The following is a 57,671-nucleotide window of genomic DNA, read 5'->3' on the forward strand; positions in this document are numbered from 1 at the left end:
GCTGCTCTCGATCGTGCAGATGCCGGCCGGCATCCCCGTGGCGACGGTCTCGATCGGCGGTGCGGTGAACGCCGGTCTGCTCGCGGCCCGCATCATCGGCTCGCACGACCCGGCGGTCGCCGAGCGGCTGGCCCGCCACGCCGAGTCACTCGCCGAGCTGGTCGAGCAGAAGAACGCCGACCTGCGTCGATCGCTGTGAGCACCTCCCTGCCCGTCCGTCATCCGGACGTCACCTCCGAGCCGTTCATGACGAAGCGGGCGTGGGTTCTCGTCCTCCTGAACGTGGTCGTGCCCGGGTCGGCGCAGGTGCTCGCGGGCAGTCGCCGACTCGGCCGGTGGGGACTCGCCTCCACCCTCGTCTTCTGGATGGTCGCGGTCGTCGTCGTCGTCCTGGCGTTCGCCTTCCGCTCGCCCCTGATCGAGATCGCGACCAACGTCGTCGCCCTCACCGTCGTCCAGGTCTTCCTCGCGTACTACGCGGTGCTGTGGGTGGTGCTGACCGTCGACACGCTGCGGTTGGCCCGCATCGTCCGGACGGCCCCCTCGGCCCGGGGACTTCTCGCCGGGGCGATGGTGCTGTTGATGGTGGTGACCGTCGGACCCGCCGCCTACGGGGCCTACCTCGCCGGTGTGCAGCACGGTCTGCTCAACAGTCTGTTCACCTCGAGGGCCGACGCCGCGCCTCCTGTGGACGGGCGCTACAACATCATGTTGCTCGGCGGGGACGCCGGGGCGGACCGCACCGGTCTGCGCCCCGACAGCATCTCGGTCGCCAGCATCGACGCCGAGACCGGTGCGACCACCATCGTGGGCATCCCGCGCAACCTGTACGACGCACCCTTCGTCGCGGGGTCGCCGCTGTACGGCGACTACCCGGACGGCTACGACTGCGGCGACGACTGCCTCGTGAGCTTCCTGTACACCTACGGGGAAGAGCACCCCGACCTCTACCCCGACGCCGAGTCGAAGGGCAGCAATCCCGGTGTCGAGGCGATGCGTGACGCCGTCGAGGGCATCACGGGCCTGACGGTGCAGTACTACGCCCTGATCGACATGCAGGGCTTCGTCGATCTCATCGATGCGCTCGGCGGCATCCAGGTGGACGTGCAACAACGCATCCCGATCAACGGAGGCGTCGACGGCAACGGTCAGCCGATCAACGTCGACGGGTGGATCGAGCCCGGCGAACAGAAGCTCGACGGCTACCACGCCCTCTGGTACGCGAGGGCGCGGCACGGCACCAGCGACTACGACCGCATGGCTCGTCAGCGCGAGGTGCAGCAGGCGCTGCTGTCGCAGTTCCAACCGGCGACGGTCCTGTCGAAGTTCCAGGCCATCGCGTCGGCAGGGGTGCAGACCGTCGACACCGACATCCCGCAAGGGGCCCTGGCCGCCTTCGTCGACCTGGCCGTGAAGGCCAAGTCCCAGCAGATCACGAGTCTCGAACTCGTCCCGCCGACCTACGACAACGTCTACCCCGACTACGACGCGATGCGGGCCGCGGTGGCCCAGGCCACCACCCCGGCTCCCGCGCCCTGACTGACGACCTCGGATCGTGCCCCCGAGGCTCGCCGCCTGACGGCGCGCGCCGACCGGACGAAGAGGCGCGGTGCGTCACCGCAGGGCGCCCACGGCTCCGGGGGCATTCGCGTCGCCGCTCGGGTCGCCCCGTGGCTCAGAGATCGGCGTGGAGCTGCCACACCTTGTCGGCCGAGTCCCGCCAGCTGAAGGCCCGTGCGCGGTCGATCCCGGCGATGCCGAGACGCGTCGACAGCTCGACGTCGGTGACGACCTGGAACATGGCCTGCGCGAGACGCTCCGGGTAACCCGCAGCGTCCTCCCGAGCCACGCTGACGGCCGCGTCGGCCGCGACCTCGAGCAGGGCAGGGGCGTCCGAGACGATGGTGGGCGTGCCCAGGCTGAAGGCCTCGACGACCGGCAGCCCGAACCCTTCGGCGAGACTGGGGAACACGAAGACCGCGGCTCGCTGCAACAGCACCGCCAGCTGTTCGTCCGACACGAAACCCATCGTCCGGACCTTGTCGGCGGGCAGGCCGGCAGCGGCCACCAGGTCGGCGACCTTGACGTCTCCCCACCCCTCGGGCCCGACGATCAGCAACGGCAGGTCGGGGGCGTCGGGGTGGGCGAGAGCCTGGATGAGCGGCTCGATGCCCTTGCGCGGTTCGAGCGTGCCGACGCTCAGTGCGTAGCGCTCGGGCAGGTCGAGGGAGTCGGCGACGTCGTCGGAGTCCGCGGGGACGGCGAGCTTGGGACTGACGGCGCCGCCGATGACACGGAGGCGGTCGCCGAAGGGGAACAGCTCGGCCAGTTCGCGGGCCACGCTGTGGGTCGGCACGACGACGCCGTCGGCGTGCTTGAAGGCGCGCTTGGCCATGGCCTTGTGCCAACGGACACCGCGCGGGGTGAGGGTCTCAGGGTGAGTCCACGGGACGGTGTCGTGGATGGTGACGACCGTTTGCGTTCCCGGGTCGAGCGTGCGATCGTGCCGGTAGAGGGGGGCGAACAGGCTCGTCGCATGGACCATGCCGCGCCCGGGGAGGCCGACGACGCCACCCTGCCACGCCAGTGCCAACTCACGGCGACCGAGCGGTGACTTGGTGACATGGGACAGGCCGGGCAGCAGATCGGTCAACCGGTCGTAGTCGGTCTGCGGATGGGCCGCCACGACCCCTTCGACCTCACAACCGCGGGGAGCGGTCTCGACGAGGGCGCGGGTCAGTTCTTCGGTGTAGCGCCCGATGCCTCCGGGGATGGGAGCCAGGATCTGGTCAACGACTACTCGCAGCGTGGTCATCGGTCTGCAACACTCCCCTGTTCGCGGCCTCGGCCAGCGCTTCTCTCCACGGACGCATGGGCGTCAGTCCGGCTCGTGCCCAGGCGTCGTGGCCGAGGACGCTGTAGCTCGGTCGCGGTGCGGGGCGGACGAAGGCCGAGCTGTCCGTCGGGAGGACCCGGGCAGGATCGAGCCCGGCCTCGTCGAAGACGGCCTGGGCGAACTCGAACCAGCTCGCACTGCCCGAGTTGGTGCCGTGGTAGACGCCGGCAGGGGCGTCGGAGTCGAGCAACGCGACGATCTGCGTCGCGAGGTCGGCCGTCCAGGTCGGCTGCCCCAGTTGGTCGTCGACGACCTTGACCGTGTCGTGTGACGCCGCGAGCTTGACCATGGTCTTCGCGAAGTTGCCTCCGTGAGCGCCGTACAACCACGCCGTGCGCACGACGTAGGCGCCCTCGGGGTTGGCGGCGAGCGCGAGCTGTTCTCCCTCGGCCTTGGTACGGCCGTAGGCGCTCACCGGCGCGATGGTGGCGTCTTCGGGGTAGGGCTCGGTGGCGTCGCCGTCGAAGACGTAGTCGGTCGAGACCTGGACGAGCTTCGCTCCGACGGAGGCGGTGGCCTCGGCCAGGAGGCCGGCTGCGGTGCCGTTCACGGCCAGCGCGGCCTCTTCGTCGGTCTCGGCCGCGTCGACGGCGGTGTACGCGGCGGCGTTGATCACGACGTCGTGCCCCTGGACGGCGGCGAAGACGGCGTCCCGGTCGGTCACGTCGAGGTCGGCACGACCGAGCACCGTGACGTCACGTCCGAAGAGGGCTTCGAGGAGGTCGGTGCCGAGCATGCCTCGGGCCCCGGTGACGAGGTACTTGGAGTTCTGGGCGGCGGCCATCAGAGGGCGGCGCGCTCTTTGAGCGGCTGCCACCACTCGCGGTTGTCGCGGTACCACTGGACGACGTCGGCGAGGCCCTTCTCGAAGGGGACCTGGGGCTCGTAGCCGAGCTCGTCGCGGATCTTGGAGATGTCGACGGAGTACCGCAGGTCGTGGCCCAGACGGTCCTGGACGCGGTCGACGTACGACCAGTCCTTGCCGGTGGCCTCGAGCAGCATCTCGGTCAGTTCTTTGTTGGTGAGCTCGGTGCCGCCGCCGATGTTGTAGATCTCGCCGGCGCGGCCGTTGACGAGCACCATGGCGATGCCGCGGGTGTGGTCGTCGACGTGCAGCCAGTCACGGATGTTGTTGCCCTCGCCGTAGAGCGGGACGTGCACGTCGTCGATCAGGTTCGTGACGAAGAGCGGGATGACCTTCTCGGGGAAGTGGTACGGGCCGTAGTTGTTGCTGCAGCGCGTGATCGAGACGTTCAGCCCGTGCGTGCGGTGGTAGCTGCGCGCGAGCAGGTCGCTGCCGGCCTTCGAGGCGGAGTAGGGCGAGTTCGGCTCGAGCGGGCGGTCTTCAGCCCAGGAGCCCTCGGCGATGGAACCGTAGACCTCGTCGGTCGAGACGTGGACGAAGCGCTTCAGGTCGTTGCGCAGGGCGGCGTCGAGCAGCTGCTGGGTGCCGAGCACGTTGGTCTCGACGAAGATCGAGGCGTCGCGGACCGAGCGGTCGACGTGTGATTCCGCGGCGAAGTGGACGACGGCGTCCACCTCGGGGAAGAGCGTGTCGAGCAGGGCCCCGTCACGGATGTCGCCCTTGACGAACGTGTAGCGGGGGGAGTCGGCGACGCTCGCCAGGTTGGCCTCGTTGCCCGAGTAGGTGAGAGCGTCGAGGACGACGACCTCGGCCCCCTCGAGGCCCGGGTAGGCGTCTTCGAGCGTGCGGCGGACGAAGTTGGAGCCGATGAAGCCGGCTCCGCCGGTGACGAGGATTTTCACAGTGGTCCCTTGGGGTCGATCGCGGAGGGTTCGTACGATGCTACCGGAGCCGATGTGATGAATCGCCGCCCCGGAGGCTCCGACCACGGCGGACGGCGTGCGAACGTCAGTCCATGCATCGTGACGAACCACCGACGTCGGACGAGGCGGACGGTCCCGCATCCTTCGACCGCCGCCGTCTCCTCGCCTATGCGGCCACGTCCGTGGCGCTCGCGGCTCCCGTCGTCCTGCACCCGTCGCTCGGTGCCCGTGCCTCCGTGCAGCTCGGCGAGACCACCGGGGCGGTCGACACCGTCGCCGAGGCACTCGCGGTCGCCGCGCTGCAGGCGTGGGGTGGCTACGCCAACGGGCAGATCCCGACGAACGCCCTGACGCCCGTCCAGGCATCCGTCGCGGGCTCCGGATACCTCCGGGACGACGCAGCCCGTCAGTTCCTCTCGCTCAGCTTGGCGTTCTCCTCGACCTTCGGCACGCCACTGGCGATCACGGAGGGGTATCGGGATTACGGGCGTCAGGTCTCCTACTGGAACGCCTACCAGGCGGGCACCGGAAACCTGGCCGCCTACCCCGGAACCTCCAACCACGGCTGGGGCATCTCGTGCGACTTCGGATCCGGCGTCCAGACCGCCGGGACCGCGGCCAAGCGGTGGATGGACGCGAACGCACCGGCCTATGGATGGCAGCCCACCGGGAACGGATTCTCCCGGCCGGAGCCCTGGCACTTCGACTACGTGGCCGCGTACCCGGGCCCCGGCAACACACTCCTCGTCGACAGCGGTCTCGTCGTGGTGCGATGCACCGAGAGCCTCGATCAAGTCGGTCTCGTCTACACCGCTCTCCTCGGCATGAGGACGCTCAAGCACCTGCTCACGCTCGACCAGATCTCCGCGTTGCGGGCCGTCGGCGTTCCCTACTACGAATTGTCGAGAGTGCAGTTCCTCGCGCTGCTCGACGGCATCTCTGTTCCCCGGTCGGCCGTCACGGTCCGTGCGGATTATTGGCGTCGTTGAGCGCCACGGAAGGAAACCGAACATGATCGTCCTGCTGTGCACCGGATCGTTGCCGGGGGTCGGGAGCGGCTACGTCTGCGTCGTCGCCCCGCGAATGCTGAAACACGTCCTGACCGAGAGCACGGTGACGGCGCTGCGGTCCATCGGTCAGCCACCCAGGGCCGTCAGCGCTGCGGCGTTCCTCGACATCCTCACGTCGTTGTCCATCCCGCACTCGGCTGTCACGTCCGGCGCCGACTACTCGGCGAGGTGACGGAGCAACGCCGCTCCGTGTTCGGTGCGGTCGTCTCGCGCGTCCTGAGGCAGAGGAGGGCGAACGTCCACCCCGTCGACGACGCCCCAGCATTGCGGCTCGGATACGTCGTCCTCGGCGCGGCGGGCGTCCATCCGGGGTCCGCCCACATCCGGGTGACCCGCCGGGTCAACCGCGAGGTGGTGGCGGGTCGCATGTCGGCTGAGCAGATCGACCCGTCGGCGGTCGCATCTGGCGAGAAGGGGCTTCCCTACGACGTCGTCCTCGTCCAGAGGGATGCCGTCCCCGCCTCGGCGAGCGCGCTGTTCTTGCAGGCCGTTCGCGCATCCGGAGCCCGTCTGGTCGCCGAGGTCGACGACGACTTCTTCAGCGTGGACGCGCGTCGGCGTCTCGTGCGTGCCGAGTACGACGAGGCCCGGATCGACTCCGTCGAGGCCGTCGTGAGAGCGGCGGACGCCGTGATCGTCAGCACGGAAGCCCTCGCCCGGGTGGTGAGGCAGTTGGCGTCGGAGGTGGTGGTCGTCCCCAACGAGCTCGACCCGGAGTTCTGGGGCGGCGAACCCGGCCCGACGTCTCCTCGGGAGCCGTGGACCGGAGGGCGGCCCGACGCGGACGGTCGGGTCCATGCGCTGTACATGGGGTCCGCGACACACCAGGACGACCTCGAGCTGCTGCGACCGGTCTTCGACGGCCTGGCCACGAAGGACGGGCGCCCGGTCGTGCTCGACGTCGTCGGCGTCACGGGCGGAGACCCCGGGTGGTTCGAGCGTGTGGACATCCCGGAGGGCCATCACCCCGAATTCGTCCGGTGGATGCGGGGTGAGTCCGGACGATGGTCGGTGGGCCTGGCGCCGTTGGCCGACGATCCGTTCAACACCTCCAAGAGCGACCTGAAGTTCCTGGAGTACACGATGTTGGGACTGCCGACGGTGGCATCGAGATCGACCAGCTACGCCACGGTGCCGGATCACGGCGGGCGCACCGCATCGAGCACCGACGACTGGCGTCGTGCCATTCTGGCCGCCGTGGACGAGGGGCCCTCCGAAGCGGCGGCGTCGTACGTGAGCGGTCACCGCCTCCTCGGTTGCAGCACGACGTGGGCCGACGTGCTGCGTCGTGGCCGGACGGCTCGCCCGTCCTCCCCACCGGCTTGCTAGGCTTCCCGGGTGCAGATCCGCGAACTGAAGATCCCTGACAGCTACGAGATCACGCCGAAGATGTTCGGTGACGATCGTGGCGTGTTCCTCGAGTGGTACCGCTTCGACCGTCTCGCAGAGGTCGTCGGGCACCCGATCGACCTCCGGCAGGCCAACACGTCGGTGTCCCGACGTGGCGTCGTGCGGGGCATCCACTTCGCGGACGTGCCTCGCGGACAGGCCAAGTACGTCACCGCGACGCACGGCGCGGTGCTCGACTACGTCATCGACATCCGCGTCGGATCGCCGACATTCGGTGAATGGGACTCCGTCCTCCTCGACGACCGTGACCGTCGCGCCATCTATCTCTCCGAGGGGCTGGGGCACGCGTTCGTCGCGCTGACGGACGACGCCACGGTCAGCTACCTCGTCACGGACACGTTCAATGCCGAGCGTGAACACGGCATCGACCCCCTCGATCCCGAGATCGGTCTGGTCTTCCCGCCCGAAGCAGGCGAGGCGCTCCTCTCACCCAAGGACACCGATGCGCCGGGTCTCCGCGAGGCAGCCGACGCCGGACTCCTGCCCACCTGGGACGACATGCGTTCGTTCTACCGAAGCCTCGATTCGAAGGAGGTCTGAGCGCATGAAGGGAATCATCCTCGCCGGCGGCTCCGGGACCCGTCTCTGGCCGATCACCAAGGGCATCTCGAAGCAGTTGATGCCCATCTACGACAAGCCGATGGTCTACTACCCCTTGTCGACGCTCATGATGGCCGGAATCCGCGAGGTCCTCGTCATCACGACCCCGGAATACAACGACCAGTTCCGTGCCCTCCTCGGTGACGGCTCGCAACTCGGCATGCACATCGAGTACGCGGTCCAACCGTCACCCGACGGTCTCGCCCAGGCGTTCGTCATAGGCGAGGAATTCATCGGGGACGACAGCGTCGCGCTCGTGCTCGGAGACAACATCTTCCACGGCGTGGGGCTCGGCTCGAACCTCAAGAAGAACGCCGACGTCGATGGGGCGACGATCTTCGCGTACCACGTCTCGGACCCCAAAGCGTACGGCGTCGTCGAGTTCGACGAGTCGTTCAGAGCGGTCTCGATCGAAGAGAAGCCGGCCGTCCCCAAGAGCAACTACGCCGTCCCCGGGCTCTACTTCTACGACAACCGCGTCGTCGAGATCGCCAAGACCATCGAGCCCAGTCCTCGAGGTGAACTCGAGATCTCGACCGTGAACGAGCGGTATCTCGAGGCGGGTCACCTCCAGGTGCAGGTCCTCGACCGGGGAACGGCGTGGCTCGACACCGGCACGTTCGAATCCATGATGCAGGCCTCCGAATACGTGCGGGTGATCGAAGATCGGCAAGGCCACAAGATCGGCTGCATCGAGGAGATCGCCTGGCGGAACGGTTGGATCGACGACGAGCACCTCGCGTCCTTGGCCGCCCCTCTCGCGAAGAGCGGATACGGGGTCTACCTCCAGAAGCTGATCGCCGAGTAGCTCGTGCTTCACGGAGTCCGTCGGCAGGTCGCGAGGGTCCTTCGACTGGCTTCACGCGGTGTCGAGCATCCTCGTCGGACCGCGTCCGAGGTGTCGGCGTTCGTTCGTGGTGCGGCGTCGGCCGGGGCAGCCCCGATCCTGGCCCCCGATGGAGAGCCCCCGAGACACGTCGCCGAGCCCCTCGCCGACGGCCCTCAGCCGGGCGTCCGAGAGGACCTGCTGGAATCGATCGTCGATCTCGTGGTGACGATCGATGTGGACGACCTCGAACGACGTCCGGACGTCGTCGAGGAACTCGCCGGATTGGCGTCCGAGGCGACATCCCGGGGTGTGGTCGTCACCGCCGTGGTCTATCAGGTCGAAGAATCAGTCGGACGCACGCATGTGCTCCCTCGTCTGCCCGAGGCACTTCCGCTGGTCGTGCCGCACGTCATGCGGGGTTGGTCGGCAGGGGTGGGACAGGTCCTGCCTCATCTCACGGGTACGCGGACGGTCGTCGTGGATTCCACCGTGAAGGCGGACGTCAGGGTGGTCCTCGGGCTCGCGGACGAGCTTCGAGGGGGAGTGGCGCTGGCGCAGGCGGTGCTCAGGCATCCCAACGAGACGATCGTCAGCGTGGGGGCCGTGTTCGACATGCCTCTCAGCGCCCCCGGGTCCTTGTTGGGCGGTTTCCCCCCGGAGGACGCCGAAGCCCTGGGAGTCGTCGACATCATGGCCGCGGACCGTCCAGCGTTCGCCGTGAGGACCAGGCATCTCGTCGTCCCGCCGGCCACGACGGACGTCCCCCTGGCCGTCACGGCATTGTCGTTGTCCGTCTCCGCACGGGCCTCCCTCTCGGAGCCCGGGAGCGACCGCGTGGTCGCCGTTCCGCTCGGCCGCGTCTACCAGGCACGGGAGCCCGCGCGTCGTCTCGACGTGATCGCTCAAGACCTGCTGCAGGTCTGGGCCACCCTGGTCGACGGTCGATCGCCCGTCGTGCTCGCCGCTGCGGGATTCCGGCTGGGGACTCCTTCCGTGCAGCCCGCGGGGGCCGTGCCGGCGAGGGTCACCCGGCCCCGCATCGAGCGCAGGGACGGTGTCTCCGTCGTCGAAGGAACTCCTCGTCTTCGCTGGTCCATCAAGACCGCCGCCTGGGCCGGGGAACGCGGCGACGACTGGGGAGACGTCTTCTTCGCACGCGATCTGGCAGAGGCTCTTCGTGGTGCGGGCCAAGAAGTCGTCATCGACAATCGGGAGTCGAGTGTCCGTCCCGAGTCCGAGCATCTCGACGATGTCTCGCTCGTTCTGCGAGGTCTCGACCGAGTGCCGCTCAACCCCTGGGCGATGAACGTCCTCTGGGTCATCAGTCATCCCGATCGCGTGTCCGACGTCGAATTGGCCGGGTACGACTTGCGCTACTCCGCAGGGCCCCGGTGGGCCCAGAAGACGGCACGACGAACGAGTCTTCCGATCGAACCCTTGCTTCAGGCGACCAACCCCTCGCGATTCCATCCTGGTCCGGTCGACCCCGGCCTGGCGTCCGACGTCCTCTTCGTCGGCAAGACACGCGAGGTCTTCCGGCCCGTCGTGCGAGACGCCGTGGAGGCGGGCCTGGACCTCAGCGTCTGGGGCGAAGGATGGACACGGTTCATCTCGGATGAGCACGTCCGCGGCACGTTCCTGTCCAACGACGAACTCGCCGTTGCCTACCGAAGTGCGCGACTCGTCCTCAACGACCATTGGCGAGACATGGCTCGAGAAGGATTCATCTCGAACCGGTTGTTCGATGCCGTCGCATCGGGAGCTGCGGTCATCAGCGACGAGGCCGAAGGCCTGGTCGACGTGTTCGGGCCCGCCGTCAGGACCTATCGCACCGTCGAGGACCTTCGCCGCCTCTCGCAGCATGCGTGGGTGGATGACGTCGGCGCTCGCGCCTCGTCAGCCGCGGCCATCGCGAAAGAGCATTCCTTCGCTCGTCGTGCCTCGGTCCTCGTGGACGACGTCCTCCGTGTCGTCACCGAGAACGGACGTGACGCATCACGCGACCGACGGTGACCCGACGGCCTTCGTGACGTCGAACACCCGAACCGTCGCCGTCAGCCGCGTCTGAGTCGATTCGCGATGGTGTCGGTCAGGCGGACGACCTTGCGTGACGTGATCGCCGCGACCTCGCGTTGCAGAGCCGCGACTTCGTCCGTGAGTTCCCGCTCTCGGGCACGGCGTTCGTCTTCCAGACGATCCAGGACGGACTGCAGTCGCGCGACGTCGTTCTCGAGCCGGACCTGGGCCCGACCCCACCCCGCGAGTTCCTCGGCCCTCTCTACCGGGATGGGGACATCCGGCTCACCCAACGCGATCCCCTGACGACGCAGGAAGTCCGGCAGGCTCGTGTCCTCGGTGAACGGACCCGTTTCGGCCTCGTCAGCGGAGATGTGGCGAGCGGCGTAGAACGGCAACAGGACCCCCTGGCCGAGACGGGCCCAGTCCCTCATGCCGTGGTGGTTCGGACTGGGGCGGAGGTCGGGATTGGCCTCGTACCCAGCTCCGGCCATGCTGACCTTGTGCTCGAACTGGTGCCACGAACGCCACGGTAGGTGGAGCACCTCGAGTGCCAGCGCGTCCGGCGGCGAACCTGTGCTCGCGATGCTCACGAGATGATTGCCCTGGACGACCGTGACGTCAGGTCGGCCGACGTGGACGGCGTTCGACGTGGGCTGCGCGAGGACGCCGACGTGCCTCAATTGATCGTTGTCCCGTTGGTCACGCCAGACGAGCCGATCCCAGCCGGCGCCGCTCTCTGCGACGGGTCCGACCATGTTCACGACAGGAACACCGAACGAACCGAGCCCTTCGTCGAGCCGTGAGAAGACATCCGCGAGGGTGAGAGACCGATCGACGGGCATCAGGAACTCGTCGGCATCGGCGTTGATGACCCAGTCGGCGCCATGGACCGTCGCAGCTTCCCTTGCCATGGCGGTGACCACGGTGCCCTGCTGCTTCCGGTGGACTGGATCATGGTGGAGGGTCAAGACACCGGACTCGGCGAAGGACTGGAGGATCTCAGCGGTTCCGTCCGTGGAGGCGTTGTCGGTCACGATGATCACGTCGACCCCCTGGGCGAGGTGATACTCCACCCACTGGCGGATGACGTCGGACTCGTCTCGGACCATAGCGGTGACGGCCAGGGTCATGTTGTTCTCCAGTCGGGTCGGGTCGGGTCGGGAGGGCGTTCAGCCGTGGAGACGAGCTCTGATGCTCAGACCCGCACGCAGGGCTACGCGCAGGGGCCAGAGCCACCAGGCGGAGTACTTGGTCGAGAGGAACCGGTAGGCGCTCCGGTGGTGTTCGCGTCGCATCGCATCGGAGGAATCACGAGTGGCGTGGGCTCCGACATGGGTGACCACGGCAGAGGGTTGGTAGACGTTCACGTAGCCCGCACGACCGATCCTCCATCCCAGGTCGACGTCCTCGAAGTACATGAAATAGCCGGAATCGAACCCGTCCAGATCGTCGAGGACATCGCGAGGGAAAAGAACGCACGCGCCGGAGAGCCATCCGACCTCACGAGTGCCCGTCGCGGCATGTTCCTGGTGGTAGCGCTGTGTCCAAGGGTTCGACGGCCAGACGTTGGCGAAGAGAGCGTGCCCGAGCCCGGTCCGCAGCGAGGGAACGGCTCGAGCCGACGGGTAGACCGAGCCATCCGGTTCCAGAACGGCGGGCCCGACGGCGCCGGTCCGGGGATTCGACTGAGCCGTCTCGACGAGGACGTCGAGTGAGCCGGGCGACAGGACGACGTCGGGGTTGGACACGAGAACGTACCGCACCGTCTCGGGGAGGGTCGCCAGAGCCGCGTTCGCCGCAGTGCCGTAGCCCGCATTGAAACCGACATCGAGGAAACGGGCGCCTGCGCTCTCCGTGGTCAGACGTGCAGCGTCCGCGTCTGTCGACTGGTTGTCGGCTACGACGACGAGGACCCCTGCGCCGAGTGCGGACGCCTGCTTCGTCGATTCGAGGAACGTGGCGAGGTGGTGGCCGGAGTTGTAGCTCACGGTCACGACCGCGAGCGTCGGCGCGAGGCGGTTCGGAATCTCGTTCGTCATGATCTCTTCTGGTGATGGTCGGCCGGGGCGGGCCGCCGGACGCGCGTCCTGACGACTGGTCGCCGACCGGCGAACTCGGCATCCTCTTACAGTCTGGCATGGACGCGAGGGCGTCCCCCGACTCAGACGGATGGCCTTCCGGCCGTCGTCGCCCAGCTCCGTCGATGGACGACGGCACACGCTTCCCATGTGAACCCGGATGACCTCGTGAGAGCTGCGGCAGCCAGTCGACGACGCCGGCCTGCGTCGGCCAGGAGTTCGCGCAGACCCCCTTCGATCCCGTCGACGTCCGGCTCGCAGTAACTCACGGCATCGCCTCCGACCTCGGGCAGGGCCAGCCGACGGGTCGTGAGGACGGTGGCCCCCGACGACATGCCCTCGAGTACCGGCAAGCCGAAACCCTCGCCGGTGCTGGGGTACACGACGATCGTGGCTCCTCCGAGATAGGACGGAAGTTCGGCGAGTGGCAAGTAGCCGACGTAACGAAGGGCCGACCCCGGCTCGTCACCGGCCGCTTCCAGGAGTCGACGTGCGTCCTCGTCCCAACCGAGACCCCCGGCGACCAGCAGCGGGGGCGTCGATGCGTCGGCGGCGGAGAGCCTCCGATGGGCTTCGACGAGCGCAGGCACGCTCTTCCGAGGCTCGACCGTGCCGAGGAAGGCCAACCACCCGACCTCGGTCGAGAGTCCGTGAGCAGCGGCGAACGAGGCCACCTCGGTGTCGAGAGGCTGACGGAACACGGACGGGTCGACACCGTGATGGGCTACGGAGACCGGCCCACGAGCCCTTCCCGCCCACGTCGTCATCTCGGACGCCGTGGCCGCGCTGGGGGCGATGGAAGCAGCAGCCCATCGTCGTCCGAGGCGGATCCACGTCGAGAAGAAGATGCGCTTGCTTGCGGCGTGGTCGTGGGGTGCGCTGAAGAAGGTCGCGTCATGGACCGTGACGACCACTTTTCGTCGGGCGAAGAAGGGGAACGTGTAATGCGGCGAATGAATGACGTCGACCCTGAGGCGCCTCGCGAGGATCGGAAGACCGATTTGTTCCCAGAGCAGTCGCAGCGGGCGTGACGACACCGACGGCGGTGCCTCCAGCACGTGGTGACCAGGTGCTTGGTCGAGGAGCCAGGCACGGTCCGACGGTTTGACCACCACGTTGACCGTGACACCGAGATCGGTCAAGCCCCGGAGAAGCCCCGCGATGTACCGAGCCACGCCCCCCTTGTTCGGTGGCAAGGACGTGGCATCGACGAGGACGGGGAGGATGCTCGTCATTGTCAGGCGCTGAGAGCTCTGACCGTGGCGTCGACCCTCACCACGCCCGAGGCGTGATCGTCGTCGGCCATGACGAACCGAGCCGCCTGGCGCTGGATGGCGATGTGTGCTCCGTTCGGCTCGGCCATGAAGCTGTGCACGAAGTAGGGGCCTCCACCGAATTGGATGTTGTCGAGCCGGTATTCGACTGCAGCGGTACCGCGCAGGGGCTCGTGGTCGAGTCCGAGCATCCGGCTGTCGGTGCCGTACACCTGCGTGCCGAGGTTGGTCTCGATCTTGAAACCCGAGTGCCACCGCTCCAGCGGAGTGGTGTGGCTGAACTCCATTCGGACCACGAGCGTGTCGCCCGGTTGGAACTCCTCGCCCGGCGCGCGCCCCTCGGCGCGGACCTCGGTCGCCGTGACGTGCCCTGGTGTCGCTTCGACGTCGGGAGACTGCGCCTCTGCTTCGGCTACCCGGCGACCCTCGAGGATGTCTCGGAAGTTCTTGACGGCGTCGGCCGCCGATCCCTGGAACATCACCTCGCCCTTGGAAAGGACGACGGCACGATCACAGAGCTCTTGGACCTGCCCCAACGAGTGACTCACGAGGATGATCGTTCGACCCTGCTGCTGGAACTCCCGGATCTTGTCGAGACACTTCCGCTGGAAGGCCTCGTCGCCGACCGCCAGCACCTCGTCCACCAACAGCACGTCGGGATCGGTGTGGATCGCCACGGCGAAGGCCAGGCGGACGTACATGCCGGACGAATAGAACTTGACCTGGGTGTCGATGAAGTCCCCGATCCCCGAGAACGTGAGGATGTCGTCGAACTTGTCCTCCGTCTCGGCCTGGCTGAGGCCCAGGATCGAGGCGTTGAGGAAGACGTTCTCCCGGCCTGTGAGGTCGGGGTGGAAGCCTGCTCCGAGCTCGAGCAAGGCCGCCAGTCGACCTCGTCGTCTGATCGACCCGGAGGTGGGCTCGATGATGCCACCGATGGCTTTCAACAAGGTGCTCTTGCCGGACCCGTTCGGTCCCAGCAGCCCGATGGTGCTGCCAGCGGGGATCTCGAGCGAGACGTCGCTGAGGGCCCAGAACTCCTCGCTGTTCCGGCGGCCTGCCCGACCGAGGGTGACGAGGCGTTCCTTGAGGGAGTTGTCCTTCCGGATGACGAACTTCTTCGAGACGTTCTCGATCGACACGACGGTCGGCGGGTCGGCCGGGGAGGTGACTGATGCGTGGAGGGGCGACGGCTGGTCCGTGTTCATTGGAGCGGGATGTCCGTTCGTTTCTAGAGCTCTTGGGCGAAGTTGCCCTGCAGCCGGGCGAAGACACGGTGGAACGCGTAGAGGAGGACGAGTCCGATCAAGGCGGCAATGCCCATGCGCAGAAGGAGGTCCTCGGGGTACGACGCTTCGTCGCCCGCGATCCAGAAGGCGCGGTGGAAACCCAGGACCGCGAGGGTGACGGGGTTGTCGGTGTAGAGACCGAGCAGCCACCCACGCCCGTCCGTCAGCGCATTGGAGACCATCGTCCACGCGTAGACGATGGGCGAGGCCCACATGGCGAGCATCAGCAAGACCTCGACCAGGTACTGCATGTCCCGGAGATAGACGTTCAGAGCCGCCAACAGCAGACCGAAGGCCGTGCCGTAGATCAATATGAGGATGACCGACGGGAAGAAATAGAGGACGTCGAGGTGCCAGGGGAACGACCCGGTGACGATCGTGGCACCGATCAAGACGACCATCTGGATGCCGAAGTTGAAGAGGGCGGAGCCGATGCTCGCCAGAGGGTAGATCTCCCGAGGCGTGTAGACCTTCTTGATCAGGCCACCGTTGCTGACGATGGACGACGTCGAGCCCGCGATGATCTCGCTCAGCAGACCGTAGATGGTCAGACCCGAGAAGATGTAGACCGCGAACTCGGGGATGTTGCGGGCTGCTCCGAGGATCTGTCCGAGCACCACGTAGTAGATGATGAGCTGCGTTATGGGGCGGATGAGGGTCCAGAGGAACCCCAGGGCGCTGTCTTTGTAACGCGACTTGAGATCACGGCGGATGAGGAGGTCGAGCAGCTGACGGTGCGCGAGGATCTCGCGGACGATGCCGAACGTGCCGCTGAAGACCTTGGAGGGCTGGCCTGCGACGACCATGGGCTCTGTCGCGAGACGCTGGAAGCGTTCCCCCGAGGTCGTGCTCGGTGTCGTGGTGGTCATGGGCGTGGACCCCTTCGTGGTCAAAACTGAAGCACTATATCCGGTCGACCTGTGCGGACCGGACCAGTCCGGGATGACGGCTATTTGCCGTATCTGCTGGCTCGCATGGTGGCGAGACGGTTCTGGACCTTGTCGCGCAGCACCTGGAGACCGCCGCCGTCCGTCACGTAGTGGCGAGCGAGGGCGATGTCACGAACGACTCCGTGGCGTCGATTGGCGATCTCGTGGAACTTCTCCTCGCTCGACCGCGCCACCTTGCCCCGGAGCGCTCTGACCGTGGTGACCGGGGTGCTCTCCAGCGCGCGATCCGCGGCGACCTGAGGGTCGCGGCAGAACTCGACGAGCGGTTCGAGGGCTTTCTCCCATGTGAAGTCCTCGCGCACCCGTGACACGGCGGCGCGTGTGTCGGCCCGCACCTCGGGGTCGTAGAGCACGGCCTCGAGGGCATCGGCCAGGGCGTCGACGTCGCGCTCGGGCACGGCCACGCCCATGCCCTCGGCTCCTACGAGGTCTCCGAAACTGTCCCCACGAGTCGTCACGATGGGCAGGTTGGCCCACATGTAGTCGAGGATGCGCGTCCGGAAGGAGAACGTCGTCTCGATGTGGTCGTAGTGGGTGCTGACACCGGCATCCGCTTCGAGGAGGTAATTCGACCGGTCGTCGAGTGCGACCCACTGTTCGTTGAAGAAGACGTTCTTGCCGGCGACGCCGAGCTCCGCCGCGAGCTCGCGCGTGCGGGCGACGATGGCCATCTCGGGGACGTCCGGATTCGGGTGGGCCACACCGAGGAAGAAGAGTCGAACGTCGGGACGACGTTCGGCCAAGGCCGCGATCGCGCGGATCAGGGTGAGGGTGTCGAACCAGTTGTAGATGCCACCTCCCCAGATGACCACCTTGTCGTCCTCGCCGATGCCGGGGACCACACCTCGGATCGCCTTGCGGGTGTGCGCCGGAGGAGTGGAATCCATGCCGAACGGGGCGATGGCGATCAGCTTCTCGAGGTTCTCGTCCGCGGCGTAGTTCTCCGGATTGATGCGCCCGAGACCGGCGAGTTGGCCGAGCCAGAAGAGACGCTGGCGTTCGGAGGCGCAGAGGAAGAAGTCTGCTCGCAGGAGTTGCTCGTTGAGCACGTCGGTCGCCGAGGCGACCTGGTTCTTCCACTGGGCCAGCCCCCACTCGCGACCCTGTTCGAGCTGTTCGAGGTGCATGGGGTCGTACAGGTCGGCGACCATGATCTTGTGCGACTTCTTGAGGGTCGTGAAGTGATGGAGGGCGTGACCCTGGAACACGATCACGTCAGCCCACTCTTCGTGGGCCTTCATCTCGTGCTCGTTCTGGAGGCGCACCCGGCTCACCTCGAAGCGGTCCGACTTGCGAGCGGCGACGTTCCAGGTGAGGAGCCGGACGTCGCTGTGCTCAGAGAGGGCTTCGCTGATCTTCCAGGCGCGCATGGCCGGGCCGGCCATCTTCTCGCCGATCGCGTCACCCGTGATGACCAGCACCTTGGTCCGCTGGGTGTGCTCCCGGATGTCGAAGGCATCGACGATCGATCGGAATCCCTCGAGGTAATAAGGGTCACCGAACAGAGGCTTGAAGATGTCGCCGAAGAGGCGGAAGACGTCGGCGTCCGTCTTCGTGCGGCGAGCCTGGAGATCGTCCCTCGCGGCCTGGAGCTCGGGGAGTTCGGCGACGAACTGGTCGAGTGCGAACAGGCCGGCCATGGTGTCCTTCGACACGGGAGTGTCTCGGTCGAACTCGTCCGGGGCGCCCACGAACCGGCGGATGTCGAACATCTCGGAGTCGAGGCCGCTCTTCGCCACCGCCCGTCGTGCGAGCAGGGCGAGCGCTCCCGGCAAGAACTTGGCCAGGCTCTCGTCGGACAGGTTCTTGAAGAGCAACATCAACGCGTTGCGCTCGAGCAGGTACATCTCGCGGTGTTCGCCGAAGCTCTTCATCGAACCGTGGTGCTTGTGGAAGACGATCGACGAGGGAGCGAAGCGGACGCGATATCCGAGGATGTTGAGGCGCCACCCGAGATCGACGTCGTCGTAGAACATGAAGAGCTTCTCGTCGAAGCCGCCCACCTGCTCGAAGACGGCCTTGCGGACGAAGAGAGCGGAGCCGGTGCCGAAGAGGAGGTCCTTGGGTGTGTCGAACGACCCGTCGTCGACCTCGGTGACGCGGTCCTTGTACCCCATGCCGAACCAAGTGAGGCTGCCCTGGACGAAGTCGATCGCCTTGCCGTCCCAGTCGAGGACCTTGCTGCCGACCGCTGCCACGCGGGGGCTCACGTTGAACTGGTCGAGCGCCTCTCGGACCCAGCCCGGGTGCGGTTTGGCGTCGTTGTTCAAGAACGCGACGAACTCGCCCTTGGCTTTCTTGGCGCCCAGGTTGCTGCCGCCCGTGAACCCGAGGTTGTCCTTCGACACCACGATCGTGACGTTGCTCCGGCCGCCGAGCTCGGCCTCGAGGCGTTGACGGCTGTCGTCGCCCGAGCCGTTCTCGACCACCACGATCTCGAGCTGGTCCTTCGGCCAGTCCACCTCGTTGAGACGTGCAACGCATTCGAGCGTGTCGTCCGTACCGCGGAAATTGACGATGACGACCGAGACGACGCTCGACGTGGAAACAGGCACGGTGGGTACTCCAAGGGACGGTGGGGCGGGCCGGAGGGCCCCGCGAGTGCGGTCCCACTATACGAGGGCGTCGCCGACAGCTCTCCTCCCGCTGTCACAATGATCGGATGGACGCATCCGTGATCGTGGTCAACTGGCGTCAACCCGAACTGACCGTGCGTTGTCTCCATTCGCTGATCGGCCAGGACTCCCAGTGGTCGTTCGAGGTCGTCCTGGTCGAGAACGAGGCGCGCCCTGGAGCCGTCGACATCTTCCGGCGGACGTTCCCCGATCTCGTCGTCGTCGAGGAGTCCACGAACGCCGGTTTCGCCGGCGGCGTTCGTCGAGGCATCGAGGCCTCGACCGGGGACGTCGTCGTCCTGCTGAACAACGACGCCGTCGCTGAACCGGGGTTCCTGGACGCCGGCCTCCGGGCGCTGAGCGACGGTGGGGAGACCGTGGCCGCGGCTTCGGCCACGGTGACCCTCGAAGGGCGCTTCGTCCCGTCGGCGTCCCGGGGCGGGCGTGCGCTCGTCGACGGGGAGGGGGTGGCCTGGCGGAGGTCCGACGACGCCGACGCCGTGACCTTGATGAACGGTACCGGGATCGAGCTCGGACCCGACGGGAACGGTCGCGACCGCGACTGGCTACGACCCGTCGACCTCGTCGCCGACCCTGGGGGTCGTCCTTTCGGCTTCTCCGGAGGGGCTGCCTTCCTGCGGCGATCGGCGTTGGCCGCCGTCGGCGGTTTCGACGAGTCGCTCTTCATGTATTACGAGGACCTCGACGTCTCGTGGAGGCTTCGTCTGGCGGGGCAGGAGATCGTCCACGCGGCCTCGGCCCGAGCTGTCCACCGGCACGCGGCCAGTTCGGACGACGACGGTGTTCTCGTTCGCCGTCAGAGCATGAGGAACCGTCTTCTGGTGGTTCTCCGCAACGGATCCTGGGGATTCGTTCTCCGTGTCGTCCTGAGGACCCTCGCGCGCCTCCTGATCGATCTCGTGCGACCGGACACGGCTCTTCTGACCCGACGAGACTGGGCGGCGGTGTCGAGAGGGCTGGTGACCGCGTCACGCTCCGCCGTCGCGGCACGGCGGCGTTCGGGCGTCTCTCGCGCCGATCGCCTTCGGGTGGAGCGGTCGTTGTCCTCCTCGGATGCTGCCCCGTCTTCGGGGGACGTTGCCTGACGAACGGGGTACGTACAGCTAGAGTCTGAGAACTGGTCGGGCTTCGCATCCGACTCCCGCTCGATCGACGAGGCACGCCGCCAGGTAGCGGCGGAGGGAGACGCCTCGACCGCACGCCCCAGGGAGGCCGTCCGTGTCGAGAAGGTTCATCGCGATGGCAGCAGCCATCGCCGTCGCAGCAGGTCTGATGACCGGCCTGGCGTGGGGTTCGTCGTCCCCACCGGCCCAGGCGGTGTCCGGGGCCGACTTCGATCCCGGGAACATCATCTCGGATCAGACGTTCTTCAACGCGTCCGCGATGTCCGAAGCCCAGATCCAGGCGTTCCTGACCTCTCGCATCGGTAACTGCACGAATGCCAACTGCCTGAGTGCCAAGAGGCTCGACACCTCGTCCCGGGGGGCGGACGCCATGTGCGGTGCGTACCAAGGGGCGTCCCAGGAGCCCGTCTCCCGCATCATCGCCAAGGTCGCCCAGGCCTGCGGGATCAATCCCCAGGTCCTCTTGGTGACGCTCCAGAAGGAGCAGAGCCTGGTCACGGGCTCCATCGCCAAGGGGCCGTCGGACGCACGACTCGAGCGAGCCATGGGTTATGCGTGCCCCGACAGTGCCAACGGGGGCTGCGATCCGTCGTTCGCGGGTGTCTACAACCAGCTCTACAAGGCGTCCTGGCAGTTCAAGCGATACGCCAATCCAGCCGGGACGAGCAACTACTTCACCCAGTACGCCCCGGGTGGCAACCGCAACGTCCTGTACAACCCCAATGCCGCGTGCGGTTCGAAGAGCGTCTTCATCAAGAACCAGGCCACGGCGAACTTGTACTACTACACGCCTTACACGCCCAATGCCGCGGCGCTGGCGAACCTCAACGGATCGGGAGACGCCTGTTCCGCCTACGGCAACCGGAACTTCTGGGTCTACTTCAACGACTGGTTCGGCTCGCCGACCGGACCCACGAAGCCGTTCGGCAGCATCGAGTCGCTCAACGGCGGCGTGGGCAAGGTCACGGTGAGCGGCTGGGCCGCCGACCCGAGCACGTCCGCGTCGATCGCCGTCCACGTCTACGTGGGCGCTCAGGGCACGGCGATCCGAGCCGACGGATCGCGGCCCGACGTCGGTGCGGTCTACCCGGCTCTCGGCTCCGCCCACGGGTACTCCGCGAGCGTCGCGGCGTCCCCCGGAACGTGGGACGTGTGCGTCTACGCCATCGGTGTGGCCTCGGGGAACACCTCATCCCTCGGATGCCGCTCGGTGACCGTGCTGCCGCCCAACCCGGTCGGTGTCGTCGACACCCTGGCCGCCGGTCCCGGTCAGATCGTCGTCTCGGGTTGGGCCCTCGACTACGACACGACGGCGTCGATTCCCGTGCACGTCTACGTGGACGGAAAGGGCACCGCACTCGTGGCGAACGAGAACCGGCCCGACATCGGTCGCAACTTCCCCGCGTACGGTGCAGCCCACGGGTTCTCCACCACCCTTGCGGCGACCCCGGGCGCACATGACGTCTGCATCTACGCGCTGAACGTCGGGGCGGGGAGCACGACCACGATGAGATGCTCCTCGGTGTCGGTTCCGTCCGGCTCTCCGATCGGCGTCGTCGACGCCGTCACGGCGTCCAGCGACTCCGTCACCGTGCGCGGTTGGGCGCTCGACCCGGACACAGCGGCGTCCATCCCGGTTCACGTGTACGTCGACGGGGTCGGACGGGCGATCACGGCCGACGCACCTCGAAGTGACATCGCGAGGTCGTTCCCCGCCTACGGAGCCGCCCACGGGTTCTCGACCACGGTTCCCGTCCGGAGCGGTTCGCACGAGATCTGCGTCTATGCGATCAACCAAGGGGCCGGGGCGACCGTCCTGATGCGCTGTCAGACCGTCGTCACGACCAACGCCCCACCGACCGCGAGCAACGAGTCCGTCGTCGGAGTGGCGGGTGGAGTGTCCGTCAAGGGATGGGCCTTCGACCCCGACGCCACCGCGGCGTCCATCCCGGTGCACGTCTACGTGGACGGCAAGGGCACGGCCCTCTCGGCCGACCAGCCCCGGCCTGACGTGAACCGAGTCTTCGGTGTCACGGGCTCGCACGGATACCAGGCCGTCGTCCCGGCTGCGTCCGGACCTCGTCAGGTGTGCGTCTACGCTCTCGACACGGCCGGAGGGACGAATCCGCAACTCTTCTGCGGGCAGGTCATCGTCCCCTGACCGGGTCGGCGCACACACGAAGGGCCAGGGCGATCAGCCCTGGCCCTTCGTCGTCTGCCCCGTGTCTGCGGTGTTCGGGGAAGGGGGTGGCGAGGAACGTCTGGTCTCCCCGCTGCCTCACCGCGTCACGAGGTCGTGACTGGCCTCGCGGTTCTGCCGGCTTCGTCGACGAGAAGGGATGGACGAGCCAGGAACGTGCGGCGCGTCGCCTCGACGCCCACCCCGACGGCGACGACGAGGACCGCCGCCCACAACATCCACGTTCCGGGCGGCTGCCACTCCGGAGCTGCCAACATCTTCCGCCAGCCGTCCGGTGTTCCCACCACGTAACGACGGAGGTTCCAGAGGAACGAGTAGACGTGGAGCGCAGCCAGGAGACCGAGCACGGCGAACGCCAGTCGCCGTGCCCGCGGTTCGGCGAGACCGTTCGGGAAGGCGACGTCCAGGGCCACGCCGGCCGCCACGACGGTGACGGCGTAGAGCGCGAGGACGTAACGGGCCTGCCAGATGAAGCCGTAGTCGAAGGCCGTCGCGCCCTGGACGAGAGGAGGGACCAGCAAGAACGCCGCGAGCACGACGGTGAGGGCCCGTCGACTCGGGCCACGACCGAAGAAGAGTCCTCCGACGACGGCCACGAACACGACCGAGGTCCAGAGGAACACCACCGTCGACGGCACCGGGGTGTCGAGCCAGCCGAAGAGCCCCACGTAGCCCTGGAAGTTCTCGTAGGTCTGGGTGACCATGATGTGGAACGCGGCGGGGAAGGGCGTGCCCGCACCCGGGTTCGGAACCGTGACGTCCAGGCTCTGGGTCGACGCGAGCCAGACGAGGCTGAAGGCCACGCCCAGGCCGATGCCGACGGTCCCGATCCAGAACGCCCGTGAACGGACCAACAGCCTGAGCACACGAAGGTCCGCGAGCGTGGCCACCACGATGACGAGGAGCCAGAGCAGTCCGATGCTCCGCGTGTTGGCGACCGCCACGGCGGCCAGCGCGACCATGACGACGCGGTGAGCCGGGATGCCCTCGTCGATCCGATCCGTGAGGAGGCGCAACCAGCAGAAGAGCATGACGGCCGACGCGATCTCCATGCCGTTCGGGTTTATGCCGGCCATGAGGAAGGTCACCATGGGTGTCGTCGCCGCCACGAAGGCGATGCCGACGAAGCTCGTGCGGCGCAGCTGCGTCAGGGCCACCACGGCGAGTGCGAGCAATGCGGCGCACAGGAGGACGCCGACGAGGCGCATCGCATAGAAGGCGCTCGCTCCGTCCAGCACGAGGCTGGGCAGTCCGACGAATGCATAGTAGACAGGGTTGTAGGAGCCTGCGGAGGTCGTGATCACGGTCGGAGACTCGCCGGAGGGGATCTCACCCTGGCACTCGACGGACACCGCAGGGTTGAAGGCGTAGCAGCGGACGTCGTAACTCTCTGCGACGTACTCGGGCACTTCGACGTTCGTCCAGCCGCCCTGATCGGTTCGTTCGCCGGTCCATTGTCCGCGGACGACGGCAGCGGCGTGGATCGCGTGGGCGGGCTCGTCCGGCACGGCCATGACGGGGCTGCCGAAGACCCAGCTCGTGCCGACCGCCGAAAGGATCAGAAAGGCGCCGACGAACACCTTCAGGGGATTTCGTCGGTGTGTCGCAGGAGGCGGATTCGTCTGTCGGACCTCCGTGGAGGGCGCTTCGGTCGGGGCGCTGTGGGTCATGTGTGAGGGGACTTTCGGTCGCGATGCGTGGCGTTGTGCCGTGTCGATGGTAATGACTCGTCGTCGGCTCCCGGCGCACGCCGTGCCAGCGCTCCCGTAAGCTCGACCCTCGTGAGTGGCCCGGATCGAACGTCTCCCGCTGATGCTTCCTCTCCTTCCACCTCGGTTCTGCTGTCCGCCGCCCTGTCGACGTGGGGAATCGGCGTCCAGGGGCTGTCCCGTCTCGCCTACACCGTCGTGATCGGCGCGGCCTTCGGCACCGAAGCGCTCGGTCACGCGTCGACCCTGCTCTCGTTGTCGATCTTCGCCGCGCTGCTGTGGCCGACCGCCGCGGGCAACACCGCCTCGAGGTTCCTGGCGCTCGCGCTCAGGGGGCGGGTCGACGATCGGCGGCTCAATAGAGCTCTCGGTGCCACAGTCCTCGGATCGGGCACAGTGCTGGCGCTGGCATCCGTGCCGGTCGCCCTCGCCCTCGGCAACTCCCTCCCCGTCGCGCTCTCTTGCGCCTGGCTCGTGATCGGCTACGGGACGTACGCCTACACGCGGGGCGGGCAGCTGGGCAGGCACCGTACTGCGCGTGTCGCCCTCTGGGACACGCTGTCCGCCGCGCTCAGTCTCGGACTGCTTGTCGTCGTGATGGTGAGTGGACAGGGTGGTCTCGTCCTCGTGCCCCTCTCGATCGGCTACACCGTCTTCACGGTGGCGTCGTGGCCCAGGTCGATCCCGGTGCGTGAGGGCGGGATGCAGGTCGCTCCGGACGTCACCCGAGACGCCCTCGCATTCGCGGGGTGGAACGTCCTGGCGGGTGTGACCACGAACGGGTTGCTGCAACTGGCCATGATCACCGCCCAGGTCGTCGAGCCCGGAACGCGAGCCGGCATCTACGCGGCGGCGTTCACCCTGGCCACACCGGCATCCATGCTCGGTCAGGCCGTGAGCCAGATCGTCGTGCCGGCATTCGCGCACCGCGTCGGGGGAGCGACCCTCCGCCAGCGCGGGCCCCTCGCGCTGTTCGCCGGTTTCGCGGCGGTCGCGGCGATCGTCTTCGGAGCGGTCGCCTGGGCGGCGCCGTGGTACCTGCCGTTCTTCTATCCGGCCGAGGGTGCCGAGGCCGTCCCTCTGCTGCGTTTCCTCATGGTCGGTGTCTACGTCTTCTCGATCGGCCTGGTGCCCGCCGCCTTCCTCCTCGCGTCCGGCAGGTCACGCGCCGTCGCGCTGACGACCGTCTCCGGTTTCGTGATGGGCGTGGTCACGATGGCTGTGGCGGCGCCGACCTGGGGTGTCCAGGCAGGCAGCCTCGGCTTCCTGGTGGGCTCCACCATCAACCTCGTTGCCGCCGTCGTCCTGGCAAGCCGAGTTGCGGCGCCCGCGGCGGTCCAGGAGAGCCTCGCCACGACGCCGCCCGACGGCACGTCCGGGCATTGACCGGACGAGGCGGAGGGACGGCCCTGTGCTACCGTCGAGTCCTGTGAATTCGGGGAACGAAGAGACCATCCATCCTCACCGGATGTCTGTGGTGGTGCCCGTCTACCAGGGTCGCACCACACTCGGAGGGGTCCTCGACGAGCTCGCGCCTTTCTTCGACGTCCAGATCTCGGGCGGGGGCCACGCGTACGTCGTCGACGAGGTGCTCCTGGTCTTCGACAACGGTCCCGACGGGTCGGACGGAGAAATCCGACGACTCGCCGCGAAGTATCCTCAGGTCCGACCCGTCTGGCTGAGCCGCAACTACGGACAACACGCCGCGACACTTGCGGGCATGGCGTCGTCCGGCGGTGAATGGGTCGTGACCTTGGACGAAGACGGTCAGCACGATCCTGCGTTCATCCCGGACATGCTCGACACGGCGATGAGCCAGCAGGCCGCCCTCGTGTACTCGAGGGCCCGCAACGCCGCGCCCCACGGAGTGCTCCGCAACATGGCCTCGAAGCTCTCGAAGAGGGTCATCTCAGGCGTGTCGAGCGACCCGAACGTGACCGTCTACCAGAGCTATCGACTGGTTCTGGGGGACGTCGCGCGGGCAGTCTCGGCCTACGCGGGAACGGGTGTCTACCTCGACGTCGCACTCGGATGGATCACGGCACGCGTCGCCCAGTGCGACGTCGTGTTGCGGGAAGAGGGGGGCAGGCGCTCCGGGTACTCTCCTCGCAAGCTCCTGTCCCATTTCTGGCGCATGTTCCTCACCTCCGGTACCAAGGGGTTGAGACTCGTCAGCATCGTCGGCGCAGCCTTGGCCCTCGTCGGCGCCGTCTTCGCGGTCTTCGTCCTGATCGCGAGGCTCTTCGACCTCATCGTCGAGCCCGGATGGGCGTCCTTGATGATCGTCCTGCTCGTGGCGAGCGGGGCCGTGCTGTTCTTCCTCGGCATCGTGGCCGAGTACATCGGCGTCGCCGTGAACAGTGCCATGGGGCGCCCGGCATACGTCATCTTGAACGACATCGCCGCCGGGCCCCTCGGCCGACAAGCGGCATCCGACCGTCCGACCTCCGCACGGTGACCGTCGGGTCGAGCACGACGGCGACACAGGTCGGGAGTGTCGTCGTCGGAGCCCGAGGGTTGCTCGGATCGGCCGTCGTCAGAGCGATCCGGGCGAGCGAGCACTTCATGCTCGACGACGCACCGCGGGTCCGGTGGGGTTCTCCGGTCGCCGCCACGGAGGACCTCTCAGTGATCGCCTCGGCCCTGGCCGAGCGAAGCGGGCCGTGGGCGGTCTTCTGGTGCGCGGGTGCCGGGGTCAACGGCATGGACCGCGCAGCTGCCGACCAGGAGGTCGCGCAGTTCGAGGCATTCTTGTCGCGGCTCGCCGCTGTACCGCACAAAGGAGCCGGCGTCGTCTTCCTCGCGTCCTCGGCGGGCGGGGTCTTCGCCGGGTCGACCGGTGCACCCTTCTCGGACGCGTCACCAGCCGTTCCCCTCGGGGAGTACGGCCGGACGAAACTGCGACTCGAGGCGGCCCTCGACACGCTGGACGGGCACGGATCGATCACGTCGGTGGTCGGCCGGTTCTCGAACATCTACGGCCCCGGTCAAGATCTCGACAAGCAGCAGGGCCTGATCTCACACCTGTGCCGCAGTACCCTCCACCGGCGGCCGATGTCGATCTTCGTGCCTCTGGACACGCTCCGGGACTACGTCTTCGTGGACGACGCCGCTCGGATGGCCCTCGCCGTCGTCCGGGCGCACCGGTCGTCGTCGGCACGCTCCGGACTGCACGTTCTGGCGAGCGGGTCGGCGACCACCGTCGCCACCGTCATCACCAGCGTCGCCGCCGTCGCCGGGAGCAAGCCGTTGATCGTCCAGGGCGTTTCCCCCTTGACGTCGATGCAGACTCACGACCTGCGCCTCGTTCCGTCACCCGTCGCGCTCCGCGCATCTGAGGAGACCCCACTCGCCGTGGGGATCGGCGCGACATGGCGAGACATGTTCGCTCAGTTCGTCGGCGCACGGCGAGGGTGATCACGGGCGACCGTGACCAGTGCCTGACCGAGCCCCGGGGTTCTTCGTCGTCAGGCAACCGGGGCGCGGAAGACCCAGAACCGCTGGAGGACATAGCTGATTACCGCGCCGCTCACGAGGGCCATGCCCTCTTGCGCGATCAGCGGGAACCCCAATGCGCCTCCGACGCCGGCCAGAGCCGTGCTCACCGTGGCGCTCGGAACCTGGCTGATGGAGATCTTGATCAGACCTGTCCAGGTCAGAGGGCGTCGCCACACGAGCCGCGCCTGGGTCACGTAGCCGATCGGGATGCAGATGACCCAACCGACGAGGACGAGAAACCATCCCGGCGTTCCTCCCGCCATCGCGCCGAGACCGAGCACGACGCCGGCATGGAGCAGGCTGTTCCCCCCACCGACCAGGCCGAAGCGGAGAAGGGTGCGCAGGTGTTCGGATCGGGTCGGGGTCATGCTCTGTCCCCGGAGTCGACTCGGTCTGCGCCGAGGGGGCGCCGTCGACGGATGACCTCGACGCCGACCGCCATGGTGAGCAGCAGCCCGAGGCCGCCCCAGAACGCGACGAAGGATGCCGTCTGTCCCGGGATTCCGTAGTCGAGCGAGAGCGTCCAGTCGCCGGCCGGGACCTCGAGTCGCAGGCCGGCGTTGTCGGCCTCGCGGACCGGGAGGTCCTGGCAGTCCTTTCCCGCGTCGCTGGGGCAGAGGCTCGCCTTCCACCCTGGGTAGAAGGCCTCGTTCGCGACGAGGGTCGTGGTGTCCGACGTCGACACGCGGTACCGCAAGGACCCCGTCGAGTAGCCGTCCGGAGTCACCTCGACACCCGTTCCACACGATCCTGAGTCGGCACAAGCGTCCATCTGCCCGGTCGTGGGGAACCGAGAGTCGGACTCACGGATCAGCACGCCCGGGGCTGACCAGAAGGCGAGTGCCTCTCGGCGCTCGTCGCCGTCGAACAGGTCGTCGTTGATCTGCTCGAAGGGGCCGCTTCCCTTGAGGTTGACGTAGCCCATCACGGCGGCCTCGCCCGTGTAGAAACTGCGTCCCCAGGTGGTCGAGAGGGCTTCCGCGGGTTGTGCGACGTCGTCCGGTGCCAACCGCGCCGGCCTCTGAGCGGCGTCCGGGTCGATGGCCGGATACGAGGCCATGAGGTCGGAGACGCTCGACCCGAAGGACAGTTGTTCGACTGCTGCCCTGTCGGATGTCCAGGGCTGGGGGGTCGCGAGGGCAGCGGTGAGGCCTGATCCGGCAGCGACGGCGATCAGGACGACCCCGAGAGCACCGGCAGCGCGGGGCCGGAGCACGATTCCCCAGACGGCCACCACCGAGACGGCGAGGAACGTCAGTTGGGTGACGGATCCGAGCCGGTCGTAATCGCCCACGACGGCGACGACCGCGAAGACGACGCAGACGAGCACGCCGAGAGCCGCGGCGCCGAGCACACGCCGTTTCGGAAGGGTCGGCAGCGCACCATCCGGGCTGCCACGCTGCGTCAACCGGTCGATCACCGACACGGCGGCCAGCACGAGCCCGAGGAGCAGCAAGGGTTTGAAGTCCGACATGGTGAATCGGCTCAGCGACATGCCCGGCAGGGATCGAACCGCCTCGTGCCAGGGCCAGATCGGGAGGCCGAGAGCCGCTGCGGCGACGGCCAGCGCGATGAACGGCGTCGCACGACGTGTCAACACGACGACGAAGGGAAGGAGTGCGAACACCGGCGCCGCGAGGAAGAACGACCGCATCGTGATGTCGTTCAGCAGGGTGTCGTTCCCGTAGGGATACAAGAAGGCGCCCACCATGCGCAGCGGGAACGCGCTCGCGTCGTCGTTCGAGGGGGACCCCGCACCCCTGGTCAGGTACAGCGGGAGGAACCGGAGCAGGCACATGGCGCCGGCGCCCACGGCCGTGATCGCCAGGGGGACGAGGTAGTCCTTGAGTCGTGGACGACGGGTGAGCTGGGTGACGGCCACGTAGACGGCGCCCACGTACACCATGGCGACGAGTATGCCGGGGTAGGACGACAGGCACCCCTGCCAGAGGATGACGCCCGCCGCGATCCATCGCCACCACCGATCCCACCGCCACGAGCCACCGATGACCAGGATGATCCAGGGCATCCACGCGTAGGCCCGGTTGATGTCCAGGTGGGTGGCGTTGCTGTAGAAGCCGGCCGCGAAGAACCAGACGGTGAGGCCCAGCAGGGCCGGGACGAAGGACACCCGGAAGGAGCGCAGCAGGACGAACGCGCCCAGGGCTCCGAAGGCGACGTGGAGGGCCGAGAGGACGGCCGACGCGTGGATGGTCAGAGGGGTGACGGCCGTGAGGAGGCCCACGGGGAGATACCACGAGCTGTTCTGCGCGTCGAGCAGTGCCGGGTAGCCACCCCAGGCGTAGGGCATCCACTGGGGTGGCGAGAACAGGCCGCCGTCGCGCCACCAGGCCCAGGCCTCGGTGTTGTACTGGTTGTAGAAGTCCCATTGGGGAGCCGTGGCGCCCGAGAGCCAACCGGAGAACGTGACGAGTTCGAGGACGATCAGGAGGACCGCCACCGCCAGCCACCGGACCACACGAGGCGAGACCGGCAAGACGGGCCACGATCGACGTCGACCGGAACGGTCCGTGCCTCCCGTCGTGCTCGCGTTCGGTCCGAGGACCGTCGTGTCCGACCCGCTCATACGAGACGCCTGGCGACGGCCCAGTAGGCGCGCATGGCGCCTTGGAGTACACCGGCACCCCGCGGGAGGGGAAAGACCTGCTGGTCGAGGTTCGCCGTCAACAGGTGGAGCAGGTCGCGGTCGCCGACCCGACGCGTGGACTGGATGTGTGCCCGTCGAGCCCTGATCCAATCGGAGTTCTCGCGGAGCCAGGTGTGGGCTCGGCGCTTCTCGGCCGACCAACCCTGCGCTCGGGCCACGACGGACATCGCGACGTCGAGCGCCGTCACCGGAATCCACGTCGCGGCTCGAAGGCGACGACCGTAGGCCGTCCGAAGGAAGACCTGGCGGTTCTTCTCGAGCAGGTACATCTTGAGGGCGTTGCGGCTGAACTCGTAGTGGTGCACGACCACGGCGTCGGGGACGTAGACCACGCGCAGTCCTGCCTGCCAGGTCCGCCAGCTCAGGTCGACGTCCTCGTGGTAGGCGAAGTACTCGTCGGCGAAGCCCCCGAGTTGCTGCCAGAGGTCACGCGACAACACGAGACCGGCCCCGGAGGCCGAGGCGACGTCCGCCTCGACGGCGTGGGACGACGCGGGCTCTCCCAGGCCTCCCGCCCAGCTCAGGCCGACGACGTGCAGGGGGTTGCCGGCACTGTTCATGGTGGAAGGGTCGCTCGCAAGGCGGATGCTGCCGCTGGCGATGCCGACCCCGGGGCGTGACGCGACGGTCACGAGTCGCGCGAGGGCGTCTGGTGCCACTTCGGCGTCGCTGTTCACGAGGGCCAGCCAGTCGCCACGGGCCGACCGCGCACCATGGTTCACCCCTCCGGCGAAACCGAGGTTCTCTTCGGGGGTCACCACGAGGAGGCGCGGGTCGCCCGGCAGCGTCCGGACGGCGTCCGAGGTGCATCCGTTGTCGACCAGGACCAGATCGACGTCGACGCCGACCGAGGCGAGCACCGCCTCCACGGCGGAGCCGAGGAAGGCCTCGTCGCCGAAGGCCAGCATGACGACGGAGACGCGCGGGGAGACGCTCACGCGTCGACGTCCCGGATCGGTGCCTGCGTCGACGCCTCGAGTCGTGCCAGACGTTCGTCGTGCAGCGCGACGTTCTCGGCGAGGGTGCGCGTCTTCTCCTCGAGGACGGTGAGTTCTGCGCTGCTCTGAACCGACACGAGGAAGAGGATGATCGTGCTGAGGAAGAAGCCGAGGTTGGTCGGCGCCGTGATGCCGAGGGCGGTGGCCGTTCCGGTCAGGATGCCCGGGAAGACGGCGACGACCAGGGCCAGGACCCCGGCGAAGATCCACCAGAGAGCGTGCCGCTCGCGCACCCGTCGCCGTCGGAGCATCTCGAAGACGATGACGAGGACGAGGATCGCGGAGACGATGCCGAAGACGTAGGTGGTGACGCTCATGCGGTGGGTGCCTCGATGCTCAGGGCCAAGGGCGGACGCCACAACGCGATGACGAGGGCGAGGGCGGCACGGCCGAGGTAGACGGCCGCCTTGGCGGGGTTGTGGGACGGGGTGCCGCCCGCCCGCGGACGCATGGACACGGGGACCTGCGTGATCGTGCACCCCGCCCGTGCCGCGAGGACGAGCGACTCGACGGTGTCGCCCAGGTACTCGGCGGGGTAGTGCTGGGCGAAGATCGCGATGGCTCGCGGTCCTGCGCCTCGGAAGCCCGACGTCGTGTCGGTCAGGGGAGTGCGGGCGATGCGGCCGATCACCGACGCCAGGACGACCATCGCCCACCTGCGGGGCCCCTTGACCTCGTAGTCGCCCTCGCCGGCGAATCGTGCACCGATGGCGACGTCGACGGTCTCGAGGGCTGCGAGGATCGACGGGACTCCGGACGGATCGTGCTGACCGTCGGAGTCGACCTGGACGACGTAGCGGTACCCGTGCTGCTGGGCGTACTTGAAGCCGGTGCGCATCGCGCCGCCGACCCCGAGGTTGAACGGCAGGTCGAGCACGATGGCGCCGGCCGACCGCGCCCGGAGGACGGTCTCGTCGCGTGAGCCGTCGTTGACGACGAGCACGGCCACGCCGGGGAGTTTCTCGAACACCTCGGCCACCACCGAGGCCACGACGGCCTCCTCGTTGTACGCGGGCATGACGATGAGAGTCTGCGCCAGGGCCGATGACATGGACTCGATGATAGCAATGCCCCCGCCTGCAGCCGGGGACGCCAGGGTTCGGGCGTCGCGTTCTGCGGTCTAGAGTCGTCGGGACGGTCGACCAGAGCCCACCAGACGCCAGTTCGTCGCAATCGGAAGCGCCGCATGACGATCCCCGTGCCTGACGCCGCGAGCTACCCCGGTGAGTCTCTCGACGATGACGCGGCCCCGAACGTCCCGGCGAGGACGGCGTGGCTCGATCGGACCGTCGCGGCGTGCCTCGTCGTCGTCACCGTGGTCCTCGGCTGGAACAGGTTGACGCCCCTCGTCAGGCGGACGGCATGGGCCGAGGACGCCGGGCTCTTCCTCGTCCAGCGCCTGGATCGGGGACCCTTCGCCACGCTCCTCTTGCCTTACGACGGATATCTCCACCTCGTTCCGCGGATCGTCGTGGACCTCGTCGTGGCCGTCGCGACCGACGAGGACCAGTTCGCGCTCGGCATGACGATCGCGAGCCTCACCGTCGTCGGTCTCGTCGCTGCTCTGGTCTTCCTCTTCAGCGCGTCCTTCGTCACGAGCAGGGTCATGCGGGCTGCCCTCGCACTCGTTCCCGTGCTGGCGCCGATGGCTGCCCTCGAGGCCCTGGGCAACGCGGCCAACCTGCACTGGTTCCTCCTCTACCTGCTGCCGTTCGCAGTCATCTGGAGGCCGCGTCGGATGCCCGGGCACGTCGTCCAGGTGATCGTGATCGTCGTCGTCGTGCTGAGCGAGGTGCAGTCGGTCATCTTCCTGCCGCTGGTGCTCCTCGTGGTGCTCCGGCGCGTGACCCGATCGGGAGCCGCTGCCCTCGTCCTGGCGTGCGTCGCCCAACTCGCCTCCGTCGTGGCGAGTCCACGCGTCCGCGGGGACGCACCCCTCCCCGAAGTCGTCAACGCGGCCTTCGGCTTCGTCGCGGAGCCCGTGATGGGTTCCTGGGTCTCACCGGGACGCGCCGCCGACCTCCTGACCGGGCCGCACGGGGTAGCGGTGGCCCTCGCCGCCACGGCCCCGTTCGTCATCGCCCTGGGTGCCGGTCTCGCGCGTCGGGGAGGCGCCCGGAACCTCCTGATCGCCGTGCTCGTGTACGGCGTCGTGGCGGTCTGGGTGACCGATGTCTACGCGAACCCGACCGTGACGATCGATTTCGTCAGTCGAGGCATGGGGCTGACCCGCGACATGGGGTACGTACGCTATGCCCTGGTGCCGTCGATGTTCCTCATCGCGCTGCTCGCGACGGGCATCGACCGACTCGCGGCGTCGAGATACCTCGTCTCCCGAGGCGGAGCGGTGCTCCTGGTGGTGCTCTTGGTCGTGGCTCTGACGCGACAGTTCGAGCCCTATTCCTACACTCGCATCTCGGGACCCGACTGGGCCGCCTCGGTGGCGACGGCCAGGGTGGCCTGCGAGGCGAACCCGGAAGGGGTCGTGCGCGTCGCCTCGGCACCGGCCGGGTGGGGCCTCGACGTCGCCTGTTCCGACCTCGACGGCGACGGCTTCGGCCGGTAGCCGCATCATCACGGTCGTCGCCGGAACGGTCTCCGTGCCGTCTAGGCTGAACGCGTTGTCACCAGAAAGGCAAGAATGAGTCACCACTCCGGCGCCGGCGCCCTCGTCGTCCTCCCCACCTACGACGAGGTCGAGAACCTCCCGATCATCCTGGGTCGACTCTTCGCCGCCGTTCCCGAGGTCCACGTCCTCGTGGTCGACGACGGCAGCCCGGACGGCACCGGCGAGCTCGCCGAGACGATGGCCGCGGACGACGAGCGCATCCACGTGGCACACCGCACCGGCAAGCTCGGGCTCGGCTCCGCCTACGTCATGGGCTTCGGCTGGGGCCTCGAGCGCGATTACGACGTCGTCATCGAGATGGACGCCGACGGTTCGCACCCGCCCGAGAAGCTGCCCGAGATGATCTCGCTCGTCAGCGCGGCCGGTACGTCCGCCCCGAGCCTCGCGATCGGCTCGCGGTGGATCCCGGGTGGTTCGGTCGTCAACTGGCCGGTCTCCCGCCAGGTCCTCAGCCGCGGCGGCAACCTCTACGCGCGTCTCGCCCTCGGACTCCAGCTCAAGGACGTCACGGCCGGGTTCCGCGCCTACACCCGCCAGGCCCTCGAGGCGATGGACCTCACCGGCATCGACTCGAAGGGCTACTGCTTCCAGGTCGACATGACGCTCCGCGTCCTCGACGCCGGCGGCCGGGTCGTCGAGGTACCCATCGAGTTCCGCGAACGCGAGCTCGGCGAGTCCAAGATGAGCCAGGCCATCGTCGTCGAGGCCATGCTCCGGGTGACGAAGTGGGGTGTCCAGCGCCGCCTGCAGACCCTGCTGGGCAAGCGCCCCGGGCCCCGCTGGGTCGTCGAGGACTGACCCCGACCGGGGCACCGGAGCCGTTCGCGGTCGGCGTCGGGGTGACCGACCCGACCCGCGCCTCCTACCGGCCGGCCGCCTGCGGCAGCCGTGAGCGCCAGGACCGCTTGCGGGCCGCGATCGTCGCGATGGCGACGAAGGTCATGAGGGTGCCCTCGAAGAGCACGAAGCTCTCGGCGACGGCCGTCACCCCGATCAGCACCAGCACGAGAGCCGGCCAGACGTAGGCCACGATCGGGTGGCCCGAGGCCGTGATCCAGCTGCGCACGAACGCGAGGGTGCCGGCCACGACGAGCAGCAGGCCCCCGACGAGGCCCAGTTGCAACCAGATGTCGAAGAACGCGTTCAGGCCGGTCTCGTGTGGCCGGCCGTTCGGGGCGATGATCGTCGAGTAGGGGAAGATCTCGGTCGGCCACTGCCCGACGAAGCCCCAGCCGACGATGTCGTGTACCGCGGCCAGTTCGCGGATGCGAGCCCAGAGCAGTGACCGGACCGACAGGTCGTTCGTGGCGTCGACGGCATCGAGGAGGCGCGAGCGGCCCGCATAGGCCAGCGCGCCCCCCAGCACCACGATCACCGCGAAGACCGACTGCATGAGCGACCGTCTCGACTCGGGGGCCCGCCGCAGCGCGTCGAGCGCCACGCCCGCCACGACGAGGACGATGACCGCGATCGCCGTCGCGGGGGAGCGGGCGAAGCCGAGCGCCGTGAGGGCGAGCACGCCCGAGGCCACGGCCTGACGTCGCGGGACGGACCGGGTGAGGAACTCGACGGCGAAGGTGATGACGGCGAGCGTCGCTAGGAACCCCAGGTAGTTGCGGGTGCCCGAGATGCCCTGGATGGGCCCGCCCGCGGCGAGGTTGCCCTGGATGCCCAGGAACGCGATCGGCTGGTCGATGAGCAGCCCGCTCAGCACCTCGAGGGAGAGTGAGACGACGAGCAGGATGCGCAGCGCGTCGCCGAAGGCCCGCACGACCTGGACCAGGTCGCGTCCCAGGGCGAGGTAGAGCCCCAGGGCGCCGAACCCGACGGCGTAGGCGACTCCGCCGACGGTGACCCAGGTGTAGTCGCTCCAGAAGACGCTGAGGCCCATGAACCCGAAGAGGGCGATCAGTGACACGGGCAGGATGCCGTGCCACTCGATGTGGTGCCGACCGCCGACGAGGGAGAGGGCCGCGAGGACGACGAGGGTGCCGAGGACGGCCAGCGAGCCCGGCCACCCCATCAAGGCCCGGACCGTCTGGGTCGAGAACGCGTAGAGCACGATGGCGACCGAGAGGGCCTGCGAGAAGTGCCCGCCGGCCGAGAAACCGATCCAGGCCGAGAGGTACCGGCGCAGGGGATCGCGGCTGTGGTCGAACCCGTGGCCGTGGCCGGAGGTCACCGGTCGTGGCCCGTCCAGCCGAAGGGATCGCGGCGCGTCACGAGCACGACGACCACGAACGTGGCCCAGCCCCACTCGACGATCAGCCGGGACTCGGTCACGCCGTGGACGAGCAGAGCCGTCACGAGCAGCAGCGGCAGGAGGTCGAGGGCCGACCACGGGGCCGCGACCTCGCGCGAGAGCATGCGCCGGTCGACGGCCCACCACCACGATCTCAGGACGACGCCGACGATCGTGAGCCCGAACAACGCGAGGCCGATCCAGCCCAGCTGGAACCAGACGTCGAGGTACGCGTCGTGCGCCTGCAGGTACACGACGCCGTTGCGCTCGGCGAGGTCGCTGAACGGTTCGACGAACGGGAACCAGTAGCTGACCCAACCCCAGCCCACGACGGGGTGTTGGACGCCGAGGTCGTAGACGGCCGACCAGATGTCGGTGCGGCCCGTCAGGTCGCCGCTCTTGCCGAGCACCGCGAGGAGGGGGCCGCGGGCGAACACGGCGACGGCGACACCCACGACGACGACGAACGCTGCCGCACCGAAGACGGGGGCGCGGCGACCGGGCTCGCGACGGCGGGTCGCCAGCACCAGCAGCAGGACGAGGCCGACGGCGACCGCGACCACCGCGACCGTCGCCGACCGGGTCAGCGCGAGCGCCAGCAGCGCGGCGGCGAGCCCGACGACCGTCGAGCCGCGGGTGATCGACCGGTCCGCCGCCTGGACGGCCGTGACGATGAGGGCGAGCAAGGCGATGATCGCCAGGATGTTGCTGTTGCCCTGCAGTCCCTGGATGCGTCCGCCCTCGAACAACACGTCGCGCGACCAGAACCACGCCGCCGGCCGCCCCGTGCAGTCCAGGTAGACCGGGCAGACCGGCTGCCGGACGAACAGCCCGACGACGACCTCGAACAGCAGGGAGGCCACGACGTGGATGCGTAGCGCTCGTCCGAGAGCGGCCACGATGGCCGGCCACGGGGCGACGACGGTGATCGCCAGGGCGCCCACGCTCGTCATCAACGTGAGGACGATGCCGATCGCCGACCCGGCCGGGTACTGGGACCACGCGATCGAGGCGACGGCGAAGACCAGGAAGAGGACGAGGAGGCGCGGGAGGGTCCGCACCCGAGGTGGGTGCCGCACGACGAGGACGACCGCCGCGACCACCATCGCGACGCAGGTCGCCCCCCAGCCCCACCAGCCGGTGCCGTTGCGCAGGACGTCGCCGCCGAAGAGCACGAGGAACGCGAGCGTCGCGAACGTCGTGGCTCCGCGTGCCGGCGCCGTTCGGGCGGGGCGCGCGGGCAGCGTCGAGGTCATGGGCACCAGGCTAGACGACGGGGGAGGCGCGGCGGGGCGACCGGGGGCCACCCCGCCCGTCGGATCAGACGAAGGCTGCCTGGCCAGTGATGCTGCGGCCCACGATGAGGGTGTTCATCTCGCGGGTGCCCTCGTAGCTGTAGAGCGCCTCGGCGTCGGCGAAGAACCGGGCCACGTCGTAGTCCAGCACGATGCCGTTCCCGCCCATGACCTCGCGGGCGTACCCGACCGTCTCGCGCATGCGCGCCGTGGTGAATGCCTTGGCGAGCGAGGCGTGCTCGTCGCGCTGGGTGCCCTCGTCGAGCATCTGAGAGCAGCGCACCACCATGCCGATCGACGCGGTGATGTTGCCGATGCACTTGACCAGCAGGTCCTGGATCAGCTGGTGCTTGGCGATCGGCTTGCCGAACTGCACGCGCTCGTTGGCGTACGCCAGGGCGGCCTCGTACGCGCCGATGGAGTTGCCAACGGCCGCCCAGGCGACCTCGGCCCGGGTGAGGCGCAGCACGGCCGCCGTGCTGCGGAACGAGTCGGCCTGCTGAAGCCGGTTGCGCTCGGGCACGCGGACGTCCTCGAGGGTGATGTCGGCGTTCTGGACGATGCGGAGGCTCTGCTTGTCCTCGATCTTGGTCGCCGTGTAGCCCGCGGTGTCGGTGGGGACGATGAAGCCCTTGACCTGGCCGTCCTCGGCGCTCTTGGCCCAGATGATCGTGATGTCGCTGAACGTGGCGTTGCCGATCCACCGCTTGGAGCCGTTCAGCACCCAGTCGTCGCCGTCACGCGTGGCGATCGTGCGGAGGCCCTGGGCCGAGTCGGACCCCGACAACGGCTCGGTCAGGCCGAAGGCGCCCACCAGGTCGCCGCTCGCCATGCGGGGCAGCCACTCGGCACGCTGCTCGGGCGAACCACCGACGCCGATCGAGCCCATGGCGAGGCCGTTCTGCACGCCGACGAAGGTCGCGACGGACGCGTCGACACGGGCGAGCTCGAGGGCGACCCAGCCGCGGAAGACGGCGGAGTTCTCGAACGGGCGCGTCTCTTCCCACGGCATGCCGAACAGGCCGAGGCCGGCGAGGCCCTTGACGATCTCGTGCGGGAAGGTCGCGTCCGCCCAGTGGCGGTTCACGCCAGGCTTGACCTCGGTCTCGAGGTAGTGGCGCAGGTCGGCCAGCACACCCTTCTCGCGGTCGGAGAGCAGGTCTTCGTAGCCGTAGAAGTCGCTGACGAGAGAGGTGAACGAGGTGAGGGTCGCTGATGACATCCGTGCTCCATTGCTTCGTGTCGGGACGACAGGAGCCTAGGCAGCGCTCCGGCCGTGACCAAGGGATTGGTAGCTTTGGTCAACGCCCCGGCGTCGTCGACCGTACGGCTTTGTAGGGGGCGACCAAGCACGACCTCGACAAGCAGGTAAAGCCATGTTCCTCGCCATCACCAACACGCCCCGCGACTACGCCTGGGGTTCGACGACGGCCATCGCCGACCTGCTCGGTCGTCGACCGAGCGGCCGCCCCGAGGCCGAGCTCTGGCTGGGCGCGCACCCGGGTTCGCCGAGCGTCGTGGTGGCCCCGGCGGTGGTGGGCGGTGCCGACACCCTCGCCGACTGGTTCGCCGCGGAGCCGGGCCGGGCCCTCGGTCGCGACCGGGACCACCTGCCGTTCCTGCTCAAGCTGCTCGCGGCCGACGGACCGCTGTCGATCCAGGCGCACCCGACCCCCGAGCAGGCCCGCGAGGGGTTCGCTCGCGAGGACGCCGCCGGCGTCCCGCTCGACGCCCCCGAGCGCAACTACAAGGACTCCTCCGCCAAGCCCGAGATCATCGTGGCCCTGAGCGACACCTTCGACGCCCTCTGCGGGTTCCGCGAGCCGACCGAGACCCTGGCCGACGTCGACCTGCTCGACGACGGCTCGGGGCGCCTCGACCGGCTCCGTCACCACCTGGGCGAGTCCCTCCGCTCGACCCTCGCGTTCCTCTTCCGGGCCGACGACGAGTCGGCCGCGACCATCGCCGCGGTCAGCGAGCTCGCCGCCGCCCACCGGGCCGAGGGCGCCAGCGTCGCGACGGTCGTCGACCTGGCCGAGCGCTACCCGGGCGACCCCGGCGTCGTGCTCTCGCTGTTGCTCAACCGGGTGACGCTGCGGGCCGGCGAGGCCCTGTTCCTGCCCGCCGGCAACGTGCACGCCTACCTGGGTGGCTTCGGCGTCGAGCTCATGGCCCCGTCCGACAACGTTCTGCGTGGCGGGTTGACGCCGAAGCACGTCGACGTACCCGAACTGCTGAAGGTCCTCGACTTCGAACCCCTGCCGGTGCCTCGCCTCGAGCCCGTCCCGGTCGCCCGTGGGGTCGAGCGCTTCGCCCCCGGCGGCACGGCCTTCGCCCTGTTGCGGGTCGACGCCTCGGGACCCGGGGCCGTCGTCGAGATCGGCGGGCCGAGCATCGTCCTGGTCACGGACGGCGAGGTCCACGTCAAGGGGCAGGACGGCACCATCCGGCTCGGCCGTGGTGAGTCCGCGTTCGTGACGCCCGACGAGGTCCGGCTCGCGATGACCGGCGACGGGACCGCGTACGTGGCCATGCCGGCCTGAGTCGGGGGCGGGGCCGCCGACCGCCCCGCGCGGCCCGTGCCGGGCGGGCCACCACCCGTCGGGCACCCGGTAGGTTGGCCCCATGTCATGGTTGGTCACCGGCGGTGCCGGGTACATCGGTTCTCACGTCGTCCGCGAGTTCACGGGGGCGGGCATCGACGCGGTGGTGCTCGACGACCTCTCGTCAGGCCTCGAGGGGTTCGTGCCCGCCGGCGTTCCGTTCGTCCGGGGCTCGATCCTCGACCGCGAGCTGATCGAGCAGACCATCGACCGTCACGGCGTCACGGGCGTCGTCCACGTCGCGGGATACAAGTACGCCGGGGTCTCGGTCCAGCGTCCGCTGCACACCTACGACCAGAACGTCACCGGGACGGCCCGCCTCCTCGAGGCCATGTCGAGCCGCGGCGTCGACCGCATCGTGTTCTCGTCGAGCGCTGCCGTCTACGGCACGCCGCCGACCGAACTCGTCACCGAGGACACGCCCAAGGCACCCGCGTCCCCGTACGGCGAGAGCAAGCTGATCGGCGAGTGGCTGCTGCGCGACCAGGCCGTCGCCGAGGGGCTGCGCCACACGAGCCTGCGCTACTTCAACGTCGTGGGCTCGGGCCGACCCGACCTCTGGGACGCCAGCCCGCACAACCTCTTCCCGCTCGTGTTCGCGGCTCTCGCCGAGGGACGCGTCCCGCGGATCAACGGCGACGACTACGACACCCCCGACGGCACCTGCGTCCGGGACTACGTCCACGTCGCCGACCTGGCGGTCTCGCACGTCGCCGCAGCTCGGCGACTGGACGCCGGCGCGCCCGTCGAGCCCGCCTACAACCTCGGTTCGGGCGGGGGAGTCTCCGTCGCCGAGATCATGGCCGCGATGCGCGAGGGCACCGGCATCGACTTCACCCCCGAGATCGCTCCGCGTCGCCCCGGCGACCCCGACCGCATCGTCGCGGACGGCAGCCTGGCCGCGCGCGACCTCGACTGGGAGATGCGGCACACGCTGCTCGAGATGGTCACGAGCGCCTGGCAGGCCGCGCCTCGCGGCTGACGCACGACTCCGCGCACGACATCACCCGTTCCTGCCGAAACGTCCCCCGACACGCCGGGGCCCCCTTGCCCCTGATCGGGGGGTGGAGGGTTTATTGGCCCTCGACTTGACGGATGGGTAATGACACCGGTGTAATTACCTTGTCGCGTACATTCACGGGCGATCGACACGAGGGGAGATGCGCTGTGGGCATCCACGAGAACCGCGCCGGCGTCCCGGACGACTGGCACGTCGACCCGATCCAGCTGGGCGTCCCCGGCGTCGGATCGTCGGCGTCGCGAACCACCGTCGCCGACGACGAGAACCAGCTGGCCTGGCAGGCGGACTCGCTCTGCGCCCAGACCGACCCCGAGGCCTTCTTCCCCGAGAAGGGCGGCTCCACGCGGGACGCCAAGAAGATCTGCGCCTCCTGCGACGTCCGGGCCCAGTGCCTCGAGTACGCCCTGCAGAACGACGAGCGATTCGGCATCTGGGGCGGGCTGTCCGAGCGCGAGCGTCGCAAGCTCCGCAAGCGGGCCTGACCCGCGCCTCCTCGGCTCTCGACGGCATCGACCCCTCCGGGTCGGTGCCGTTCCGTCGTCCCGGGCCGGGGTCGAGAGGACCAGGAGGCGCGGGTCGCCACGTCTCGCTCGTCGCGTCGGCGCGCCGAGCCGGTGCCCGCGTCGGTGCGACCTAGGCTGCACGAGTCATGCAGCCGAGAGTCACAGCGATCCTCGTCGCCCCTGGTGGAGCGACCTACCTCGACCGAACCCTCGACGGGCTGTCGCGTCAGACGCGGCCCCCCGAGGCGCTGGTGGTGGTCGACACCGGCGGCAAGGACTCGGCCGCGGGCCGGCTCTCGCTCAGCGGCGCCGCCCAGCTTGCCTCGCTGCCCGATGCCAAGACGTTCGGCGCCGCTGCCGCGCACGGCGTCCGGCTCTCCGACCCGGGCGACGGCGACCCCGACGAATGGGTCTGGCTGCTCGGCCACGACAACGCGCCCGCACCCGAGGCGCTCGAGCACCTCATGACGACCGTCGAGGTGTCGCCGTCCGTGGCAGTCGCGGGGCCCAAGTTGATGCGATGGGGCCAGCCCGGCGTCATCGCCGAGTTCGGCGAGACCGTCACCCGGTACGGCGCGTCGCTCGCCCGCGTCGAGAACGAGCTCGACCAGGGCCAGCACGACGTCACCGACGACGTGCTCGGCGTCGCGGCGGGCGGCATGCTCGTCCGTCGCACCGTCTGGACCGCGCTGGGCGGCTTCGATCCCGCGCTGCCGCACGTCGACGCAGCGCTCGACTTCTCGATCCGTGCCCGTCTCGCCGGTCATCGCGTGGTGCTGGTGCCCGATGCGAAGGTCGACAGCGCCGGACCGCCCGAAGAGTTCGGCCACGGACCCGTCGGTCACGCGCGTCGAGCGCGCCTCCACCGCGCGGCCCAACTGCACCGGCGCCTCGTCTACTCGGCAGCCGTCCTCTTGCCGCTGCACTGGCTCAGCCTCGTGCCGCTGGCGGTCGTGCGCAGCGTGTGGCACCTCCTCACCAAGAACCCCGGAGCCGTGGTGGGCGAGTTCGCCACCGCGTTCCGGGCTGCCTTCGGCGGCTCGCACGTGCGGGCCGCCCGCCGGGCCCTCGCCCGGACCAAGAGCGTCGGTTGGAGCTCGGTCGAGCCCCTGCGGGCGTCGCGCGCACTGTTGCGAGAACGACGCGTCACCGAGCGGGACGCCCAGGTCGCCGTCGTGGAGGACGCGCCCGATCCGCGGGCCAGCTTCGTCCACTCGGGCGGTCTCTGGGTCGTCCTGGTCGCCGCCGTCGTGGGCGTGGTCGCGTTCCTGCCGCTGCTCGGCAACCCGGCCGTGACGGGTGGCGGGCTCCTGCCGCTCAGCACCTCCGTGGGTCAGCTGTGGTCGTCGGTCGGCTACGGCTGGCGCGAGATCGGCACCGGGTTCCTCGGGCCCTCCGACCCGTTCGCCGCTCTCGTCGCCGTCCTCGGCAGCCTGACGCCCTGGTCGCCGTCGACCGTGGTCGTGGGGGTCTACGTCGTGGCCCTGCCGCTCTCCGCGCTCGGGGCCTGGTTCGCCACCCGCCGCGTCACCCGCCGGAGCTGGGTGCCCGCCGTCGCCGCCGCTCTCTACGCGCTCTCGTCACCGCTGCTCTCGGGGCTCCAGTCCGGCCACCTGGGTGCCGTCCTCGCGCACGTGGCGCTGCCGTTCCTGGTCTGGGCCATGATCGGGGCCGCGAGGTCGTGGACGGCCGGGGCCACCGCCTCCTTGCTGTTCGCCGTCGTCGCCGCCGCCGCACCGTCGCTCGTCCCGGCCCTGCTCGTCGGCTGGCTCGGATCGATCGTCAGCCGCCCGCGCGGCACCCATCGCCTCGTCGCGGTGCCCCTGCCCGCGGTGGCCCTCTTCGCGCCGCTCGTTGTCACGCAGCTGCAACGGGGCACCTGGTGGGCCGTGTTCGCCGACCCCGGGGTGCCCACGAGGTCGGACCCGGCGTCGCCGCTGCAGCTGCTGCTCACGTCGCCCGAGACGGGTCTCAACGGCTGGACGGCCCTGATCGCCGGAACGGGCTTCTCGTCCGCCACGCTCGCCGTGCTGGTCGCCGTCGCGATCGCCCCGTTGGCGCTGCTCGCCGTGGCCTCACCGTTCGTCGGCTCGCAGCGCCGTGCGGTCCCCGCCCTCGCACTCGCCCTGCTCGGCTACCTCACCGCCGTCGCCGCGACCCACGTGTCGATCACGGGCGTCGGCAGCGAGACGACCACGATCTGGGCCGGCAGCGGACTGAGCCTGTACCTGCTGGGACTCGTCGGCGCCGCGGCCGTCACCCTCGACCGGCTGCCGAGGGTCGCCCCACCGGCCGGTGCCCTGGTCGCCGTTCTCGCGCTGGCGGCCGCGGCCCCCACCGTCGTCGCCTCGTTCGGTCCCGTGGCCGACGTCCGCCCGAGCTCGGGCCGCATCCTGTCGGCCTACGTCACGGCCGAGGCCGAGGCGACGCCCGACGTCGGGACGTTGGTCCTCACACCCCAGCCGGACGGCTCGCTCGCCGTGTCGCTCGAACACGGGCAGGGAGCGACGCTCGACGACCAGTCGACGCTCGACTCGACCGCCCAGCGCCTCACCTCGGTCAACGAGGACCTCACCGTCCTGGCCGGGAACCTCGTCAGTCGCAGCGGTTTCGACCCGACCGACGACCTGCGTCGACTCGGCGTCGGGTTCGTGCTGTTGACGGCCACCGACGACGACGGTGACGCCGACCGTCTCGGCCAGCGCGCGGGCGAGGCGCTCGACGCCGACGCCGACTTCCTGCCCGTCGGCGACACGTCCAACGGCCTCCTCTGGCGCTACGTGGAGGCACAGGACGAGCGCGACGCGCGTCCGGCTGCCGGGCCGCTGCGTCCGATCGTCTTGATCAGCTGGGGACTCGTCTTCGGCTCCGCCCTTCTGCTCGCCATCCCGACGTCGCCGCGACGACGTCGATCCCGGGCCGGGACGCCCGAGGCCGAGCAGCCCGCCACGACCTTCGACGAGGAGCGAGATGAATAAGCGATCGGTCTTCTCCACGACGGGACGCGTGGCGGTCGGCGTCGTCGGCCTCGCCGTCGCCGCCGCGGTCGTCGGGGGTGCCGCCGTCGTGCACCTGCCGTCGTTCGAGACGGTGCCGGCGGGTCAGCTCGTGACCCCGGTGCCCGTCGACCAGCAACGGGTCTGCACCGGGGCGCTGCTGCAGCTCTCGGACGCCGAGGGTCAGCAGGCCACGACCGCGAGTTCGGTCGGTCGAGCCGCCGTCGCCCGGCAGTCGAGCGAGGGCGACGTCGACGTGGACGAGCTCGCCGGTGCCGACGGCGGTGACTCGCGGCCGTCCGTGGTCACCGCGCCCGTCGAGGGTTCCGACGTGCCCCTCGTCGCGGCGGCCCAGAGCCAGTCGGTCGACGAGGGCGACCTGCGCGGCTTCGCCTCGGCGCCCTGCACCGAGCCCACGAGCTCGACGTGGCTGATCGGCGGCTCGACCGAGACGGGGCGCGTCTCGCTGATCAGCCTCGTGAACCCCAGCGACGTGAACGCCACCGTCGACCTCGACATCCGGTCCGAGACCGGCGAGGTGCAGGGCCCCGGAATCGACGGGATCGTGGTCGCCCCCCGCAGCCAGAAGGTGGTGCCGCTCTCGGGCTTCGCCACCGGACTCGTCTCGCCGGCCGTCCACGTGACGAGTCGAGGTGGGCAGATCGTCGCCACCCTCCAGCAGAGCGTCGTCCGGACCCTCGAACCCGGGGGCGTGGACATCGTGACCGGGTCCGCCGCGCCCTCCCGCGAGTCGGTCGTCACGGGGATCGTCGTCCGCGACTCGGCGAACCTCGAGGGTGCGCTGGCCGACCCGTCGTCCTCCGACCTCCAGTCCGTGCTGCGCGTCCTCGTCCCGGGCCAGGACGCCGCGCAGTTGAGCGTCTCGTTGGCCACCGACGACGGCACCGGCACCACGTTCGAGACCCGGGTCGAGGGCGGACGCGTCACCGACGTGCCCATCGACGGGCTCGAGGACGGCGTCTACACCGCCACCGTGCGGTCGTCCACGGCCGTGGCCGTGGCCGCCCGGACCTCCGCCGTCGCCGCCGACGCGGGGGGCGTGGACCTCAGCTGGGCCGCCTCGTCGCCGCGCCTCTCGGGTGACACCGGGGCCGTCGTGCCCGACGGTGAGGGCGGACGCCTCTGGCTCGCCAATCCGGATCAGGACGCCGTGACGGCCAAGGTCACCGTGGGTGACGGCGACGAGCGGGACGTCGAGGTGGCCGGTGGGTCGACGGTCGGCATCGACGTGGGCCCGGGCGACGCCGTCCGGCTCGAGGACGCCAACGGCCTGCGGGCGGGCGTCAGCTTCTCGGCACCCGCGGCCATCGCCGCCTGGCCGGTGACCTCACCGTTCCCGGCGTCGACGCCCGTGACCGTCTACCCCTGACGACGTGGGCGCCGTCCCGCGGGCGTCCGGGGTGTCTTCGGGTGTCCCGGGACGTCCCGGCCTGCTCCGAGGCCGGACGGCCCCGGTTCAGCCGTCGCGCCAGCGATCGGGCGCGAGCTCCCACGGGTCCTTGCCGAGCAGGTCGGCCACGGCCCGGAACACGTAGCCCTCGACGAGCACGCGGTGGTTCCACTCGTCCTCGGCGGCACCCCGTCGGTCGTGCGACGGAGCGAGTCGTTCGATCGGCAGGCGGTACAGCACCACCCGGCCAGCGGCCCGGTCGACCGACCAGCGTTCGACGCGGGTGCGGTCGGGTTCGGCGGGGAGGCCGGCGACCTCGAACGACGTGTCGGCGAGTTCGTCGGGCCACGCCTCACGCAAGTAGTCGGCGGTGGCGGCGACGATGTCGTCGAAGAGGTCGACCCGCGTGCGCAGGAAGGGCAGGTGGGGCCCGGCGGCGGACGACCGCAATCCGCGTCCGTGGCGGTCGCGCCGACGGGACCGGTCGGTGACGCGTGCGCGGCGGGCCTTGCTCATCCGCCCATCGTAGGCCCGCCGAGGAGGCGCGGGTCGGCCCCCGGGGGACGTCGCGATAGTCTGTCCGCCAGATGAACGGTCGACCCTGCAGCAAGGTGACGTGCCACGACGAGGCCGTCGCGACGCTGACGTACGTGTACGCCGACTCGATGGTCGTCGTCGGTCCCCTGAGCGACCGCGTCGAGCCGCACGGTTACGACCTCTGTGCCCGCCACGCGGGCACGTTGTCGGTCCCGCAGGGCTGGCAGGTCCTGCGCCGGGTAGTTTTGGGCCATGACCTCTGAGAACACCCCCGTCGACCTGACCGCCTTCGTCAAGACCTACGACGTCCGTGGGCTCGTCGGCAGCCAACTCACCGACGAGGTGGTCGAGGCGTTCGGGGCGGCCTTCGCCGACGAGATCGAGGGCGCCGGCCGCGACCTGGTCGTCGGCCACGACATGCGCGACTCCTCGCCCGGCTTCGCCGAGGCCTTCGCCCGGGGCGCCCGCGCCCGGGGCGCCGACGTCGTCGCACTCGGCCTGTGCTCCACCGACGAGTCGTACTTCGCCTCCGGCTCGCTCGACGCCCCGGCGGCCATGTTCACCGCGAGCCACAATCCGGCCACCTACAACGGCATCAAGATGAGCCGGGCCGGCGCCCAGGGCATCAGCCTCGACACGGGACTGTCCTCGATCCGTGACCGCGCCTCCTCGTTCCTGGCCGACGGCATCGAGGCCGTCGCCGAACCCGGCACCGTGCGAGAGCACGACGCGCTGCCCGACTACGCCGCCTACCTGCGTGGACTGGTCGACCTGTCCGGCATCCGGCCGATCACGGTCGTCGTCGACGCGGGCAACGGCATGGGCGGGCTCACCGTCCCGGCGGTGCTGGGCGAGGCCGCGGGCCTGCCGAAGCTGCCGATCGAGATCATCCCGTTGTACTTCGAGCTCGACGGCACCTTCCCGAACCACGAGGCGAACCCCCTCGATCCCGCCAACCTCGTCGACCTCCAGAAGGCCGTCCTCGAGCACGGGGCCGACCTGGGCCTGGCGTTCGACGGCGACGCCGACCGCTGCTTCGTCGTCGACGAGAAGGGCGACGCCGTGACCCCGTCGGCCGTGGCCGCGATCGTCGCCGTCCGCGAGATCGCCCGCGTCCGCGCCGCCGAGCCCGACGCCGAGATCTCGGTGATCCACAACCTGATCACGTCGCGTGCGGTGCCCGAGGCCATCGAGGCCGCCGGAGCGACCCCGGTGCGCACCCGAGTCGGCCACTCGTTGATCAAGGACGAGATGCGAGCGACCGGCGCGATCTTCGGCGGCGAGCACTCGGCGCACTACTACTTCCGCGACTTCTGGAGCGCCGACAACGGCATGTTGGCCGCCATGCACGTCCTGGCCGAGTTCGGGGCGCAGACCGAGCCTCTCTCGACCTTGACCGATCGGTACACGCCGTACGCGGCGAGCGGCGAGATCAACTCGACCGTCACCGACGTGCCGGCGGCGTACGCCCGAATCGTCGAGGCCTATGCCGGGGTTGGCGACTTCGACGAACTCGACGGGCTCACGGTCAGCGGGACCTCCGACGACGGGTTCTGGTGGTTCAACGTCCGTCCCTCGAACACCGAGCCGCTGCTGCGCCTGAACGCCGAGGCGGCGACGCCCGGTGGCATGGAGCGCGTCCGTGACGACGTCCTCGGGCTGATCCGCGGCTGACGGTCGACCGGCTCCGCGGCCGCGGAGCCGAGCTCGCTACCCCCTGGGGGTATCCTGGCGACCGGACGACACAGGCAGGAGGCGCGGGTGGCGCAGCAGGGTGATCACGCGACGACGACGCACGTCGGCTACAGCGGCGACAAAGAGCAGATCGTCAAGCGTCTGCGCCGCGCCGAGGGCCAGGTGCGGGGCATCCAGCGGATGGTCGAGGACGACACGTACTGCATCGACGTGCTGACCCAGGTCAGTGCGGCCACTCGTGCCCTCGAGACCGTGGCGCTCCAGCTACTCGAGGACCACCTCGCCCACTGCGTCGCCCAGGCCGCCCGCGAGGGAGGCGATGTCGCGGACGCCAAGGTGCGCGAGGCGTCCGCGGCGATCGCGAGGCTCGTCCGGTCGTGAGCCTGCGGGCCACGGTTCGTCGCGACGACGGCGACGACGATCAGCGCCGGGGGAAGCCCGGGACGGTCTCGGTCAGGGCCGGGGTGAGGCGGTCGAGCAGGGCGGACTCGCGAGCCAGGGCCGCGGACTCGCGTTGACGACGAAGCGCCGAGACCCCGGCCAGGAGGAACTCGGGATCGCCCGACGGTACGGGCGAGACGTACGGCGTCGCCTCGGCCGCGAGGTCGTCGGCGACACGTCGTCGACTGGCGGGGGAGAGCTGCGGGGCCTGCTGCAGGAACGACGCGATGCGACGGGCCAGGCCGTCGGGCAGGCGCCCGACGTCCGCGATCTCGGCCCAGCCCTGCAGGTGGGACGGCACGCCGTAGACCACGTGAGCGGCCTTGGACACGCGCTCGTTGCGACTGTACGTGCCGGCCATCAGGTCGCCCAGGCGGCGGGACGACCCGTTGAGCAGGGCGACGACGACGGCCAGGCCACCACTGGTCAGGACGATCTCGAGCAGACCCACCAGTGCCCGGGTGAGGGCGTGGCGCAGGCCGATCGCCCCTCCGTCGGTGCGGACGATGCGCGCACCCACGGCGAGCTTGCCCAGGGACCGACCGTGGCTCGCCGTCTCGACCACCGTCGGCACGACGATGAAGCAGATCGCGATCGACGCGACGAGGAAGGCCTGCGACAGGGCGTCGTCCAGCACCCCGCCCTCGTTGAGCAGCGAGACGAGCAGCAACGCGCCGACGAGCAACAGGGCGTAGGCCAGGTAGTCGATGAGCACGCCGGCGGCTCGCAGCACGAAGCTCGTCGGCCGGAGGTCGAGAGCCACCGCCTCGCCCGTGACGAGCTCGTCCCCACCCGCCGCGAAGGCCTCGACCTGGTCGGGGCGCAGCACCACCGGGGAGGCGCCTCGTGCCTTCGTGCGGGACATGCCTAGTATCTAAGCAGAATGGACATCGACGCCTACGCCGCCGCCCACGGCCACGACTGGGCCGAGCTCGACCGCCTCGCCCGACGCAACCGACCGAGCGGACCCGAGGCCGACGAGCTCGTGCGCCTGTACCAGTCCGGAGCCGGGCAGCTGTCCGCGCTGAAGACGGCGACCGGTGACTCGGTGGTGGCCGACCGCCTCTCGATGTCCCTGTCGCGCGCACGCCTGCGGTTCACGGGAGCGGGCCGCAACCTGTTCAGCCAGCTGCCCGCCTTCTTCGTCGCGCAGCTGCCGGCCGCCCTCTATCGTGTGCGGTGGCTGTCGCTCGTGCTGACGCTCGTGACCGTCGTCGTCGCGGCGGTGTTCGCGGTCTGGGCGGCGAACACGCCCGCGCTGCTGGCCTCGTTCGGCAGCGAGGAGTTCCGTCGGCAGTTCGCCGAGCAGGACTTCGTGAACTACTACTCGGAGAGCGCCTCGACCTCGTTCACCGGCCAGGTGTGGACGAACAACGCGTACATCGCGGCCCAGTGCGTGGCCTTCGGGATCACCGGGGTCTGGGTGCCGTACGCGATTCTCAGCAACGCCATGAACGTCGGCATCTCGGCCGGGCTCATGGCCGACCAGGGGCGGTTGGACCAGTTCTTCCTGTACATCGCCCCGCACGGCCAGCTCGAGCTCTACAGCATCTTCGTCGCCGGGGCGGCTGGCTTGTTGATCTTCTGGTCCTGGGTGGCTCCCGGTGCCCGCACGCGGGGGCAGGCCTTGGCCCAGGACGGACGCGCACTCGTGACCATCGCGGTCGGACTCACGCTCTCGTTGCTGGTCTCGGGCGTCATCGAGGGGTTCGTCACCCGGCAGGCCTGGCCGTGGCCGATCAAGATCGGGATCGGCACCGTGGCCCTGCTCGGCTTCCTGGCCTACCAGTGGCTGCTCGGCAGTCGGGCCCATCGGGCCGGACAGACAGGCGACCTCGACGAGTTCGAGGCCGGGGCGACGCAACTCGTCGCCGACTGATCCCGCGTCATCGCCCCCGGCGCCTCCGCTGCGTCAGAGGCGGCCGGCCGCTTTGAGCGCGAGATACCGATCCGCGAGCGCCGGCGGAAGGTCGGCCGGCGCGCCGGTCACGACGTCGGCGCCGAGTTGACGCAGGGCGGCACCGACACGACCCTGGTCGAGCCGGGCGCGTTCGGCCGACGCCGCTCGGTAGACCTCGTCGCGGGTGCCGCGTCGGAGGACCGTCTCGTCGAGCGCCGGATCGGTGACCGACGCCACGACGACGAGGTGCTGGCGGGTGAGTTGGGGGATCGCCGCGAGCATCGACCGCGAGGCGCCGGGGCTGTCGACCGTCGTCGCGAGAACGACCAGCGCCCGGCGGGACGTCACCGAGCGGACGAGGGCCGGCACGGCGGCCCAGTCGGTCTCGACGAGTTCGGGCTCGACCGGCGCCATCGTCTCGACCATCGACGACAGCAGGGCGGGCCCGGTCGCGCTCTGGACGCGGCCCCGGACCCGGCGGTCGAAGAGGACGACGTCGACCCGGTCGCCGGCCCTCGACGCCAGGGCCCCGAGCAGGAGGGCCGACTCGAAGGCCGTGTCGAGCCGGGGCTCGTCGTCGATGCGGGCCGCCGAGGTGCGCCCGGTGTCGACCACGACGACCACACGGCGGTCGCGCTCCGGTCGCCAGGTGCGCACGACGAGGTCGTCGCGGCGTGCGGTCGCCCGCCAGTCGATGGAACGGACGTCGTCCCCTCGCACGTACTCGCGCAGGCTGTCGAACTCCGTGCCCTGGCCGCGGATCATCACGCTCGTGCGGCCGTCGAGCTCGCGCAGCCGGGCCAGACGGGAGGGCAGGTGCTTGCGCGACGAGAAGCGCGGCAGGACGCGCACCGCGCCGGGCACCTCGTGCGTCGCCTGGCGACCGGCGAGCCGGAGGGGGCCGACGGTCCGGACGGTGACGCCTCCGGCTCGGCGTTCGCCCCGGCGGAACGGGGTCAGCGTGACCGTGAGGGTGGCGGCCCCTCCCGGCCGCAGGGAGAGACGGCGGCGGGTGGGGGTGGCGCCGGCCGACGGCTGCCAAGCGTCCCGGAGGAGTCCGCGCAGGGTGCGTCGACCGTCGTTCACGACGGTCAGCCGGGCGGGCGCGCTCTCGCCGAGACGGATCGCCCCGGGCAGCTCGCGCCGGATCGTGAGCGACCGGGGCGATGCCGCGAGAGCCACGTCGACCACGGTCAGCGCGGTGACGACACCGAGCCACCCCACGATCGCCCATCCGCTGCCCGTGACGACGACGGGCACGACGCCGAGTGCGACGAGCGCGACGAACCAACCGGTGATCGCCATGGCTAGAGCGGCACCCGGACCTGCTGCAGCACCGAGCGGACGATGCCGTCCGCGTCGACGCCCTCGAGTTCGGCCTCGGGGCGTAGCTGCAGGCGGTGCCGCAGCACGGGCAGGGCCATGGCCTGGACGTGGTCGGGCGTGACGTGGTCGAAGCCGGTCAGCCACGCCCACGCCTTCGAGGCGGCGAGCAGGGCCGTGGACCCGCGGGGGCTCACGCCGATCTTCACCGACGGGCTCTCGCGTGTGGCCCGGGCCAGGTCGACCATGTAGGCGAGCACGTCGGGGGAGGCACCGACGCGGGCCACCTCGGCCTGTGCGCGGGCGAGGTCGTCGGGGCCGAGCACCGGGGTGACGCCGGCGGCCCGCAGGTCGCGGGGTGAGAAGCCCGCGGCGTGGCGGTTCAGCACCTCGACCTCGGCCTCGCGCGGCGGCAGGTCGAGGGTGAGCTTCATCAGGAACCGGTCGAGCTGGGCCTCGGGCAGCGTGTAGGTGCCCTCGTACTCGACGGGGTTCATGGTCGCCGCGACCAGGAACGGCGTCGGCAGTTCGCGACTGACCCCGTCGACCGAGACCTGGCGCTCCTCCATGGCCTCGAGCAGCGCGGACTGCGTCTTGGGCGGTGTGCGGTTGATCTCGTCGGCGAGCAGGACGTTGGTGAACACCGGGCCGGCGCGGAACTCGAACTCGCCTGACTTCGCGTCGTACACGAGCGACCCGGTGATGTCTCCGGGCATCAGGTCGGGCGTGAACTGCACCCGTGCGGTGTCGAGCGACAGCGAGTGGCTGAGTGCGCGCACGAGCAGGGTCTTGGCCACGCCGGGGACGCCCTCGAGCAGGGCGTGCCCCTGCGCCAGCAGGGTGACGATCAGGCCCGTCACGGCGCCGTCCTGGGCCACGACGGCCTTCCCGACCTCGGTTCGGACTCGGGCGAAGGTCTGCTGCAGTTCTGAGCTCATCTGGTGGTCACTTCCGGGGTGGGGATCGATGCGGGGACGGACGGACGAGGCCCAGGAGGCGCGGGTCGGGTCACGACGGAGCCACCGCCCGTCGCACCTCGCGCTCGAGGTCGAGCAGGCTGTCGCTCAGCGAGACGAGCTCGCGGTCGTCGGCCGGGTCGGCATCCACGAGCACGTACCGCGGGCCCCGCGGGTCGGCCGAGGTGAGCGCGGCCACCCGGGCGACGACCTCGTCGACCGAGGCGGTCGACGACAGGCCCGTCGTTCGCGCGAGTCGCCCGAACGTGCCGATGCGGAGCTGGTCGAGGGCGTGGCGGCGCTGCCCGGACCGTTCGTAGAGCCGGGCGCGACCCTCGGTGGTCTCGGACGCCTTGACGGTCACCGGCAGTCGCTCGACGACGAGGGCACCGAGGCGTCGACCCCGCCACACCATGGCGGCCACTCCGGCCAGGAGCAGGACCGCCAGCGAGGGCGTCACCCACGGAGGCGTGAGCGTGGCGAGCGTGCCCTGGCCCTCGGGCAGGTCGCCGGCCGAGGGCAGGTACCAGGTCAGCTCGGATGACCCGCCGAGCAGGGCGAGTGCGAAGGCCGCGTCGTCGTCCGTCGCGATGGCGCCGTTGGTCAACGCGCCCGTGGCACCCAGGACGGACACCTTCGTGCCACCGTCGTCGAGCTCGACGAGACCGTAACCGTCGTCGGACGGGAGGCAACGGACGGCACCCGGGGCGTCGACGGCGTAGGCGACACCCGTGACGTCGACCCGGGACGCCTGTCCGAGGGCCGGCGACGTGCAGGCGGGCGCGGCGGTGCCGTCCTCGACCGGGGCGGCCGTCGAGACGCCCGGGGCCACGCTGTCGAGTGCGGCGGACCCGGGGGAGAGGAGCACGAGGTGCGAGGTCGCCGTCGCGAGGCGCCGCCACTGGTCGCCGACCAGGAACCCGGAGGCGTCGTCGACGAGGAGCGTGCCGTCGCCGGCCTCGAGCCGGTCGAGGGTGTCGCCGAGGGTGGTCGTCACGGTCACGTCGACGCCCTGCCGGCCGAGCACCTCCACCAGTGCCTTCGCCCCACCGGGGGCGGCGTTCGCGGGGCCGAGGGCGCGCCCCTCGCCCGAGCCCGAGCCGACGAGCAGTGTGGCCGCGACGCCGAGCGCCAGGACGAGGGCGAGGGCTGCCCAGAACCGGGCACGTCGGAGCGCCGTCGTGACGGTGGGGGTCGAGACCGTGCCGGTCTCGGCGGAGGGCGCGGTGACGGTCACGCGTCCACCCGCCGGGACGAGGCCACACGCCGGTCGAGCTCGACGACGGCCCGGTAGGCCTCGTCGGTGCCGGGGCGGTCGAGGTAGCGGACGCCGTCGAAGGCGGTGGCGGCGTCGGCGAACCCTGCCCGGAGGTCGGGGAAGACGTCGCCCGCCCGGCGGGCCACGTCGCGGGCGGTGGTGCCGGGGGAGACCGCGACGTCGCCCCGCTCGGCCAGCGAGCGGGCGATCGCCCGGAAGGCCTCGGCGACGGCGAGCGTCAGGTCGCCCCGGGAGGCGGCCTCGCGGGCCGCGGCACGCATGGCATCGCTGTCACGCACGTCGTCGTCGCCGAAGAGGACGAGGTCACGGGCGGACCGTCGGTTGAGCCGCGGCACCCCGTAGACGAGCAGCACGACCACGACGACCACCACGACGACTGCGAGCAGCACGATCGCCGCGACCGCCGGCGCTCCCTCCGTCCCCCCGAACCGGATGGAACCGAGCCAGTCCCAGAACGCCTGCGCCGCGCGGTCGAGCCAGGACGGTTGCGCCGCCACGTACTCGGGCCCGGTGAGCTCGCGCAGGACCTCGCGCCGGGCGTCGTCGGCGTCGGGGGTCAGCGGGGGCCCCGCGGCGAAGAACAGGGGACTCACCAGCGGGGTGCTCCCGGGTGCGTCGTCGGGGCGAGCGGGGCCTCGGGCGTGCGGTACGGGTCGGGTTGCCCCTCGGCCGACCGGCCCCCGCGCTCGACGTAGCGGACGAGTTCGAGGTCGAGCCCCTCGGTGCGGATGCGCCGGTCGACGTAGACGAGACCGGCCGACGCCGCCTGGAGGACGGAGCCGATCGCGCCGATGACCGCCGTGATGCCCAGGGTCACGGCATAGGTGCCCGCCGTCAGGGCGAGGAAGGTCGGATCGGTCACGTCGCCCGTCGGCGCGAGCGTGCTGGTCAGGACGCTGAACAGCACCGAGAAGGGCGTCGCGACGACCTGCGAGGCGACCTGGATCATGAGGAACACCAGTGCGATCACGCCGAAGGTCCGCCAGAAGGAGGCGCGGGTCAGCGCCCACGAGCGCCTCACCGCCGCGCTGAGCGTCATCCGCTCGAGCATGATCGCGCTCGGAACGAGGCAGGTCTTGACGGTCAGCCACACGCCGAGCACGAGGAGGCCCAGCCCGAGCAGGACCCCGACCCCGACGCCGACGGCGATGCTCGGGCCCGAACCGAGGGCCACGCCCACGACGACGACGCCCGCCACGAGGGCCAGCGCCACGACGTAGGCGGCGGTCAGCAGGGCGGACCAGCCCACGAGCGTCCCCAGACGGCCCTTGGCCAGCGCCCAGAGGCCGCCGAGTCGGAGCTTCTCCCCGAGCGTCTGACGAGCGGTCTCGAGCACGAAGAGCCCCTGGAGCAGGGCCGTGACGATCACCTGCAGGGCGATCGGCACGAGAGCCGACGCGGCCACGATGGCGACGGCGCCGGCCAGCACCGCGTCACGGTCGCGGGGCAGGGCCTGTTCGACCCGTCCGAAGGCGAGGAAGGCGCTGCCGCCGGTGATCGCCACGGTCACCACGAGCAGGACGACCTGCGACAACAGGGCCGTGCCGAACGTGGTGCGCGGATTGCGGCGGAAGACCTGGAACGAGGCGCCCAGGATCTCGCCGAAGGTCAGGGGACGCAGCGGCACGAGGCCGGGTCTCGGCGGCGGGGCCCAGCCAGGGGCCGGCGGCGGGGTGGACCCGCCCGGGGGCGCCACGGGCACGGATGCGGGGCCGTCGGACGACGGGTCGACGCGCTCGCCCCAGCGCGGCGGGGACGTGTCGCCCCCCGGTGTGCTCCAGGCGTTCGGATCGGTCATGGTCCCCCTGGTCGTCCTGACCGTGAGGTCGTCCTCACGGGTGTGTTCATGTTTCCACACCGGACCGGGCGCTGCCAGCCGATGCGCGCCTCCTGCACTAATCTGTCCTGACGTGCCGCCTCCCGAGCGGCCCAGCCCAGACGGAGAACATGAACCCGCGCATCCTCGTGGTCGACGACGACCCGGCGCTCGCCGAGATGATCGGCATCGTCCTACGCGCCGACGAGTTCGACCCCCACTTCTGCGGCGACGGCGCGGGCGCCCTCGAGGCCTTCCACGAGGCCTCACCCGACCTCGTCCTGCTCGACCTGATGCTGCCGGGCCTCGACGGCATCGAGGTCTGTCGCCTCATCCGTGCCGAGAGCGGTGTGCCGATCATCATGCTGACCGCCAAGGGCGACACCGCCGACGTGGTCCGGGGTCTCGAGAGCGGGGCCGACGACTACGTCGTCAAGCCGTTCAACCCGAAAGAGCTCGTCGCGCGCATCCGCACCCGGCTGCGCCCGGCCACCGAGCCGACCAACGACGTGCTCACGGTGGGCGACCTGCGCCTCGACGTCGCGGCACACGAGGTGCGACGCGGTGACACGCCGATCGCCCTGACCCCGCTCGAGTTCGAGCTGCTGCTCGCGCTCGCCTCGAAGCCGCAACAGGTCTTCACGCGCGAGATGCTGCTCGAGCAGGTGTGGGGCTACCACTACAAAGCCGACACCCGTCTGGTGAACGTCCACGTGCAGCGGCTGCGCGCGAAGGTGGAGCACGACCCCGACGCGCCCCGCATCGTCACGACCGTGCGCGGCGTCGGGTACCGCGCCGGCGCGGGTTCGTAGCCCGGTCGGGTGGCGCTCGTGTCGACGGTCGCGGGGCCCGACCAGGGCGGGCCCGCCCGGTCGGGCGGGCCGTGGTCGTGGCGCGCGCCGGCCTGGCGCACGTGGCCGACCCGTGTGGTCGGGTTCTGGCGGTCGTCGTTGTCGTTCCGCACCGTCGCGCTCACGGTGGTGCTGTCGACCGTCGCCGTCACCGTCATCGGCACGCTCATCTCGGTGACCATCGGCACGAGCCTCTACGACCAACGCCGAGAGCAGGTCGAGGCCGAGAGCGTGCGGGCCACGCTGCTGGCGCAGAACATCTTCGACTCGGCCACGGCCACCGAGGACGCCAACCAGGTCGAGCTCGACGCCCTGCAGAACGAGGCCCAGACCGCCATCCTGGGCTCGACCTCGAGTCCGGGCGGAACGAGCATCGCCATCCTCCGGACCCCGGGGCAGAACAGTCCGCAGACCATCCAGAACATCGCCAGCCCCGACTTCCCGGACTCCGTGATCTCGCCGGCCCTCCGCGAGGCGGTGGCGGCGGACGACGGTCGCCTCTCGATGCAGTCGGTGTCGCTGCCCCCGACGTCGCTGGGCGGCGGCTCGCCCGGCATCGCCGTCGGCTCGACCCTGCAGGTACCCACCGCGGGCCAGTACGAGCTCTACCTCGTCTACGACCTCAGCGACGCGCAGGCCACGCTCGACCTGATGCAGCGGACGCTCGGCATCGGCTCGCTCGCTCTCGTGCTGTTGATCGGTGCGATCACCTACCTCGTCGTCCGTCTGGTCGTGGGCCCCATCCGCACGGCGGCCGAGACCAGTCAGAAGATCGCGGCCGGGCACCTGGAAGAACGCATTCCCGAGAAGGGGCAGGACGTCGTGGCCACTCTCGGGCGCTCCTTCAACGGGATGGCCGACGCCATGCAGCGCCAGATCTCGCAACTGGCCGAACTGTCGCGCGTCCAACAACGCTTCGTCAGCGACGTCTCGCACGAACTGCGCACGCCGCTCACCACGATCCGTCTGGCCGGTGACGTGCTCTACGACCAGCGCACCTCGTTCACTCCCTCGGCCGCCCGCACGGCCGAGCTGCTGCACACCCAGGTCGACCGGTTCGAGCTCCTGCTCGCCGACCTGCTCGAGATCTCGCGGTTCGACGCGGGTGCCGTCGAACTCGAGACCGAGCCCGTCACG

At 69.8% G+C, this 57,671-nt stretch carries 51 protein-coding genes (2 of these 51 running past the window's edge); 26 read left to right on the plus strand and 25 right to left on the minus strand.

All coding sequences use genetic code 11. The features are described 5' to 3' along the window. A protein-coding gene (gene purE / locus ASE87_RS02345) for a 5-(carboxyamino)imidazole ribonucleotide mutase (RefSeq protein ID WP_255350899.1) crosses the window boundary here: on the plus strand, positions 1–199 show its end. The gene continues 338 nt to the left of window position 1, outside the view; only the last 199 of its 537 coding nucleotides appear in the window; the start codon falls outside the window, past its left edge; the stop codon is at positions 197–199. Continuing rightward, positions 196–1,539 carry an LCP family protein gene (locus ASE87_RS02350; protein ID WP_056225629.1) on the plus strand — a complete coding sequence of 448 codons (1,344 nt, stop codon included), beginning with the start codon at positions 196–198 and terminating at the stop codon, positions 1,537–1,539. The genes purE and ASE87_RS02350 overlap by 4 nt, the downstream gene beginning before the upstream one ends. 136 nt (positions 1,540–1,675) lie before the next feature. On the opposite strand, the gene ASE87_RS02355 is transcribed toward ASE87_RS02350, so the two are convergent. Genes ASE87_RS02355 through rfbB form a run of 3 tightly spaced genes read right to left on the minus strand, consistent with a single transcriptional unit; the run spans position 1,676 to position 4,663 of the window. Continuing rightward, the gene (locus ASE87_RS02355; protein ID WP_043594380.1) at positions 1,676–2,815 is read right to left on the minus strand and encodes a glycosyltransferase family 1 protein; all 1,140 of its coding nucleotides are present in this window, start codon (positions 2,813–2,815) and stop codon (positions 1,676–1,678) included. Then, positions 2,790–3,680, minus strand: coding sequence for a dTDP-4-dehydrorhamnose reductase (gene rfbD, locus ASE87_RS02360; protein WP_056225633.1), 891 nt, complete (start codon positions 3,678–3,680; stop codon positions 2,790–2,792). The genes ASE87_RS02355 and rfbD overlap by 26 nt, the downstream gene beginning before the upstream one ends. Then, complete coding sequence (rfbB, locus tag ASE87_RS02365) at positions 3,680–4,663, minus strand: dTDP-glucose 4,6-dehydratase (RefSeq protein WP_056225636.1); 984 nt, start codon at positions 4,661–4,663, stop codon at positions 3,680–3,682. The genes rfbD and rfbB overlap by 1 nt, the downstream gene beginning before the upstream one ends. 113 nt (positions 4,664–4,776) lie before the next feature. Here rfbB and ASE87_RS02370 point away from each other — a divergent pair, with 113 nt between their 5' ends. The 6 genes from ASE87_RS02370 (at position 4,777) to ASE87_RS02395 (ending at position 10,606) form a co-directional block, all read left to right on the plus strand. After that, positions 4,777–5,673, plus strand: coding sequence for a D-alanyl-D-alanine carboxypeptidase family protein (locus ASE87_RS02370; protein ID WP_056225639.1), 897 nt, complete (start codon positions 4,777–4,779; stop codon positions 5,671–5,673). A 22-nt stretch (positions 5,674–5,695) separates the two neighbouring features. Then, the gene (locus ASE87_RS02375) at positions 5,696–5,926 is read left to right on the plus strand and encodes a hypothetical protein (RefSeq protein WP_043594374.1); all 231 of its coding nucleotides are present in this window, start codon (positions 5,696–5,698) and stop codon (positions 5,924–5,926) included. After that, positions 5,923–7,083 (plus strand): hypothetical protein, encoded by a 1,161-nt coding sequence (locus ASE87_RS02380; RefSeq protein WP_056225642.1) that lies wholly within the window; start codon positions 5,923–5,925, stop codon positions 7,081–7,083. Before ASE87_RS02375 ends, ASE87_RS02380 begins: the two co-directional genes overlap by 4 nt. Before the next feature lie 9 nt (positions 7,084–7,092). Beyond that, positions 7,093–7,704, plus strand: coding sequence for a dTDP-4-dehydrorhamnose 3,5-epimerase family protein (locus ASE87_RS02385; protein ID WP_043594370.1), 612 nt, complete (start codon positions 7,093–7,095; stop codon positions 7,702–7,704). A gap of 4 nt (positions 7,705–7,708) precedes the next feature. Next, entirely contained in the window at positions 7,709–8,572 is an 864-nt protein-coding gene (rfbA, locus tag ASE87_RS02390) for a glucose-1-phosphate thymidylyltransferase RfbA (protein ID WP_043594368.1), read from the plus strand. Positions 8,573–9,070: 498 nt separating this feature from the next. Beyond that, positions 9,071–10,606: a glycosyltransferase gene (locus ASE87_RS02395; protein WP_162235848.1), complete on the plus strand. Its 1,536-nt coding sequence runs from the start codon at positions 9,071–9,073 to the stop codon at positions 10,604–10,606. A gap of 41 nt (positions 10,607–10,647) precedes the next feature. Here ASE87_RS02395 and ASE87_RS02400 read toward each other — a convergent pair whose 3' ends face one another. The 6 genes from ASE87_RS02400 to ASE87_RS02425 all read right to left on the minus strand — a co-directional run bounded on the left by ASE87_RS02400 (position 10,648) and on the right by ASE87_RS02425 (position 18,758). Beyond that, entirely contained in the window at positions 10,648–11,742 is a 1,095-nt protein-coding gene (locus ASE87_RS02400; protein WP_056225648.1) for a glycosyltransferase family 2 protein, read from the minus strand. A 39-nt stretch (positions 11,743–11,781) separates the two neighbouring features. Next, a complete protein-coding gene (locus ASE87_RS02405; RefSeq protein ID WP_056225651.1) occupies positions 11,782–12,651 on the minus strand; it encodes a glycosyltransferase in 870 nt (289 codons plus the stop codon). 122 nt (positions 12,652–12,773) lie between these two features. Next, complete coding sequence (locus tag ASE87_RS02410; RefSeq protein WP_043594359.1) at positions 12,774–13,925, minus strand: glycosyltransferase family 1 protein; 1,152 nt, start codon at positions 13,923–13,925, stop codon at positions 12,774–12,776. Between the two features lie 2 nt (positions 13,926–13,927). After that, positions 13,928–15,172 (minus strand): ABC transporter ATP-binding protein, encoded by a 1,245-nt coding sequence (locus ASE87_RS02415; protein ID WP_056225654.1) that lies wholly within the window; start codon positions 15,170–15,172, stop codon positions 13,928–13,930. A 23-nt stretch (positions 15,173–15,195) separates the two neighbouring features. Further along, positions 15,196–16,122 carry an ABC transporter permease gene (locus ASE87_RS02420; RefSeq protein WP_043594354.1) on the minus strand — a complete coding sequence of 309 codons (927 nt, stop codon included), beginning with the start codon at positions 16,120–16,122 and terminating at the stop codon, positions 15,196–15,198. 80 nt (positions 16,123–16,202) lie between these two features. Next, positions 16,203–18,758, minus strand: a complete 2,556-nt coding sequence (locus ASE87_RS02425; RefSeq protein ID WP_056225657.1) for a glycosyltransferase — start codon at positions 18,756–18,758, stop codon at positions 16,203–16,205. 107 nt (positions 18,759–18,865) lie between these two features. Between ASE87_RS02425 and ASE87_RS02430 the strand changes: the two genes are divergently transcribed. Both ASE87_RS02430 and ASE87_RS02435 read left to right on the plus strand, forming a co-directional pair. Then, positions 18,866–19,924, plus strand: a complete 1,059-nt coding sequence (locus ASE87_RS02430; RefSeq protein ID WP_056225660.1) for a glycosyltransferase family 2 protein — start codon at positions 18,866–18,868, stop codon at positions 19,922–19,924. 154 nt (positions 19,925–20,078) lie between these two features. Then, positions 20,079–22,124, plus strand: coding sequence for a hypothetical protein (locus tag ASE87_RS02435; RefSeq protein ID WP_157489647.1), 2,046 nt, complete (start codon positions 20,079–20,081; stop codon positions 22,122–22,124). Positions 22,125–22,249: 125 nt separating this feature from the next. On the opposite strand, the gene ASE87_RS02440 is transcribed toward ASE87_RS02435, so the two are convergent. Then, on the minus strand, positions 22,250–23,743 hold the full coding sequence (locus ASE87_RS02440; RefSeq protein ID WP_056225666.1) for a DUF2142 domain-containing protein: 1,494 nt from the start codon (positions 23,741–23,743) through the stop codon (positions 22,250–22,252). 201 nt (positions 23,744–23,944) lie between these two features. Between ASE87_RS02440 and ASE87_RS02445 the strand changes: the two genes are divergently transcribed. The 3 genes from ASE87_RS02445 to ASE87_RS02455 all read left to right on the plus strand — a co-directional run bounded on the left by ASE87_RS02445 (position 23,945) and on the right by ASE87_RS02455 (position 27,289). Beyond that, positions 23,945–25,258, plus strand: a complete 1,314-nt coding sequence (locus ASE87_RS02445; RefSeq protein WP_157489648.1) for a lipopolysaccharide biosynthesis protein — start codon at positions 23,945–23,947, stop codon at positions 25,256–25,258. 82 nt (positions 25,259–25,340) lie between these two features. Then, positions 25,341–26,330, plus strand: coding sequence for a glycosyltransferase (locus tag ASE87_RS02450; protein ID WP_043594348.1), 990 nt, complete (start codon positions 25,341–25,343; stop codon positions 26,328–26,330). After that, positions 26,327–27,289, plus strand: coding sequence for an NAD(P)-dependent oxidoreductase (locus ASE87_RS02455; protein WP_056225669.1), 963 nt, complete (start codon positions 26,327–26,329; stop codon positions 27,287–27,289). Before ASE87_RS02450 ends, ASE87_RS02455 begins: the two co-directional genes overlap by 4 nt. 50 nt (positions 27,290–27,339) lie before the next feature. Here the strand turns inward: ASE87_RS02455 and ASE87_RS02460 are convergent, their stop codons facing one another. The 5 genes from ASE87_RS02460 to ASE87_RS02480 form a co-directional block, all read right to left on the minus strand. Continuing rightward, the gene (locus ASE87_RS02460; protein WP_043594346.1) at positions 27,340–27,738 is read right to left on the minus strand and encodes a GtrA family protein; all 399 of its coding nucleotides are present in this window, start codon (positions 27,736–27,738) and stop codon (positions 27,340–27,342) included. Beyond that, on the minus strand, positions 27,735–29,831 hold the full coding sequence (locus tag ASE87_RS02465) for a hypothetical protein (RefSeq protein ID WP_157489649.1): 2,097 nt from the start codon (positions 29,829–29,831) through the stop codon (positions 27,735–27,737). The genes ASE87_RS02460 and ASE87_RS02465 overlap by 4 nt, the downstream gene beginning before the upstream one ends. Before the next feature lie 122 nt (positions 29,832–29,953). After that, positions 29,954–30,976 (minus strand): glycosyltransferase family 2 protein, encoded by a 1,023-nt coding sequence (locus tag ASE87_RS02470; protein ID WP_235472168.1) that lies wholly within the window; start codon positions 30,974–30,976, stop codon positions 29,954–29,956. Continuing rightward, a complete protein-coding gene (locus tag ASE87_RS02475) occupies positions 30,973–31,353 on the minus strand; it encodes a DUF2304 domain-containing protein (protein WP_043594342.1) in 381 nt (126 codons plus the stop codon). The genes ASE87_RS02470 and ASE87_RS02475 overlap by 4 nt, the downstream gene beginning before the upstream one ends. Beyond that, a complete protein-coding gene (locus tag ASE87_RS02480) occupies positions 31,350–32,087 on the minus strand; it encodes a glycosyltransferase family 2 protein (protein ID WP_043594340.1) in 738 nt (245 codons plus the stop codon). Before ASE87_RS02480 ends, ASE87_RS02475 begins: the two co-directional genes overlap by 4 nt. Before the next feature lie 135 nt (positions 32,088–32,222). Between ASE87_RS02480 and ASE87_RS02485 the strand changes: the two genes are divergently transcribed. After that, a complete protein-coding gene (locus ASE87_RS02485; protein ID WP_056225675.1) occupies positions 32,223–33,602 on the plus strand; it encodes a hypothetical protein in 1,380 nt (459 codons plus the stop codon). A gap of 75 nt (positions 33,603–33,677) precedes the next feature. Continuing rightward, the gene (locus ASE87_RS02490; RefSeq protein ID WP_056225677.1) at positions 33,678–34,463 is read left to right on the plus strand and encodes a polyprenol monophosphomannose synthase; all 786 of its coding nucleotides are present in this window, start codon (positions 33,678–33,680) and stop codon (positions 34,461–34,463) included. Positions 34,464–34,527: 64 nt separating this feature from the next. Here the strand turns inward: ASE87_RS02490 and ASE87_RS02495 are convergent, their stop codons facing one another. The 3 genes from ASE87_RS02495 to ASE87_RS02505 form a co-directional block, all read right to left on the minus strand. Beyond that, entirely contained in the window at positions 34,528–35,847 is a 1,320-nt protein-coding gene (locus ASE87_RS02495) for a hypothetical protein (RefSeq protein ID WP_052505180.1), read from the minus strand. Then, on the minus strand, positions 35,844–37,163 hold the full coding sequence (locus ASE87_RS02500) for an O-antigen ligase (protein ID WP_056225679.1): 1,320 nt from the start codon (positions 37,161–37,163) through the stop codon (positions 35,844–35,846). The genes ASE87_RS02495 and ASE87_RS02500 overlap by 4 nt, the downstream gene beginning before the upstream one ends. Positions 37,164–37,227: 64 nt before the next feature. Next, entirely contained in the window at positions 37,228–38,424 is a 1,197-nt protein-coding gene (locus ASE87_RS02505) for an acyl-CoA dehydrogenase family protein (protein WP_056225683.1), read from the minus strand. A gap of 154 nt (positions 38,425–38,578) precedes the next feature. On the opposite strand from ASE87_RS02505, the gene manA reads away from it, so the two are divergent. From manA to ASE87_RS02530, 5 genes are all read left to right on the plus strand, one after another. After that, positions 38,579–39,745 carry a mannose-6-phosphate isomerase, class I gene (gene manA / locus ASE87_RS02510; RefSeq protein WP_056225686.1) on the plus strand — a complete coding sequence of 389 codons (1,167 nt, stop codon included), beginning with the start codon at positions 38,579–38,581 and terminating at the stop codon, positions 39,743–39,745. Between the two features lie 82 nt (positions 39,746–39,827). Continuing rightward, positions 39,828–40,787, plus strand: coding sequence for a UDP-glucose 4-epimerase GalE (gene galE / locus ASE87_RS02515; RefSeq protein ID WP_043594330.1), 960 nt, complete (start codon positions 39,828–39,830; stop codon positions 40,785–40,787). Positions 40,788–40,972: 185 nt separating this feature from the next. Continuing rightward, the gene (locus tag ASE87_RS02520) at positions 40,973–41,308 is read left to right on the plus strand and encodes a WhiB family transcriptional regulator (protein ID WP_167599050.1); all 336 of its coding nucleotides are present in this window, start codon (positions 40,973–40,975) and stop codon (positions 41,306–41,308) included. Between the two features lie 167 nt (positions 41,309–41,475). Continuing rightward, the gene (locus tag ASE87_RS02525; RefSeq protein ID WP_043594328.1) at positions 41,476–44,307 is read left to right on the plus strand and encodes a glycosyltransferase family 2 protein; all 2,832 of its coding nucleotides are present in this window, start codon (positions 41,476–41,478) and stop codon (positions 44,305–44,307) included. Next, entirely contained in the window at positions 44,300–45,715 is a 1,416-nt protein-coding gene (locus ASE87_RS02530; RefSeq protein WP_157489650.1) for a DUF5719 family protein, read from the plus strand. The genes ASE87_RS02525 and ASE87_RS02530 overlap by 8 nt, the downstream gene beginning before the upstream one ends. 87 nt (positions 45,716–45,802) lie before the next feature. On the opposite strand, the gene ASE87_RS02535 is transcribed toward ASE87_RS02530, so the two are convergent. Then, positions 45,803–46,252 carry a metallopeptidase family protein gene (locus tag ASE87_RS02535; protein WP_043594324.1) on the minus strand — a complete coding sequence of 150 codons (450 nt, stop codon included), beginning with the start codon at positions 46,250–46,252 and terminating at the stop codon, positions 45,803–45,805. Positions 46,253–46,323: 71 nt separating this feature from the next. Between ASE87_RS02535 and ASE87_RS02540 the strand changes: the two genes are divergently transcribed. The 3 genes from ASE87_RS02540 to ASE87_RS02550 all read left to right on the plus strand — a co-directional run bounded on the left by ASE87_RS02540 (position 46,324) and on the right by ASE87_RS02550 (position 48,349). After that, a complete protein-coding gene (locus ASE87_RS02540) occupies positions 46,324–46,536 on the plus strand; it encodes a DUF3499 family protein (protein WP_043594322.1) in 213 nt (70 codons plus the stop codon). Continuing rightward, positions 46,526–47,947, plus strand: coding sequence for a phosphomannomutase/phosphoglucomutase (locus tag ASE87_RS02545; RefSeq protein WP_056225691.1), 1,422 nt, complete (start codon positions 46,526–46,528; stop codon positions 47,945–47,947). Before ASE87_RS02540 ends, ASE87_RS02545 begins: the two co-directional genes overlap by 11 nt. A gap of 150 nt (positions 47,948–48,097) precedes the next feature. After that, positions 48,098–48,349 carry a metal-sensitive transcriptional regulator gene (locus ASE87_RS02550; protein ID WP_233568399.1) on the plus strand — a complete coding sequence of 84 codons (252 nt, stop codon included), beginning with the start codon at positions 48,098–48,100 and terminating at the stop codon, positions 48,347–48,349. 40 nt (positions 48,350–48,389) lie between these two features. Here ASE87_RS02550 and ASE87_RS02555 read toward each other — a convergent pair whose 3' ends face one another. Then, positions 48,390–49,274: an RDD family protein gene (locus ASE87_RS02555; protein ID WP_082452245.1), complete on the minus strand. Its 885-nt coding sequence runs from the start codon at positions 49,272–49,274 to the stop codon at positions 48,390–48,392. 18 nt (positions 49,275–49,292) lie between these two features. On the opposite strand from ASE87_RS02555, the gene ASE87_RS02560 reads away from it, so the two are divergent. After that, positions 49,293–50,288 carry a stage II sporulation protein M gene (locus tag ASE87_RS02560; RefSeq protein WP_056225693.1) on the plus strand — a complete coding sequence of 332 codons (996 nt, stop codon included), beginning with the start codon at positions 49,293–49,295 and terminating at the stop codon, positions 50,286–50,288. 33 nt (positions 50,289–50,321) lie between these two features. Here ASE87_RS02560 and ASE87_RS02565 read toward each other — a convergent pair whose 3' ends face one another. From ASE87_RS02565 to ASE87_RS02585, 5 genes are all read right to left on the minus strand, one after another. After that, the gene (locus tag ASE87_RS02565) at positions 50,322–51,614 is read right to left on the minus strand and encodes a DUF58 domain-containing protein (RefSeq protein ID WP_056225697.1); all 1,293 of its coding nucleotides are present in this window, start codon (positions 51,612–51,614) and stop codon (positions 50,322–50,324) included. A gap of 2 nt (positions 51,615–51,616) precedes the next feature. Continuing rightward, on the minus strand, positions 51,617–52,570 hold the full coding sequence (locus ASE87_RS02570; RefSeq protein WP_056225700.1) for a MoxR family ATPase: 954 nt from the start codon (positions 52,568–52,570) through the stop codon (positions 51,617–51,619). 70 nt (positions 52,571–52,640) lie between these two features. Further along, positions 52,641–53,825, minus strand: coding sequence for a DUF4350 domain-containing protein (locus ASE87_RS02575; RefSeq protein WP_056225703.1), 1,185 nt, complete (start codon positions 53,823–53,825; stop codon positions 52,641–52,643). Next, on the minus strand, positions 53,822–54,460 hold the full coding sequence (locus ASE87_RS02580; protein WP_056225706.1) for a DUF4129 domain-containing protein: 639 nt from the start codon (positions 54,458–54,460) through the stop codon (positions 53,822–53,824). Before ASE87_RS02580 ends, ASE87_RS02575 begins: the two co-directional genes overlap by 4 nt. Then, complete coding sequence (locus ASE87_RS02585) at positions 54,457–55,665, minus strand: hypothetical protein (protein WP_056225709.1); 1,209 nt, start codon at positions 55,663–55,665, stop codon at positions 54,457–54,459. The genes ASE87_RS02580 and ASE87_RS02585 overlap by 4 nt, the downstream gene beginning before the upstream one ends. Positions 55,666–55,814: 149 nt before the next feature. Between ASE87_RS02585 and mtrA the strand changes: the two genes are divergently transcribed. Together mtrA and mtrB are read left to right on the plus strand one after the other, a co-directional pair. Beyond that, a complete protein-coding gene (gene mtrA, locus ASE87_RS02590; protein WP_043594311.1) occupies positions 55,815–56,495 on the plus strand; it encodes an MtrAB system response regulator MtrA in 681 nt (226 codons plus the stop codon). Between the two features lie 9 nt (positions 56,496–56,504). Further along, positions 56,505–57,671, plus strand: partial view of an MtrAB system histidine kinase MtrB gene (gene mtrB, locus ASE87_RS02595; RefSeq protein WP_235472169.1) — the 5' portion only. The gene runs 609 nt beyond the window's last position; the window shows 1,167 of its 1,776 coding nt (coding positions 1–1,167); the start codon lies at positions 56,505–56,507; its stop codon lies off the right edge, out of view.

The organism is Frigoribacterium sp. Leaf44 (genome assembly GCF_001421865.1).
GTDB lineage: Bacteria > Actinomycetota > Actinomycetes > Actinomycetales > Microbacteriaceae > Frigoribacterium.

Bases quoted from the DNA above. Each gene is read 5' to 3' on its own strand.
- manA (WP_056225686.1), top strand. From the start codon at position 38,579: ATGTTCCTCGCCATCACCAACACGCCCCGCGACTACGCCTGGGGTTCG.
- ASE87_RS02375 (WP_043594374.1), top strand. From the start codon at position 5,696: ATGATCGTCCTGCTGTGCACCGGATCGTTGCCGGGGGTCGGGAGCGGC.
- ASE87_RS02475 (WP_043594342.1), bottom strand. From the start codon at position 31,353: ATGAGCGTCACCACCTACGTCTTCGGCATCGTCTCCGCGATCCTCGTC.
- ASE87_RS02420 (WP_043594354.1), bottom strand. From the start codon at position 16,122: ATGACCACCACGACACCGAGCACGACCTCGGGGGAACGCTTCCAGCGT.
- rfbD (WP_056225633.1), bottom strand. From the start codon at position 3,680: ATGGCCGCCGCCCAGAACTCCAAGTACCTCGTCACCGGGGCCCGAGGC.
- ASE87_RS02570 (WP_056225700.1), bottom strand. From the start codon at position 52,570: ATGAGCTCAGAACTGCAGCAGACCTTCGCCCGAGTCCGAACCGAGGTC.
- ASE87_RS02545 (WP_056225691.1), top strand. From the start codon at position 46,526: ATGACCTCTGAGAACACCCCCGTCGACCTGACCGCCTTCGTCAAGACC.
- ASE87_RS02555 (WP_082452245.1), bottom strand. From the start codon at position 49,274: ATGTCCCGCACGAAGGCACGAGGCGCCTCCCCGGTGGTGCTGCGCCCC.
- ASE87_RS02485 (WP_056225675.1), top strand. From the start codon at position 32,223: ATGACGATCCCCGTGCCTGACGCCGCGAGCTACCCCGGTGAGTCTCTC.
- ASE87_RS02460 (WP_043594346.1), bottom strand. From the start codon at position 27,738: ATGACCCCGACCCGATCCGAACACCTGCGCACCCTTCTCCGCTTCGGC.
- ASE87_RS02435 (WP_157489647.1), top strand. From the start codon at position 20,079: ATGGCAGCAGCCATCGCCGTCGCAGCAGGTCTGATGACCGGCCTGGCG.
- ASE87_RS02415 (WP_056225654.1), bottom strand. From the start codon at position 15,172: ATGAACACGGACCAGCCGTCGCCCCTCCACGCATCAGTCACCTCCCCG.
- ASE87_RS02430 (WP_056225660.1), top strand. From the start codon at position 18,866: ATGGACGCATCCGTGATCGTGGTCAACTGGCGTCAACCCGAACTGACC.
- ASE87_RS02400 (WP_056225648.1), bottom strand. From the start codon at position 11,742: ATGACCCTGGCCGTCACCGCTATGGTCCGAGACGAGTCCGACGTCATC.
- ASE87_RS02560 (WP_056225693.1), top strand. From the start codon at position 49,293: ATGGACATCGACGCCTACGCCGCCGCCCACGGCCACGACTGGGCCGAG.
- ASE87_RS02405 (WP_056225651.1), bottom strand. From the start codon at position 12,651: ATGACGAACGAGATTCCGAACCGCCTCGCGCCGACGCTCGCGGTCGTG.
- ASE87_RS02500 (WP_056225679.1), bottom strand. From the start codon at position 37,163: ATGACCTCGACGCTGCCCGCGCGCCCCGCCCGAACGGCGCCGGCACGC.
- ASE87_RS02450 (WP_043594348.1), top strand. From the start codon at position 25,341: ATGTCTGTGGTGGTGCCCGTCTACCAGGGTCGCACCACACTCGGAGGG.
- ASE87_RS02505 (WP_056225683.1), bottom strand. From the start codon at position 38,424: ATGTCATCAGCGACCCTCACCTCGTTCACCTCTCTCGTCAGCGACTTC.
- ASE87_RS02525 (WP_043594328.1), top strand. From the start codon at position 41,476: ATGCAGCCGAGAGTCACAGCGATCCTCGTCGCCCCTGGTGGAGCGACC.
- ASE87_RS02355 (WP_043594380.1), bottom strand. From the start codon at position 2,815: ATGACCACGCTGCGAGTAGTCGTTGACCAGATCCTGGCTCCCATCCCC.
- ASE87_RS02490 (WP_056225677.1), top strand. From the start codon at position 33,678: ATGAGTCACCACTCCGGCGCCGGCGCCCTCGTCGTCCTCCCCACCTAC.
- ASE87_RS02410 (WP_043594359.1), bottom strand. From the start codon at position 13,925: ATGACGAGCATCCTCCCCGTCCTCGTCGATGCCACGTCCTTGCCACCG.
- ASE87_RS02370 (WP_056225639.1), top strand. From the start codon at position 4,777: ATGCATCGTGACGAACCACCGACGTCGGACGAGGCGGACGGTCCCGCA.
- ASE87_RS02480 (WP_043594340.1), bottom strand. From the start codon at position 32,087: ATGTCATCGGCCCTGGCGCAGACTCTCATCGTCATGCCCGCGTACAAC.
- ASE87_RS02585 (WP_056225709.1), bottom strand. From the start codon at position 55,665: ATGACCGATCCGAACGCCTGGAGCACACCGGGGGGCGACACGTCCCCG.
- ASE87_RS02565 (WP_056225697.1), bottom strand. From the start codon at position 51,614: ATGGCGATCACCGGTTGGTTCGTCGCGCTCGTCGCACTCGGCGTCGTG.
- ASE87_RS02530 (WP_157489650.1), top strand. From the start codon at position 44,300: ATGAATAAGCGATCGGTCTTCTCCACGACGGGACGCGTGGCGGTCGGC.
- rfbA (WP_043594368.1), top strand. From the start codon at position 7,709: ATGAAGGGAATCATCCTCGCCGGCGGCTCCGGGACCCGTCTCTGGCCG.
- ASE87_RS02540 (WP_043594322.1), top strand. From the start codon at position 46,324: ATGAACGGTCGACCCTGCAGCAAGGTGACGTGCCACGACGAGGCCGTC.
- ASE87_RS02535 (WP_043594324.1), bottom strand. From the start codon at position 46,252: ATGAGCAAGGCCCGCCGCGCACGCGTCACCGACCGGTCCCGTCGGCGC.
- mtrA (WP_043594311.1), top strand. From the start codon at position 55,815: ATGAACCCGCGCATCCTCGTGGTCGACGACGACCCGGCGCTCGCCGAG.
- galE (WP_043594330.1), top strand. From the start codon at position 39,828: ATGTCATGGTTGGTCACCGGCGGTGCCGGGTACATCGGTTCTCACGTC.